The organism is Pseudomonas sp. (assembly GCF_030150285.1).
In the GTDB taxonomy this organism is placed as follows: domain Bacteria; phylum Pseudomonadota; class Gammaproteobacteria; order Pseudomonadales; family Pseudomonadaceae; genus Aquipseudomonas.
The window spans coordinates 1-45,267 of record NZ_JASLGE010000003.1 but is presented as its reverse complement, the minus strand read 5'-3'; the positions used below and the strand labels follow the sequence as shown (position 1 = coordinate 45,267).

Here is a 45,267-nt window from a genome sequence, read left to right as displayed (position 1 = left end):
GGAAGTGGTGACCGAAAAGAACGCGCAGTTCAACCTGTCGGGCGGTACGGTGGATGTGCAGGGGGGCTACATTCAGCAAACCTGGCTCAAGGGCCCGGAGGGCCGCCTGTATGAACTTTCCAGGGCTCCGGGCGACATCCTTTACACCGGCTTTTACAAGGGTTATGAAGACAGCAGTGATCGCTGGGGCCGTACCGATCATTACTACAACCCGTTGATCGCGCCGCAACGTCGCTATGAAGCCGGTTACACCGTGGGCCGCGATGCGGGCAAGTTGGTGGTCGGTACCACCCGCGCGGTACTTGAAGGCAAGTTGATCAGCGATGTGTTCCAGGGCGACCGCCAGACCAAAACCCCGACGATCAATATTGATGGCTACCAGCAGGGGCAAAAGGCGGCGGCCCAGCGGGCGCAACTGATCATTGGCAGCTACACGCCGGTGTTCAACAAAGCCACCGGCACGTTGCGCTTCGGCCTGAACCCGGTCGCTGATGAGGTGCTGTTTGAGTCCAATACGCAGAAGATCGCCGATGGCCTGAACCTGGACACGGCCTTGCCAGCCGATCGTCAAGGCACAATCATCCTCGACAGCGATCAGCTCAATGGCTTCGAACTGGGGGCGATAAAAGTCTCGGCCAAGCAGCAGGTGGTGGTCAACGGCGCGCTTAAAGTCGCTGATGGCGGTGATATCACCCTGTTTGCACCACGGGTCGCGGTCAATGCCAACCTCACCGCTCATGGGGGCAGCCTCAATGCGGGCAACCTCCTTAACCAGCCCGATGTGAACCGCAGTTTTGCCGTGGGCGATGCCTTGTTAAACCCCACCACGGGCACACAGGCCTGGGTGAAGGTGGGCGAAGGCATCAAGCTCGACGCCTCTGGGCGTTGGAGCAACCTGGCGCAGGGCGGAGGCAACAACGCCAGCGCGGCGTACTTGAATGGCGGCAAGGTGTCGTTGCGCAGCAGCGGTGATGTGAGCCTGGCCGAAGGCGGCGTAGTGGATGTGTCTTCTGGTGCAACCCTTGGCCTGGACGGCAAGGTCAGCGGTGGCAAGGGCGGCAATGCGACGCTGGCCGCGTACGGCACGCTGGAACTGGGCAGTGAGATTCGCGGCTACGGCGTTAACGGCGGCGGTACGTTGGCCGTGCAGGCGCGCAAGGTGCAGATTGGCGACAGCGCCAACGCCCCCGCTGCTGACACCCTGCATCTGGCAGGGGATTTCTTCAATAAGGGCTTCTCGGCCTACGACATTACCGGCAACGAAGGGCTGGTCGTCACCGACGGCACGCACGTCGACGTCACGATGCCTGTTTATCACCTGGGCGAGCAGGCAGCGACCACGCCAACGGGTAGCGACCCGACCACGGCGCTGGAGCGCTGGACGCCCGCGCTGTATCAGCAGGATGCGGTTAAAGGTGCATTGACGCAGCGCCGGGGCGCGAGCCTGAACCTGAACGCCGGTTCGATTATTTCCTCGGGTGCGTTGGCCGCGACCACGGCGCTGACCGTGGGCAAGGGCGCGGTGATTAACGTCGACCCGGGGCAGGGCATCAACCTGCGCAGCATTGGCCAATTGACCGTCAACGGCACGCTGAACGCCTGGGGCGGCTCAGTGACGCTTATGGGGCTGGCCAACGCCGACTCAGAAAGGCTCGAAGCCATCGGTCATGGCCGTTCGATCTGGATCGGCGAGCAGGCGGTGATTGATGTGGCCGCCCGTGCGGTCACCGCCACCGACAACCTCGGCCGTGTGTATGGCCAGGTGCGCAATGGCGGCAAGATCACGGTCGGCGGCGATATTGACCTGGCTACCGGCATAGCCAAGGCCAGCGATCTGTTTGTGGTGGTGCGCGAAGGCGCGCGGCTGGACGCGTCCGGCAGCCAGGCGCTGCTGAATGTGCCAGGGCAGGGCCGTATCAATGTGGCCAGCAACGGTGGCAGCATCGCCTTTGCCTCCAACAATGGCGTGTATCTGGACGGCAGCTTTGTGGCCCATGCCGGGGGTGCCGGTGCGGCGGGCGGCAGTTTGTCGCTGGCGTTGGAAAGCCCGTACTACCTCAAAATGTCGGTCACGGATCGTGTGCTCAACGCCCGCGAACTGGTGCTGGGCCAGGTGCATCAGCGCAGCACGCTCGCGGACACCGCCGAGGCCGCCGCCGACAGCCTGGAATACGGCCATGCCCGCCTCGGGGTGGACCAGATCAGCGCCGGTGGCTTCGATAATCTGGCCCTGCTGACCAATGGCCTGCTGAGCTTTGACGGTGACGTGACACTGAAGATGGGCCAGAGCCTGCGCCTGTACAGCGGGGCGATGGGCCTGAGTGAAAGCGCACCGGTTGATTCGCGGATCAACCTGAGCGCGCCTTACCTGTTGCTCGCCGGTATCCTCGACCCGCTGCAAGCCAAGGACCAGTACCGCCACCCGGTATTGACCACCGGTATGTCCTTGCGTGACAGCCAGGCCGTGTTCAAGGCCAATGCCAACCTGATCGATGTGCGCGGTAATGTGCAGTTCGGCAACAATAGCCGCTTGTTGCCACAAGGGATGTTGAGTGCCGTTGATCGTCGCGGCTTTGATGACGTGCACCTGATCAGCCAGGGCGACCTGCGCTTCCTTGAGGGCTCGGATGAACTCAGCCAGGGCATCAACACCCAGTTGATGACCCGTGGCGATATGACCCTGATGGCCACTCAGTTGTATCCCGCGACGGCCGTCGGCGCGCGGGTGCTGGCAGGTTATCTGAATGGTGTCACTGAGGGTGGGTTCAGCTATGACCCGACCCGCGTGCTGACCATTGGTCGCACCGGGAACAGCGATGCGCCTGTGCCGTACTCGGCTTTCGGTCGCCTGCAACTGGGCGGGCCGACCATCAAACAGGGCGGTATCGTGCGGGCCCCGCTGGGGTTGATCGAAATCGGCACCTTGCGTTCACAGCGCGTCGAATTACTGCCTGGCAGCCTGACCTCGGTCAGTGGTAAGGGCCTGGTGCTGCCTTACGGCGGTACGGTGGATGGCCAGGTTTATAAGTACAACGGCAAAACGGTGTCGTTTCTGGGCTTGGGCGGCATCGTCAACCAGAACGGCGACCTTCAGGTCGGTATGATTCTTGGCGGAGAGTCGGTGGCCGTAATGTCCGGGGCCACGGTGGATGTCTCCGGTGGCGGCGAGTTGCTCGGTGCCGGGTTTATTTCCGGGCGGGGCGGTTCGACCGATGCGCGCTACAACCCGTTGGTGCAGTTCGGTGCCGATGGCGGCTTCACGCTGCCAGGGCTGAGCACCAACCCGATCTACGCCATCGTGCCCGGCGTACAAGCGGGTCACGCCCCGGTCGCGCCTGAAGGGGGCGCGATCGACCCGCTGATCGGCCAGCAAATCACCCTCGGCGCCGGGGTTCCGGGGTTGGCCGCAGGCACCTATACCTTGATGCCGTCGACCTATGCCTTGATGCCGGGCGCTTACCGCGTAGAAATCAACGGCCTGGCCGGGGCTGGCGTCGACGGCACCACCCAGCTCATGCGCAATGGCTCATGGTCGACTGCCGGACGTCTGTCCATCGGCAATACCGGGATCAGCAACAGCACGGCCAGCCAGTTGATCCTGACGTCGGCAGATACCTTGCGTCGCTACTCTCAGTACAACGAAACCAGCTACGCGCAGTTCGCCAAGGCTGATGCCGCCAAGCTCGGCGTACCGAGGCCGCAGTTGGAGGTGGATGCCAGAACCTTGAAACTGGCCCTGCGCCCTGGTGCCGGAACCAACGCGTTCTCCTTTGAGGGCATCGGTCGCTTTGATGCCGCCACGGGCGGTTACGCCGGCGCGTTAGCGGCGATGAACATGGGCATCGGCGGTATTGAAATTGTCGCGGCCGGCAAGGCCGCCACGCCGGGCTTTAAGGGTGTCACCGTGTACGCAGAGAGCCTCAACGCGCTGGCTCCGGCACGGATGGTGATCGGCGGCTTGCCGCAGGTGACATATGGCCAGCTCGGCAATTACGTTAACTTTTCGGGCTCCAACACCGGCTCGATCACCCTGCGTGAAGGCGCAACGCTGGCCGCGCCCGAAGTGTTCCTGGTGACCCTGGACGGCGGCATTAACGTGGAGCAGGGCGCTGCAATCAATACCATCGGGCGTGGCAAGGCCAGTTATGACAGCCGTGATGGCTTTGTCTATAACGTGATCAATAACATGCTGGCGGTGTCCAATGGCTTGATCAACGCGATCAGCGCAGCATCGGTAGGCGACAGTCTGGATATCGAATTGGCGGTGTGCGCCAGTGCCCCGTGCAGCGGCACCACGGCGCTGTACTCCGAAGGCAGCATCGTCGCCCTGACCAGCAAAGCCCTGAAAATGGGCGATGACATCCGTTACGGCACGCGCCACCTCAACCTGGGTGTTTCCAGCATCAACGTCGGCAGCACGCAAGCTTTGGCGGCGGCCGCGGCGGCCAATCGCCTGCCGACCGGGATTACCCTCAACCAGCAGTTGATCGACCGCTTGCTGCGCGGTGATACACAGTTCGGCGCGCCCGCCCTGGAAACCCTGCAACTGTCGGCACGCGAGAGCTTCAACTTCTACGGCACCACCGCCCTGGACACCTACGACGCGGTCACCGGCAAGTCGTTGCTGGATAACCTGATGATTTCCACCCCGGCGATCTACGGCGCGGGCAACGCCGGCGATGTGGCCACCATTCACACCGCCAACCTGATCTGGCAAGGCGCTGACAACCAGCCCTCGGCCCCTATCGCCGGTGGCGCGGGCAGTGGCAGCGGGCGCCTGGACATCAGGGCCGAGAGCATCGAATTTGGCTACGGCAGTTTTGCCCAGCCCAGCAAACGCAACAGCCAGGACCGCCTGGCCCTGGGCTTTGCCGACGTCAACCTCAACGCCAGCCAACGCATCACCGCCAATTACACCGGCAGCCTCGCGGTGTATCAACGCCAGGGCGCGTTTGATCCGCTCAGTGGTTTTGCCTACACCGGCGGCAACTTGAATATTCTGACCCCGCTGATGACCGGCCAGGCGGGCTCGATCAACCACATCACGGCCGGCGGCGCGATTGATATCAGCGCCTCGCCGGGCACCTATAAAGACGTCAAAGGGATTGGCGCTGAGTTGTCCCTCAAAGGCGACAGCATTCGCGTGGCCAGCGCCGTGGTCCTGCCCAGTGGCAAGGTCACGCTGGACGCCCGAGGCGATGTGGTGCTGACCGATGACGCGTTGATTGACGTGTCCGGCCGCGCCATTGTGTTTGACGACCTGACCAAATACTCGGCGGGCGGCGATGTGCTGCTGCAAAGCCGTGCGGGCAATGTGCTGCAAGCCGCAGGCTCGACCCTTAACCTGTCCGCGACCCACAATCAGGCGGGCAAGTTGCGTGCGGTCGCGCTGGACAGCGGTGCCGGTACGGTTGATCTGGCGGGCAAGATCCTCGCCAGCAGCAGCGGTGTTTACGACGCCGGGGGCACGGTGGTGCCGTACCTGGCGGGCTTGCTCGAAATTCAGGCCCAGCGTCTGGGTAGCAGCGGCACCCTCACCGAACATTTTGCGGCCCTCAACCAGCGCCTGAACCAGGGCGAAGTGTTTGGCGCGCGCAGCTTCCAGATCAAGCAGGGCGACCTGGTGATCGGCAACGACGTCAAGGCCAACAACGTCAGCGTCTCGCTGGACAACGGCAGCCTGCGCGTGACCGGGCGGGTGGACGCCAGTGGCGAGCGGGTCGGCACCCTCAGCCTGGCCGCCAAGCACGGCCTGACCCTGGACGGCACGGCGGTGCTGGATGCCCACGGCAGCCAGGTGCGGGTCGACAGCTACGGCAAAATCATTGATGCACCGAACCGCGCCATTGTGGTGTTGAACTCGGGCCAGGGCGCGTTGACCTTGAGCGATGGCGTGCACATCGATCTGCGTCACGGCACGGCGGGCACGCCAGGTCATGACGGGCGCAATCGCGGCACGCTGGAGTTGAACGCCCCCCGCCTCAACAATACCGACATCGCCATTGATGCGCGGGGTCAGTTGACGATCCAGGGCGCGCGTTCGATCGCGGTCAATGGCATGGCCCGCTATGACGATGCCCCAACTCACACCGATGACACCGCCAATGGGCGTCCGTATCAGGTGATTGATCAGGCTTATCTGGATCAAAAACATGCGTTGAGCGTGCAATTCATCAACGCGGCCCTGAACAACAAAGACCTGATGAACAACAGGCTCTCGGGCCTGAACAACGCCACTTACGCCGACGCGTTTCATCTGCGTCCGGGCGTGGAAATCGTCAGCAAAACCCCGGACGGCGACCTGGTGGTGCAGGGCGATCTCGACCTGTCCGGCTACCGCTATGCCAGCGTTAACCCGCACACCCAGAAGAACAATGCCGTGTACGGCTCTGGCGAAGTGGGCAGCCTGACCCTGCGCGCCGGGGGCGACCTGAACATTTACGGCAGCATTAACGACGGTTTTGCACCCCCGCCAGCGACCGATGACGACAACGGCTGGGTGCTGCTGCCCGGCATCGATTACACCAATGGCACACGGGTGATTCCGGGCAACGGCGTGACCCTGGCGGACGGCACGCTGTTCCCCGCGGGTTCAACCCTCAACTTCGACCTGCCCATCAAGGCCGCCAGGCTGGTCCCGGGCAATCGCTTGCCGGTTGCCGCCACACTGACCCAGCCGCTGGACCTGACCGCCGGGACCGTCTTGGCGGCGGCGGTACGGGATGCTTCAGGCAACGTATTGATCGCCGCCGGTACCCGGTTGAGTCAAAACCTGACCTTGCCGGCGGGCACCCTGTTGGAGGCCGGGAACGTATTTTCGAGCTACTTGAGTGTCGGGGCGATGATCTGGCCCAAGGGCGTACCGTTGCCCGCCGCCTCGAACCCCAATGGCACCAGCGCAGTGGCACTCAATGGCGACAAGGTGATGCCGCGCGGCGCTCTGTTGCCGGCGGGCACCAACGTCAAATTGGCCGATGGCGCGACATCCGTGCAACTGCGTGTCGAAGAGGCGGGCCGTCAGGGCAAGAACTGGGGCATTGCGCCGATGTTGAGCGAAGGCTCGCAAGCCTGGTCGATCCGCCTGGTGGCCGGGGCCGATACCCAAGCGGCGGACAGCCGTCAGTTGCAACCTGCCCCCGCAACGGGGCACTTGCGCCTGGCTGACACCCATTACGGCTCGTTTGGCAAAGGCGCGCTGGTCTGGACGCTGGATGGCTCGTTGGACTGGTATGGCGATGACAGCATGGTCGGGCAGCCGATCGACTTTGTGAACGATGCCTACCCCGGCATGTGCGATGACGTACCGTACTACTGTGCCGCAGGGGGCGGCGCTTACGATCTGGAAATTGGCGGCAGCACCCGCTTCAGCGTGGTGCGTACCGGTGCGGCCGACCTGGAGTTGCTGGCCGGTGGCAACCTGAGCATGGAGTCGTTGTTCGGGGTGTACACGGCGGGCAGTTCCTCTTATGCCGCCACGGCCAACGATCCTTACAACCTTGCACGGGGCAAGGGCGGTGATGGCAAGGTCTTGGCAAACGCGGGCGGTAACGAGCAATGGGTGGATGGCGGGCCAGACAGCCTGTACCGCGCCTGGTACCCGGACGGTGGCGGCAACCTGTTGTTGAAAGTGGGCGGCAACCTGACCGGCGACATCATGGGCACGGCACCGATCGGTTTCGGCCGATTGACCCGAAGCGATTTAGGTCACGACACGGCGAACGTGGGCGACTGGTTGTGGCGCCAGGGCAATGACAAGACCGGCAGCCAGGCGCAATCCACCGCCTGGTGGATCAACTTTGGCTCCTACATCGCCAATATGTCCGATAACGGCGGTGCCGATCAGATGACCGGGTTCACCGGTTTTGGCACCTTGGGGGGCGGTAACCTGGATGTCGACGTGCGCGGTAATGCCGGCATCAGCAAGGCGTTGGGCTTTGGTGATCAGAGCCTGAACGGCCGCAGTCAGGGCTTGGTCCTGGCGGTGGGCAGCACGGGCCGCGTAGGGGCGGATGGCAGCCTGCAACTGACCGGCGGCGGCGATTTGAACCTGCGCGTGGGTGGGGTGGTGAACGGCGGCAGTGATGTCTACCGGGATCACCTCAATGGCGCGTTAGTCAACTTACGCGGGCATGTGCAGATGACGGGCGGTGCGCTGGGCAACCTGACCTTGCGCTATGGCATTAAAAGCGGCAATCAGAGCCCCAGTGAAGTCCGTGCCCTGGATGCCTTGCGCTCTACATCAGCCAGCGCAACGGGCGGCATGAGCCTGTTGCCGGGCGATGCGACCTTCAGCCTGGCCACCCGTGGCGATCTGATCTTGCAGGATGTGGCAGACCCTGGGCGTGCGCCACAAATGAATGCGCTGGCGTATGAGCAAGGCGGCGTCGCCGGTATCGGGCAGAGCTGGTTCAGCCTCTGGACCAGTGGCACGGCCGTGAATCTGTTCTCCAGCGGGGGCAACCTCACGCCGCTGACCGAGGCCAGGGAAACCGATATGGCGACCGTTTACCCCGCGACATTACGTGCCGTAGCGGCCAATGGCAGTGTGTATTACGGCCACTCATCGGCCTTTAACACCGATGACAAGGCGCTGCGGGCATTGGTACTGGCACCGTCGGCCAAGGGCCAACTGGAACTGCTGGCCGGAGACTCTATTTATGGCGGCGGCTTGAGCATTAGCCGTTCCAGCGCCGCACCGGATGCCCTGGCGAGTATCTGGAATCCGGCTTACGCGGGGTTCATAAGCAAAATCGTGGTCAACGGCAGCGGTAATTTGGGCAGCGATGGCAACCTTGCCCGTTTTGGCCTGCACCCACTGTTTGCCTTTGGCCCCAATACCGCGAGCATGGCCTGGGGCGCAGCCCTTGAGCCCGCGCGTTTCTATGCCTTGAACGGTGACCTGCTGGGCGTGAGCAGCGGGCGCATGCTCACCATCACGACGTCTACCGATTCACGTTATCGCCAGACCTATTACGAAGGCGCAGGGCCGGTGCGGATGTTAGCCGGGCGCGACATCGTTAGCAGCGGTACGCCGCTGGGGGGTGTTAACGGTGGGCTTAGCGGCACCGGTGAATACACCTTGTTCGGTAACCTGTTTATCCATAACCACCCCAATGACATCTCTATTGTCAGTGCGGGTCGCGACATCCTGTTCAGCAACTACAGCGTGGCCGGGCCGGGCACGCTGGAACTGACGGCGGGCCGTAACATCCTTATGCAAGACAAGGTCAGCGTCACCAGCCTTGGGGGTGTCGCCCCCGGTGACACGCGTCCTGGCGCGAACATCGTGATGCAAGCGGGCTTTGGCCCCAATGGCGCGGACTTCCAGCGCTTTGTCGAGATTTACCTCAACTCGGCCAACCGGGTCCAGCCGGGTGAAACGCTGTCGATCCTGGGCGGTAAAGTGGCCAAGACCTATGAAAGCGAGTTGGTGGCGTGGTTGGCCGAGCGGTTTGGTTTTACCGGCGACAACCCACAAGCACGGGCTTTTTACGCGGCGCTGCCGGCTGAGCAACAGCGCGTCTTCGCCCGTGAAGTGTACTTTGCTGAACTCAAGGCCTCGGGTCGTGAGTACAACCAGCCAGGCGGCGTGCGCCAGGGCAGCTATGTGCGCGGCCGCGCAGCGATTGCTGCGCTGTTTCCGGAAAGGGACGTGGCCGGTAACCCGATCACTTACCAAGGTGATATCACCCTGTTTGGTGGCGCGGGGGTGCATACCGATTTCGGTGGCTCGATCCAGTTGCTCACCCCCGGCGGTAGCCAGACCTTCGGCATCGAGGGCGCTGCGCCACCGGCCTCGGCGGGCATCATCACTCAGGGTGCCGGGGACATTCAGTTGTACTCCCTGAACAGCATTCTGCTGGGTCAAAGCCGGATCATGACCACCTTCGGTGGCTCGATCATGGGCTGGTCGGCGGCCGGTGACATCAACGCCGGCCGGGGCTCCAAGACCACCGTGGTGTATACGCCGCCCAAGCGTGTGTATGACGGCTGGGGCAACGTGGCCCTGTCGCCCTCGGTGCCGAGCACCGGTGCCGGTATCGCCACGCTGAACCCGATCCCGGAGGTGCCCGCCGGTGACATCGACCTGATTGCACCGCTGGGCACCATCGATGCGGGCGAGGCGGGGATTCGCGTGTCGGGCAATATCAACATCGCCGCCCTACGGGTGGTGAACGCGGCGAACATCCAGACCCAGGGCAAATCGTCCGGGGTGCCGGTGGCAGCGGTGGTGAACACCGGAGCCATGAGTTCGGCCAGCTCGGCGGGCGCGGCAGCGTCCCAGGCGGCAGAAGGGGCGGCCCGTAATCAACAGGCCGCGGCGCGCCAGGGGCGGGCGTCGATTGTCACGGTTGAAGTGTTGAGCTTTGGCAGCGAGCCGGTGCAATACGCGCCGGAGCAGACCCAAGCGACGCCGGGGTACAACCCCGACAGCCCGGTGCAAGTGCTGGGTGCGGGTGCCTTGAGCGAGCAGGCCATGGCCCGATTGACAGAAGAAGAGCGAGGTCAAATCAGCTTGTAATACGCGTTTTAATTCGTAGTTCTCCCTTGGGGGCGATCATAGATCGCCCCTTTTTTTGGGTGAATGAAAACCCGGCATACCTGTAGCAGTTGCCGAGTTTTACGAGGCTACGTCCGGCGGCGAAGCCGTCGTAAAACCAGACAGCGCGGTGTTCCAGATAGACCCGGGATTGAGGTTTTACGATTGCTGCGCAACCGGACGTAGCCTCGTTCCTTCGGCAACGGCTACGAGGTGATGTGTTCACGCGCCCCCGTGAATGAAGCTTTTGTGACAAAAGTTCGGTAGCCCATAACCCCGCCTGTCTTACCTGTGTAACGCGCTTGAGGGGGCCAAACACTGTGCAGACAGCGACGGCCCGCTCCGGGCAACTGAGTATTTTTGGCAGTTTAGGGGGCGGTGTGGAGCATCTGTTCAAGTCATTCAGGCCGGTCGGCGGCGCAGCGCTGTGTCTGTTCGCGCTGGCGCAGCCAGTGCTGGCCACCGAGCAAGGCGCTCAGGCGCAAAGCCCGGAACGGCGGGTGGACGTTAACGAGTATTTCGTGCGCGGCAATACCGTGCTCGATGCCCGTGCCATCGAAGAAGCCGTGTACCCGTTTCTCGGTCCGCAAAAGACCTTGAATGATATCGAGGGCGCGCGGGATGCCTTGCAGAAGGTGTATCAGGACCGCGGCTATCAGTCGGTGTTTATCGAGCTGCCCGAGCAGAAGGTCGACGACGGGATTGTTTACTTGCAGGTCAGTGAAACCAAAGTCGGCCGGGTCCGGGTTGTAGGGGCCAAGCACTACTCGCCTGTGGATATCCGTGAAGAAGTGCCCGGGCTCAAGGAAGGCACGGTGCCGGATTTTGCCACGGTGCAAACCCAATTGGCCGGGCTCAACCGCACGGCGGGGCGTCAGGTCACGCCGCTGGTTCACGAAGGTCAGCGCCCCGGCACGATGGATGTCGACCTGCAAGTTGAAGACCAGAGCCCCTGGCACGCCAGCCTGGGCCTGAACAACGATTACAGCGCCGACACCGAAAAGCTGCGCAGTGTGGCCACGCTGGGTTACGACAACCTGTGGCAGTTGGGCCACAGCATTTCCCTGACGTTCTTCACCGCCCCGCAAGACATGGATAACGCCAAGGTCTGGTCCGGCAGTTACACCGCGCCGCTGAGCGAGCGCTGGAGCCTGCAGTTCTCGGGTTACCAGTCGGACAGCAACATCGCCACCATCGGCGGCAGCAACGTCCTGGGTAAAGGCCACTCGTACGGGGTGTCTGCGGTGTACAGCCTGCCGTCCAGTGGCCTGTGGTCCAACTCGCTGTCGGCAGGCGTGGATTTCAAAGACTTCGAAGAGCAGTTGGTGTTTGGCAGCAGCCGCGACCAGGTGCCCCTGAAGTACGCGCCGCTGACCTTTGGTTACAACGGTTTTCGTTACACCGAACAATCGCAACTGGGCCTGAGCCTGAACCTGGTTGTGGGCACGCGCGCCTTTTTGGGCTATGGCAGTGATGCTCAGGAGTTCCGCTACAAGCGCTGGGACGCCAGCCCCAGTTTTGCCGTGCTCAAGGGCGATGCCAACCTGACGACCACGTTTGCCAACGATTGGCAATTGGCGACCAAGGGCTCCTTCCAGTTGGCCTCCGGCCCGCTGGTGTCCAACGAACAGTTTTCCGCCGGCGGCGCCACCTCGGTGCGCGGCTATCTGGCGGCCGAACGCACGGGTGACCAGGGCTACGTGGTGTCGCAGGAAATACGCACACCGTCGCTCGCCAACTACCTGGGCCGCTACGTACAGGACATGCGTTTTTACGCCTTTGTCGATGGCGCGCACCTGTACCTGCGTGACGCGCTGTACGAGCAGGAAGACGACTACTCGCTGTCCAGCGTCGGCCTGGGCAGTCGCGTCAGTTTGAGCAAATGGCTGTCCGGCAGCCTGGACTGGGGTTACCCGCTGGTTGATGGCCCGAATACCCAGAAACATGACCCACGACTGCACTTCAGTGTGCAGGCGACTTTCTGACGAATTTTACGGAGATCCCTTCACATGCAACGCCTATTTATACAGTTGTTGATTTGCCTGGGGCTCGCACTCCCGGCCACCGCCCATGCCTGGTGGCAAGATGATTGGCACTACCGCAAACAACTCTCGGTGGACACCACGCCGCAAGGCGCTGCCATCAACCAGGCGCTGGGCCGTACTCCCGTACTGATCCGCCTGCACACCGGCAACTTTACCTTTGACGGCGTGAAGGACGACGGTTCGGACCTGCGTTTTGTCAGTGCCGATGACAAGACCGTGTTCAATCATCAGATCGAAAGTTTCGACCCGCTGATGGGCATGGCGTTGATCTGGGTCGATGTGCCTAATGTAGAAGGCGGCCAGCGTCAGGACCTGTGGATGTACTACGGCAACCAGAAGGCGGCCGCCACGGCGAACGGCCAACTGACGTTCGACCCGAGCTACACCGCGCTTTACCATTTCGACGGTGCCAATGGCACGCCGCCCCGTGATACCACCGCCTACGGCAACACGGCACAAAACGCGACCGGCTCCACCATTGACGGTGTGATCGGCCGTGCCTTGCAGTTCAGCGGCCAGCCGCTGCTGCTGCCAGCCAGCCCATCCCTGCAACACAACGCGGGCGCTGCACTCACCGTCAGCACCTGGTTGCGTCAGGATCAGGCCGATGGCGAGCAACTGCTGCTGGCCCGCCGCGAAGCCGGTCACAGCTTGCTGGTAGGTGTGGACCAAGGCACGCCGTTTGTGGAAATCGATGGCCACCGCGCAGTCGCCAATCAGCCGCTCAACGCTGGCCAATGGCAGCACCTGGCGCTGACCGGCGAAGGCGAGAAAACCTCGCTGTATGTCAATGGTCGCGAAGCCGCAAGCCTGGCAGTGGCCATTCCCGCCTTCAACTCACCGATGGCGGTGGGGGCTGACCTGGCGGTCGCCGCTGACGCCGAGCCGAGCCCGTTCCTGCCGTTCGCCGGCGCTGTGGATGAGCTGCGCCTGTCCAAGGTGGCGCGCCCGGCGGCCCTGTTGTTGGCCGATGCCAGCGCTCAGGGGTCGGAATCCAAGCTGGTGGGCTTCGGTGTCGATGAAGAGCAGTCGGGCTTCGGTTTCGGCAGCCTGGGCTTTTTGTTCAACGCGGTGCCGATGGATGCCTGGATCATCATTCTGGTGCTGGTGGGCATGATGATTCAGTCGTGGATCATCATGATTCGCAAAAACAGCATGGTCACCCGCGTCAGCAAGGCCAACGAGATCTTCCGCGAGCAGTTCGCTCAGATTGGCACCCGCCTGGAAATGTTTGCCGACGACAAAGTGCTGGCCGAGCGCCTGAGCGATTCGCCGCTGTGGCGCCTGTACCTGGTAGCGGTCAAGGAAATCCGTACCCGCCGCGCTCAAGGGGCAGATACCACCTCCGTGTCGGCGGCCACCATTGAAGCCATCCGTTGCTCGATGGACGGCGTGCGGACCCGCGAAAACCAGCAACTGAGTTCCAAACTGTCAACCCTGTCCAACGCCATCGCCGGCGGTCCTTACATCGGCCTGCTGGGCACGGTAATGGGGATCATGGTGGTGTTCCTGGGCACGGCCATGGCGGGTGACGTGAACATTAACGCGATTGCGCCGGGTATGGCGGCGGCCTTGCTGGCGACAGCGATGGGCCTGTTTGTCGCGATCCCGGCTCTGTTTGGCTACAACCGCCTGATTACCCGCAACAAGGAAGTCAGCGCCGACATGCGCGTGTTTGTCGATGAGTTCATTACACGTCTGGCGGAAATGCACGGCGAGAGCCAATTCAGTGAGGTTGCGCACCAACGCGGCCATCACGTCACCGTGCCGGCCTGAGGAGAATCGCCATGGCTTCTGTGAACGCCTCACACGACGATGACGATGATGCCGCGGTGGACAGCATCAACATCACCCCGCTGGTGGACGTGCTGATGGTGGTACTGGTGATGTTTATTCTCACCGCCACCGCCCAGGTCTCGGGGATTCAGATCAACTTGCCCAAGGCCAGCGCTTCGGTGTCGTTGTCCGAGGCCAAGACCAAGGCCATTTCTGTGAATGACGGCGGCCAGGTGTTCCTCGATGCCTACCCGGTAACGCTGAGCGAGCTGGAAGAGCGCCTGCGGATCGAAAAGGCGCAAAACCCGGATTTCCCGGTGATTGTGCGCGGTGATGCCTTGGTGCAGTACCAGAAGGTGATCGAGGTCCTCGATCTGTTGCGCAGGCTGGAGCTGTCCCAGGTCGGGCTGGTCACCGGCAAACCGAGCCAGGGCTGAGTCATGAACGCACAGAGACCGACGCCACCCGTGAAGAACCCGCTGTTGCGCCCGCTGAAGTGGGGCGCAGGCCTGCTGCTGGGGGCCGCCGCCGCCTGGTTTATTTGGCAGTGGGCCAATGACATGAGTGGTGTGCGCCGCGAGGCCCCCAAGGTGCCAACGATTATTCCATTGCCACCACCGCCGCCACCGCCACCGGAAAAGCCCAAGGAGCCTGAGCCTCAAGTGGAAGAGAAAGTGGTTGAGCCAGAACCGACGCCGGAACCCGAAGACGTCAAGCCCGAGGAGGAGGCACCGCCTTCGCCGGTGGATGACCTGGCCAACCCGATGCAGATCGATGGCGACGCCCAGGCGGGCAACGACGGCTTCAACGTCGGGGCCGGTAAAGGTGGCGGCATGGCGGGCTCGGGCGGTGGCGGCCTTGGCACGGGCACTTACAAGCAGTACCTGGCGGGGGTTTTCCAACGCTTGCTGCGCGAAGACCCGGAACTGCGCAAGAAGGCCTGGGCGGTCCAGGCCGACGTGTGGTTGAGCGCGGATGGCCAGGTCACCCGCGTTGTGCTGGTGACCTCCAGCGGTGACGCCCAGACCGATGCCCAAGTGCTGGCGGCCATGCGTGCGCCTTATGCCGCGCAACGTACCCCGGCTTCGCTGACCTTGCCGGTGCGGATGTCCCTCAAGGGCCGACGCCCGGAATGATCGACACTTTTTTGCAGTTTTTAACAGGAGTTGTGCGCAAATGATTTCCCCCGTGAATCGACTGACCCTGGCGGTCGGCATGGTCATCGCGACCCTGGTTGGCCAGGCAACGGCAGCCCCTGCCGCGCCTTCGGAAAACGCCACGATTAACCTGATCCGCCTGCTGGTGCAGCAGGGCGTGCTCAAGCAAGAAGCCGCTGACGGGCTTATCGCCCAGGCTGAAAGTGAAGCTCGCCAGGCCCGCCAGACCAATGCTGCGGTGGTGGCCACCGGGCCTGCTACAGCCCCCGGCGATGTGCGGGTGCAATACGTGCCGACCGCCGTGCGTGACCAGATCCGTGATCAGGTCAAAGCTGAGGTCATGGCCACGGCCAAGCAGGAAAACTGGGCCCAGCCCAATACGTTCCCGGACTGGGTGTCGCGCATCACGTTCGACGGCGATATCCGCCTGCGTAACGAATCGCGCTACTTCTCGGGCAACAACAGCAACGAAATCATCGATTACGCCAAGCTCAACCAGAACGGCCCATACGACGTTAACAAAGACACCAACACCAAGCTGCCGCCGTTGCTCAACACCCGCGAAGACCGCGAGAACCTGATGCGCCTGCGTGCGCGCCTGGGCATGAAGGCAGTGATTTCCCCCGAGTGGACCGCCGGCATTCGCCTGGGCACCGGCAACGATGACAGCCCGGTGTCGAGTAACCAGACCCTGGGCGCCGGCTTTGGCAAGAAAGACCTCTGGCTGGACCAGGGTTACCTGAGCTGGAAGGCCACCCGGGACCTGACCCTGACGGGCGGCCGCTTCGCCAACCCGTTCTACTCCACCGACATGATGTATTCGCGTGACCTCAACTTTGACGGTATTGCCGGGAACTTCAACCACAAGGTCAATAACGATTGGGGGCTGTTCGCCAACCTGGGCGTGTTCCCGGTGGAGTACAGCTCTGACTCCGCCAGCAGCAATGGTTATGACAAGGAAGAAAGCAAAAACAAATGGCTGTTTGGCGGCCAGCTCGGCGCTGACTGGAAGATCAACAACAGCAATAACCTCAAAGGTGCGCTGGCCTACTACCGCTTCGAGGATATCGAAGGCAAGCGCTCCAGCCCGTGCAAACCCTGGCAGGGCCAGCCGGGCTGTGACACCGATGGCTCGCGCGCAAGCTTTATGCAGAAGGGCAACAGTGTCTTCCTGCTGCGCGACATCGTGCCTAACCCCGACACCCCCGGTAAAACCCCGGACCCGCAGTTTGTGGGCCTGGCGTCCAAGTTCAACGTGCTTGACCTGAACCTGGCGCTGGACAGCAACCTGCCAGAAAACCTGATGCTGCGCAGCCAGGCCAACTACATCCGCAACCTGGCGTACGACAAGGGCGAGATGCTCAAGCGCGCCGAAGGCGAGATCGTCAACAACATCAACAAAGACGGCAAGTTCGAAAGTGGCGGCAACGCGATGTTGGTTCAGTTCACCTTGGGCAACGCTTTGGACATGCGCAAAAGCGGCGACTGGAACGTGTTGGCGGGCTACAAGTACATCCAGCCTGATGCCTTGCCGGACGGCTTCAACGATTCCTCGTTCCACTTGGGTGGCACCAACGCCAAGGGCTATTTCATCGGCGGCAATTACGGCATCGACAAAAACATCTATGCCAGTGCTCGCTGGTTGAGCGCCTCCGAAGTGTATGGCGCACCGTTTGAAGTCGACGTTATGCAACTGGAACTCAACACGCGTTTCTAACGCACAGGGAGACACCCCATGAACATGCGAATTTGCTGCCTGGTAGTGGCTTTGGGCAGCCTGGCCACCACCGGTGCTTCGGCTGAAGGCATGGAAGAACGCCTGCGCACTCAATTGCGCAGCACCACCGCGCAATTGCAGGCCTTGCAAAGCGAGCAGGCCCAGGCCAGTGCAGCGCGCATTGCCGCTGAAAACCAGGTCAAGCAGGCCCAGGCACAGATCAAGCAATTGACCGCCGAGCTGGAAAAAACCCGTGGCGTGGCCGAGCAACTGGTCGGTCAGCAGCAAAGCCTGCACAGCCAGGCACAGGCCCAGGTCAACGCCAGCCAGGAACAGACCGGCAAGTTCAAGAAAGCCTATGAGGACTTGTTGGTGCTGGCGCGGGGTAAAGAAAGCGAACGCGCTCAATTGCAGACGCAATTAACTGAACGTGACACACAAGTGCAGCAATGTTCAGCCAAGAATCAACACATGTACGGCGTGGCTCAGCAACTGTTGGCGGCCTACGAAAAAATCGACGTGGCTGAAGTGATGAGTATTCGTCAGCCCTTCGCCAGCGGTGCCCGGGTCAAGTTCGAAGAAATGGCCCAGAGCTTTGGCGACGATTTGTACAAAACCCGTTTTGATGCACCCCACACTGCAATCAACCCTTAAACGACAAGGACATGACCATGAGCGAATTGATCAACACCGTGACCATCGAGAGCCTGACCGAGTTGCTGCAAGCGGCGGGTTATCGCGTAAACCAGAGCGAACAGAACGGTATCGTGCAATTGCTCAGCGCCAGCCAGGGCATCGGTTTTGCCGTGCGCTTCGGTAACCAGAGCTCCGAGCCGGGCAGCTACGTGGACTTCACCTACAGCTGCGCACTGCGGGTTCAGGGCCAACTGCCTGAAGGCCTGACCCAGGTGTGGAATGCCTCGCGCCGGTTTGCTCGCTTGTCGCTGCAAGGCGAATTCCTGCTGATGGAGATGGACGTCGTGGTCGCCGGTGTGGGTGAGGTGCACCTGCGCAGCCAACTGGAACTGTGGGACCGCCTGCTGCAAGAGTTCATCGTTTACCTGCGTGAATACAGCCAACACGCCGCCCAGTTGGCAGAACAGGCGCTAAACGTGGAAGAAACCGAACCTGCGCACAGCCGTGAAGAGGCACCTGCCCTGTGAAAAAACCAACCCTGGTGGTCGGCGCGGGAGCGCTGACCTTGCTGGTGGTGGCGCTGGGGCTGAGCCTGCGGCCGGGTAGCGACCCGGTGGCGGCTCAACAGCCGACGCCGGTTGTTGGCCTGGAGCCGGTGGGCACGGCCATCGCCCGGTTGGGCAACCAGCACATCGACCTGCAGGAAATCGAGGCGGTACTGGCGACCCTGCCGGCCGAGTCCCGCGAACAGTTGCGAGGCAACCGCGCGGGTCTGGAAACCTGGCTGCGTTCACGTCTGGCGCAAAAAGCGGTACTGGAACAGGCTGACGCGCAAGGTTGGCGTCAACGCCCGGACGTGGCACTGCAAACCCGCGAAGCCACCGAACAGATTGTGTTTCGCGACTACATGTTGTCTGTCAGCCAGGTACCGGCCGATTACCCGAGCCCGGCCGAACTGCAACAGGCCTATGACAACGGCAAAGCCCAGTGGGTGACACCGCCGATGTACCGGGTGAGCCAGATTTTCCTGGCGGTGAATGACCCACAGAACCTCGAAGCCGTGCGCCGTCAGGCACAGGAGTTGAGCCGCAAAGCGCAAGCCGCGCCCGGTGAGTTCGCGGCAATGGCCAGCCAATACTCCCAGGACCCCGAAAGTGCGCAGCGGGGAGGGGATGCGGGCATGCAGCCATTGCAGCAGTTGATGCCCGAAGTGCGTGGGGTGGTGGCACGGCTGAAAACCGGGGCGGTGTCTGAAGCGGTGCAAAGCCCGGCGGGCTTTCATGTGCTCAAGTTGACCGGTCAACAACCGGCGCGTACTGCCACCCTGGATGAGCTGCGCGAGCGCCTGACCCAGGCCCTGCGTGCCCAGCGCCAGGAGCATATTGCCAAGGCGTACCTGGAGGGCATGCTCAATACCGCGACCTTGAGTATTGACGGTGCCGAACTGAACAAAATCCTGGAGTAGTGCGCAAGCCTGGGTGCAATTAACCAACCAGACAGGGAGTCTCCCATGACATTGCTTGAACCGACCGTATCCCAGGCCCACCCTCCCAGTGACCCTCTGTGCTTGCTGCCCGCGCCACTGCCTGCGCTGGCACTGGCCACGGTCATCGATCCCGACGTGGCGCACTATTTTCTGGTGAGCGCTCGCTGCGGCTGCTTCAAACAGGCGGCTCGGCGCCTGAATATCAAACCCACCGTATTGCGCAAACGGCTGATGCAACTGGAAGAGCAGATCCACGGCCCGCTGTTCACGCACCAGGGCCGCGCTCTGGTGCTAAGCCCGGCGGGGCAGCACTTGCAGGCGCAGTTGCTGGCTCGACCGGTCGAGCCGCACGGGCCGGTTCAGGAGCAACCCTTGATTCGCCTGGCGGTGGCAGAACCGATCCTGCATGACATTCTGGGGCGGGATCTGATCGCCTTGTTGCGGCGCAATGCCAGCGTGCGGCTGGACATCATCGCCATTAATGGCGAGCAGCCCGTCTCAGCCGTCGACGCGGATGTGTTGCTATGGCTGTCGGGCATGGACACGCCCGACCCCGGCCCCGGTTTTGTCATGCAGCCGGGCGGCCCGCTGGCCTGCCTGCATTACCTGCCGCATATCGCCAAGCGCTACACCCGCACCATGACCCGCCCGGAGTGTCTCGAAGACCTGGCCGACTACATGTTGGTGCAATGGCAGCCGGACCACCACATCGAAGCCCTGCAGCCCTGGAACAGCCTGGTGGAGAATCGCTCATCGGCGGTGGTGCACGTGCACGACTACTCGCTGATGCTGGAAATGATCCGCTGCGGGGCCTGCATCGGTTTATTGCCGCGCTACATGAGCAGCTTCGATCGCGGGTTGATCGCCTTGCCCGGTTTGCTGCCCGACAGTTTGCAGCGGCGGGCCTGGATGGCCGTGAAAGCCGAGAGCCGTTATCGTCAGGAGATCGAAGGGCTGTTTGAGATGATCGTCAACACCTTTGAAGGGCGCAAAGCGTGGTTTGACAGCGCATCGTAGGGCTTACCGCCAAACCGCCTGGCGCCTTCTGTTGCGCGGCAGGTGCCACTTCACCAGCAGGCTGAACGCAGAGCGGGGCGCGGCCGGCAGGAGCTGAGGCTCAAGCTTGCGCCCTGTTTGAATCGCGCCTTTTGCCCGCTGTTTGTTCATTTACGGTGTTTTAACCGTGCATGTCCGCGAGCGCTGAACGGGCACTTTCAAAATTTCAAAGGGGTGCTATACCCAATGGGCTAATGGCACTCGCCGTTATGGACTCCCCCTTCTTGTGAGAGGAATTTGAAATGGATTCAAATGTTCGTGCGTTGCGTGGAGAAGCAGTCACTTTCAAGGCAGACCCTTTTCTGACCTCGTCTGAAGATGCACTGGTTTATGTGGAAGATGCATTAGTCTTGATCAAGGATGGCAAGATTATCGAGTTTGGTGACTTCACGACGCTTAAACAAAAAATACCCCAAGGCGTACCCGTCACACACTATGAGAACGCACTGATCAGTGCCGGCTTTATCGACGGGCATGTTCATTACCCGCAAATCCAGATGATCAACGCTTATGGTGACCATCTGATTGACTGGCTCAATAACTACACCTTTCCTGCCGAACAGGAGTTTGTGAACAAGGCGCATGCCACGGAAGTTGCAGATACGTTTCTCAATGAACTATTGAGAGCCGGAACCACCACGGCCTGTGTGTACTGCACCACTTACCCGCAGTCAGTCGATGCCTTCTTTGAGCAATCTACCCGCCGTAACACGCGCATGATTGCGGGCAAAATGATGATGGACAGAAACGCCCCCGCGGCGCTTCTGGATACCCCCAAAAGTGCTTATGACGACTCTCTGGCACTGTTCAACCGTTGGCACGGCAAAGGCCGCCAGCACTATGCGGTGACACCGCGTTTTGCCCCCACCTCCACAGAAGAGCAACTTGAAGTGGCGGGGCAGCTCTTTCAGGAAAAAGCCGCCGACGGTATTTACTTGCAGACTCACCTCGAAGAGCAAGTGCCAGAAGTTGAGTGGGTGATGCAACTGTTCCCCAAGCGCAAGAACTACCTGGACGTGTATGACCATGCCAACCTGGTCGGCAAGCGTTCCGTATTCGGCCATGTGATTCATACCAGCGAGTCGGAGTGGAGCATCCTGCACGAAAAAGGCGCCGGGGTTTGTCATTGCCCCACCTCGAACCTGTTTCTGGGCAGCGGGCTGTTCAAGGCGTTTTCGGCCAAAGACCCCAAGCGCCCCGTACGTGTCGGCCTGGGCACGGACCTTGGCGCAGGCACTTCATTTTCACAACTCCAGACCTTGGGCGAAGCCTATAAAGTTGCCCAGCTCAACAACACGGCGCTGGATGCCGCCCATGCACTGTACCTGGCAACCCGAGGGGGCGCGGAGTTGCTCTACCTTGAAGATAAAGTCGGTACGTTGGCCAAAGGGATGGAAGCCGACATTACGGTGCTTGACCTGCACTCCACCCCGTTCATGAAGTGGCGCATGGAGCGTTCGAAAACTTTTGAAGAGCGCCTGTTCATTCTTTTGTGTATGGGGGATACCGCGTCTGTACGCGCCACGTATGTATACGGTGAGTTGCTTTACGACAAGGCCCGTGCCGACACGCCCTTCAGTTTCCCCGGCTGATGTTTCAGTGAGCTGTTTACGCTTGATGAAGTTCAACACGCTCAGTCAATCAATAATCAGTCAGGGGGCATTATGACAAATCACCCAGTAATTCCCGGCTCAACCTATCGCCAGGGCGGCGGGCACGCCTGGTGGATATGGGCCATTGCGACCGTCTTTGTGTTGTATGTGTTTGGCGTGCAAACCATCTTTGCGATTGTGCAACCGTCGATAAGGGCGGACTTGCAACTGTCCTTGACTCAGATAGCCCTTGTGGGTTCTGTGTATACGTGGGCGTTCGCGTTTTTCCAGTTCTTCAGTGGCCCGATCCTCGATAGTTTCGGTGCACGAAAAGCGTTGATTCCGGCTGTGGCGTTATCGGTGCTGGGCGTTTGGCTTTATGCCACGTCACAAGACATCACCATGTTGTTGCTGGCGCAATTGGTCATGGCATTAGGCGCCGTGTTTGGTTTTGTCGGCGCGGGGTATATCGGCGGCATGTGGTTTGGCATGGCTTCATTTGGCGTCATGTTCGGTTATGTCGAGACGACATCGAGTATTGCGTCGGCCTTCGAACAGCAACTGACCACCTTGGCGCTCAAGTATGTGTCATGGCGCGAATTACTGTCGTGGGTGGGCGGGGCCGGTATTGTGCTATGGGTGTTCACCCTGATCTGGGTGCGTAACCCGGCACCCATCCCCAAAAGTACTACGCCGATCGTGACCAAGGTGACCAGCGGTTTGGTCACCTTTCTAAAAATGCCGCAAGGCTGGTTGGTGGGTATTTGGGGGGGTATCACCTTTGGTATCAACCTGGCGGTGGGGGTGATCTGGGCCCCCGTCATCATGACCGGCAAAGGCTTTGACAGCGATTTGAGCAACTGGGCCGCGTCGTTGGTATGGCTTGGGCTCGGCATCGGCAGTTTGTTCTGGCCACGCTGGAGCAACTGGGCCAGAAGCCGGAAAAAGCCGGCGCTGATTGGCATCGCCATTCAGGCCGCGACATTGGCCGCCATTATTTTGCTGCCCGGCAGCTTCCCGGTTTGGGTGTTCTTCCTGCTATGGCTGGCCAATGGCATCAGTTCGGCCAATGAAATGATTGCCTTCCAATCAGCGGCTGACATGGTTCAACCGTCCCAGGCGGGCTCTTCGGCATCGTTCATTAACGGGTTGATGTTCATCATTGGCGGCGTGCTGATGAACGTGCCTGCCCATTTGCTGGGTGCTGATGAGAAGTTCGACGTGGTCGCGTACCTGCCTTATGTGGGCGTGCTGGTTCTTGCTTTCTTGATCGCATCCATCCAGCGAGAAACGTTTCCAAAAGCCTCCCCAGAAAAAGTCTGAGGACACCCCAAAATATTCCAGTGGCAGTGCTCTTGCGGGGACTGCCACCGGGATCTTTCCGAAGAGTACGCTGATGCTTCGTGCCTCCAAGTTTTTGGGTGTTTCGGCATGGGTAATTGCTGTCGCCTTTCTGCTCTATCAATTCAGTATTCAAACAGCCTATTCGGTTATTAGCCCTACGCTTGCGTCCTCACTGGACCTGACATTGGCTGACGTCACCCTGCTGGCCGCTCTCTATACTTGGACCTATGCGATCTCTCAGATGTTCGGCGGTGTATTACTGGACCGCTTCGGTGGCAGCCGCCTGTTAATACCCCAAGTGTGCATTTTCATTACCGGCGTCTACCTGTTTAGCGTTGCCGACTCAATGCTTCTACTGGTGATTGCACAAGTGATGATGGCTGTCGGCGCATCCAGCAGTTTTATCATCGCCGGGTTTATTGGGGGGGAATGGTTTGGAAAGCGTCGATATGGCCTGCTATTTGGTTATGTGCAGGCGCTTGCAGGGTTCAGCTCAGCGCTGGGAACCCGAATGATTCACGGCATGGTCGTTGCCGATGGCTGGCGGGAAACACTCTGGGTTGCGACCCTGGCCGGGGTCGTCATTTTGGTGTTGGCGATGTGTGCGTTCCGCGACCCTGCGAAAAACTACAGCGACTTTACGCGCGGCCGCCAACCGGTGCCGCTGCTTGAGGGCCTGATGACACTGTGGAGGTCTCATCGCACGATCTTTGTCTATGCCATCTGGGCGGGCATAGCCTTTGGCTTGCAGATTGCGCTGGGTGTAGTGTGGGCACCGCGTATCTTGCAGTCGATGCTCAATGATCCCGAGAGTGCCCCCCTAGCCAGTTCCTTTGTATGGCTGGGCCTGGGGTTGGGTGCTTTGTTCTGGGAGCGTTGGTCTTACCGGCTCAATCGCCGCCAGTTACCCTTGAAGGTCGGTTATGCCCTGTTGGTGCTTTCAATTGTGGTGCTGTTACTGGTGCCCGGGTTGTCGCTTTACAGTGTGTTTGCGTTGATGACCGTGTTTGGCTTTGCCAACGGCGTGCATATGCTGGCCTATACCTGCACGGCGGATCGCCTGCCCTCGGGCCTTGTGGGCACCGCCTCGGCGATCATCAATGCCAGCTGTTTTATCTGCGGCGGCCTGCTGATCAAGATTCCACCTTTATTGTTTGGCCTCGGCGGTGCCTGGTATGTGCCTTATTTGCCTTACGTACTGCTTCTGCTTATTGGGCTGATGCTGGCCTGGCACCAGGAAGAGACGGCGGCCCGGTAACCCTCGGCGAGAAACCTGTGGGAACGAGCGTGCTCGTGATCGGTTGATGTTGACACGATCGCGAGCAGCTCGCTTGGCGGTTAGCGGTCAGGCGTTGGCGCGGATGCAGCGGCGCAGGGCTTCGACCAGAGCCTCCAGTTCTTCGGCCGTGGCATCGAACGGTGGGGCAAACACGGCCTGGTCGCCGGACCAACGCAGGTAATAGCCTGCGTCGTACAGCGCTTCGGTGATGCGGTGCCCGCGTATACCAGGTTGGCCGGGCAGGCTGGCGAATTCAACGCTACCGGCGAATCCGATGTTGCGGATGTCCACCACATTGGGCTCGCCTTTGAGTGAATGCAGCAGCTCCTGGAACAGGGTTTCTTTTTCCAGAACTTTCTGCGCCACGCCCTCGGTCTTGAACACGTCCACCGCAGCCAGGCCTGCCGCCACCGCCACGGGGTGAGCCGAGTAGGTATAGCCGTGGAACGCGCTGTTGGTGAACTCGGGCTGGTCCATAAACGTGTTGTAGATCTCGCTGGTCATGATGACCCCGCCCAATGGCTGCATGCCGTTGGTGACGGTTTTGGCGAAGGTGATCATGTCAGGCACTACGCCGAAGCGTTGCGCGCCGAAGTTAGCCCCCATGCGCCCGAACCCGCAAATCACTTCGTCAAAAATCAGCAAAATGCCGTGCTTGGTGCAGAGGTCGCGAAGGCGCTGCAGGTAGCCAATCGGGGGCACCAGTACACCGGCCGATCCGGCCATGGGCTCAACAATGACCGCCGCAATATTGGCGGCGTCATGCAGGGCGACGAGGCGGTCGAGTTCATCCGCCAAATGGGCACCCCAGGCAGGCTGCCCTTTGGAGAAGGCCATGTGCTCAAGGCTGTGGGTGTGCGGCAAATGGTCGACACCCGGCAGGGTCAGCGTGGAGAACATCTTGCGGTTGGCCACCATGCCGCCCACCGAGATACCGCCAAAGCCGACACCGTGGTAACCGCGCTCACGGCCGATCATACGGGTGCGGGTGGCATTGCCTTTGAGGCGGTGATAACCCAGCGCCAGTTTCAGGGCGCTGTCCACGGCGTCGGAACCGCCGGTGGTATAGAACACATGGTTAAGCGGGTCCGGTGCCAGCGCTGCAATCTTCTCGGTGAGCGCAAAAGCAGGCGGGTGGCTCATATAAAACGCAGAAACATAGTCCAGTTGGGCGACTTGTTTCTGGATCGCTTCCACGATTTTTGGATGGCTGTGCCCCATACCGGAGCACCAGAGCCCCGAAAAACCATCAAACACCTTCTTACCGTCACTGGTATGCAGGTAGCTGCCCTCGGCACCGGTAATCAGGCGCGGCTTGGACTTGAACAGCGGGTTCGGGGTGAAACCTATGAAGTAGGAATCCAGTTGCCTGGCATTCAGCGGGGTATCCATCGGGCATGTCTCCAGTATTTTTGTTCGTTGACACCGCCACGCTAACCAAGCCAGTAAAGTGGTCATAGAGCCACTTTTGCCGCCTGACTAAGGCCATCAGTTTTCGTTAAAGCCCCAAACCAGTGCGCTTTGGCTGGCTTTGCCCTGTTTGGGGATGCGCGAGTGGCTATAACCACTCTGAAAAAGTGGCTCTATTGAAAGGGGGGGCTGGCTCTTATTGTCGCCTTCAGAAAGTGAGCAACGAGGGGAGGGAAACGAGGCGTAACGGCAAACACACAACAGTCGTCGGCGCAGCCAGACGTCTATCACTGACAGCCACCCTGGGGTGGGATGTCCATCAGCGATCTTGAATGAGCTTGGAGAATAATAATGAGAATGAAGCCCGGTAAATCCAAAAGTCTGGTTCGTTTGACCCTGGCAGCGCTCGCAACCGTTTGTGCGTTCAGTGCGCAGGCCGATCTTGATCAGATCAAGTCTCGTGGTTACATGATCGTGGCCACCGAGGATGATTACGCGCCCTACAACTATATGGTCAAGAACAAGCCGGAAGGCTTCCATAACGAGTTGCTTGGCGATCTCAAAGCGTATGCCAAGGAAAAAGGCTTCGATGTGCGTCAGGAAATCCTGCCCTGGACCGGGCTACTGGCATCGGTGTCCTCGGGGCAGTACGACGTAGCGTTCACCGGCGCGGTCATCACGGATGACCGTTTGCGGGTGTTTGATTTCGCCCCGCCGTTCGCCACCGCGCAGCACTTTTTCGTCAAGCGCAAGGGCGACGACAGCATCACGCAGGACGTCAAGAGCCTGTGTGGCAAACCATTGGGCGTACAAGGCGGCAGTTCCTTTGAGGCGCGTTTGCCCGAGTTGCGAAAAATGCTCAAGGAGCAGGGCTGCGACCTCGGTGAGTTGGTCAAGTACCAGACCGACACAGACGCCTACACCGACCTGGCCAATGGTCGTGTCAAATACGTGATCAACTCGCTGATCGGCGTAAACGACCTGATCAAAGCGCGTGGCAATGTGTTCGAGAAAGGCTTTGCTGTTTCGGCCGGTGGCTTTAATGCGTGGCCTGTGCCGAAGAAAAACCCCAACGTCCTGGCGTTCTATACCGACTTCATGGACACGGTTCGCGAGAACGGCCGCTTGGCCGAACTGCAGACCAAGTGGTTTGGTGAAGCTTTCCCCGACTTGCCCAAACAACCGATCACCAGTGTTGAGCAGTTCCATGAGTTGGCTGGCATTGAGTAACGCACGCCCTGCACCACGTTTCAATTCTGTGTATTTGTGTGGAGGTGCTTCATGAACCACGAAGCCTGGTTGTTGTTACTCGAGGGGGCCTGGACCACATTGTGGATCTCGGCCTGCGCCATTGCCCTGGGGGTTGTATTCGGGCTTGTGATTGCCGCCGCGAGGATGGCGCGGATTCCGGTGTTGGGGCCGGTGTTGTCAGCCTATGTGACGTTTGCACGGGCGACACCGGTGGTCACGCTGACGCTGTTTCTGTTCCTGTCGGCCCCGACGTTCGGGATCGACATGAACCGTTACGCCGCCGCAATCATTGCGCTGACGGTCAATACGGCAGCCTTTAATGCGGAAATCTGGCGCTCGGCATTTCTGGGGTTCTCGAAAGAGCAACGCGAGGCTGCGCAATCGTGCGGAATGACACCCTGGGTGTCGTTCCGCCGGATCATGTTCCCGCAAGTGATGATCACCAGCCTTCCGGGGCTGGTGAACGAAATGTCGTTCCTGATCAAGGCAAGTCCGGCCATCGCTGTAATCGGTGTCGTTGACCTGACGCGGGTTACCAACCGTATTACCTCGGTGACCTACGAACCGTTACCTCCGATTCTGGCAGCAGCATTGTTGTACATGCTGATCATTGGCGGCTTGCTCAAGTTGCAGGCCTACGCCGAAACCAAAGCCAACCGGTTGGCCATGTGAGGCAATGAAATGAGCGAATGGGAAATCATTTGGCAGTCTCGGGACCTCTTCATCAAAGGCCTGGGCAACACCGCACTACTGTTTGTACTGTCGTTCAGCGGTGCGTTTGTGATCGGTTGCATGACCAATTACTTTCTGGAAAGGGGGCTGATCCTTCGGCAGGTATGCCGGCTGTATATGAGCGTGATGCGCATGGTGCCGTTTCTGGTGCTGGTGTACCTGATCTATTACGGCTTGCCCCAGTACGGTATACGCCTGGATGCCTGGACAGCAGGCGCAATCTCCCTGGCGGTGTACCACGGTGCCTACTTTGCAGAAATTTTGCGCGGCAGCCGGTTGACCTTGCCCACGGGCCAGATCGAATCGGCCAAAGCTCACGGGTTCAGACCGTGGCCCATGTACCGGCATGTCATTTTGCCGCAACTGCTGTACCGGTCGCGGCCCTTAATCGGCAACCAGATGATCTACGCACTGAAGGACACGTCCTTTCTGTCGATCATCACCGTGCAGGAATTGACCGCGGCGGCGAACACCGTGCAGTCGAGCTACTTCATTCCTACCAAGGCATTTGTCATCACTATTGCGTTCTATATCGTATTGAGCGTGATCATGGATTTGTGCTTGCGACGGGTGGGAGCCCGTGGTGAGCAGCGAGGTTTTGAACATGCATGAACAGGCGGCTGTACAGATTACGGGGTTGTCGAAGTCGTTCGGCGGTATCGAGGTGCTTCGGGGCGTCAACCTGACGGTGCGCAAAGGCGAAGTGGTCAGCGTGCTGGGCTCGTCCGGTTCAGGCAAGTCAACGATGTTGCGCTGCATCAACTGGCTGGAAGTGCCTGACCAGGGCCGGATCGAAATCGCCGGGCAGCGTATTGGGGTGAACGATGCCGGCAAGGCCATGGGCCATCGGGAACTGGCGGCGATTCGTGCGCGTACTGCGATGGTGTTTCAAGGGTTCAACCTGTGGCCTCACCTCACGGTGTTGCAAAACGTGATGGAAGCGCCCATTCGGGTCAAGGGCGTCAACCGCGCGGTAGCGCTGGAGGCGGCCAATGCCCTGTTGGCCAAGGTCGGCTTGGCAGACAAAGCGCATGTCTACCCGTTTACCCTGTCTGGTGGGCAAAAGCAGCGAGTGGCTATTGCCCGCGCGCTGGCCATGAACCCCGAGGTCATTCTGTTCGATGAGCCGACCTCGGCACTGGACCCGGAACGGGTGGGCGAGGTATTGCAGGTAATGAAAAACCTGTCGGCCGAGGGCTACACCATGATCGTGGTAACCCACGAAATGGAATTCGCCCGGGCGGTGTCGGACCAGGTGGTGTTTCTGGAAAAAGGTGAAATCATCGAGCAATCGGCCCCGGAGAAGTTCTTCAACAACCCAGAGACCGAGCGCGTCAGAAAGTTTCTTGAACTGAGCCACTGAAGACCCGCTTTCCTGCCCGGCGATGGTCGCCGGGCAGGCCTGTTTTATTGTCGAGCGCCAGCGCTTTAAGCGAGGTTTGAATGTCAGCGTCGTTGATTGGCGAGCGGATCCAGGATCAGTTGGACAGACGCTCGGCCATCTCCTTGCAGCAACAGTTGTATCGGCATTTGCGGGAGTTGATCGAGGAGGGCACCTTGCGGCCTTCGTCGCGGCTGCCATCGAGCCGCAGCCTCGCGACCCAGTTGAGTGTTTCGCGTATCACCATCATGGCCGCCTTCGACATGCTGACCGCCGACGGTTACCTGGTGGGCAGTGTCGGCAGCGGCACGTTTGTGGTGGAACGGCCGCCCATGCGGTCCACGGTCACGACCGGCCAAGGGGTTGCCCCGGATGAGATCTCGCTGCGTGGCCGTCTGATTCTGAGCGGTGCCGTCGGGCTACAGGAGCGTGAAGGCGCATTTTTGCCGGGGGTGCCGGACGTGTCCGCGTTTCCCTATACGGTGTGGCAACGCCTGCAAACCCGGTACCTGGGCAAGAACCTGTCGCAACTCAGCGGCTATGCCAATGGCGGCGGCTACCTGCCGTTGCGCCGGGCCTTGGCCGACTATTTACGGGTGGCGCGCGGCGTGCGCTGTGGCCCCGACCAAGTGCTGGTGACCATGGGCACGCAGCAGTCGCTGGACCTGATACTGCGGCTGTTGACCGACCTGAACGATCAGGTGTGCATCGAAAACCCGTCACATTGGGCCGGGGCGATGATGTCCAAATCCTTGGGGGTTCGGTCCATTACCGTGCCGGTGGACCAGGAAGGCATTGTCATGGAGGACGAGCATTTTGCGATGAACCCCAAGCTGGTGTTCGTGACCCCGTCGCATCAATTTCCGATGGGCAGCATATTGTCCAGCGCCCGCCGTGCGCGCCTGCTGCAAGAGGCAGAACGGCGAAATTTCTGGATTGTCGAAGACGATTACGACAGCGAGCTGCGCTACGACATGGCACCGTCTCCATCCTTGCAAGGTGACGACCGGGCGGGGCGGGTGATTTACCTGGGCACGTTCAGCAAGGTCATGTACCCGGGGTTGCGCATGAGCTACATGGTGGTGCCCGCGTCAATCAGCGAGTCCATGGTGCGCGGCTTGCTCAGCCTGTACCGCCCGGGCCATTTGCCGTTGCAGGCGGCGCTGGCGGACTTTATCAACGACGGCCATCTGACCCGTCACCTGATCAATGTGCGCCCCCTGTATGCCGCCCGCCAGGCCGAACTGCGCAAATGCCTGATGGAAGCGTTTGGCGACACCATTTACCTGAGCGGCGGCTTTGCCGGGCTGCATTTGACCTTGCGCTTTCGCGAGCGCATCGACCTGGATCACCTGCAAGCCGAGGCTGCCCGGCACGATGTGCTGTTGCGACGCCTCGGGGCGTTCAACCATGCCGTCGGGCCCTTTGAAGACGGTTTTGTCCTGGGTTATGGTGCGTTGAACCAGGCGGATATCGGTGCGGCGGTGAAGCGGCTGCACCAGGCTTACCTGAGCATCCGCCCGCGCAGCAAAGAGCGCTAGGGGGCAAACCCAGCAGGCACGCTGTGGCCTTTCGGTGTATAGTGAATGCAGTGTCCGTTACGCGTAACGGCGGTTAAACATCATTGATCGTAAGCCGGTCGGCCTGGAGGTGATATGAAACGTACATTCAAGAAATCTTCGGCGGGGCGCAAAGCCTTTGGCCGGGCGATGGACGTGACCATGATTGCAACTACCATTGGTTGTGCCGCTGCTGCCAACATGATTCACCCTGGTACAGGCAGCGTCATCGTTGGCGCTTTGCTTGGCATTGCCGTAGGCCTAATGGCAACTCGACGAGCCTAGGTTGCTCTAAGGAACTGTCGTCGCACCATGGATGAATTAACAAAGGTTAGCAGCCTTGGCTGGTCAATCATTTCGTCAGGGTTTTTTCTGGCACTCTATTTTGGCCTCTGCTTCAAGAACAAGAACACACCGGACTTGGTTCAAGGCATGACCATCACAGCCTCCTGCTTTGGGGTCGTGGCGGCGGTTTCCCTGATATGGGTAACTTACCGATCGCAGCCTGCCGAACTGGGCGTGTTGTACGATCAAGCCGGCCCCATCTGCATCGGAGCCCTTGCAATGGCGTGGGTCTCTGTATCAGCGGCTTACAAGGCCACCCTGCGAAAAGATTCATAATCGCCCATGCACCCAACCGGAACACCGTGAAGTGTTCCGGTCATCGTCGGCTAAAGGGCTAAAGGGCTAAAGGGCTAAAGGGCTAAACGGTGTGGCGGGCAGCAATGTCGCAGTATTGCCCCTTGAAGTAGAGCAACGGCTGGGTGGCAGCCGCGTCTTGCAGGTTTAACGCTTTCACTTCCCCTATGACAATCAGATGGTCGCCCGCAGCGTATTCAGCGTGGATCTCACAATCGAGCCAATGCAAGCTGTCAGCGATGATCGGGTTACCCAGCGCAGAGTGCTGCCATTCAACGCCATGCCACTTGTTCGTGCCACGTCGGGCGAACTGATTGGAGATTCGGGCTTGCTCAGCCGACAGTATGTTGACTGCGAATCGACCTGCCTGACGTATCCTGGGGTAGCTGGCCGAGGTGGCCATTACACTGAATGACACCAGCGGCGGGCTCATCGAAACGCTATAGAACGACTGGCAAGTGAAGCCAATCGGCTCGCCGTCAATGTGCGTGGTAATCACCGTGATGCCGGATGCGTAGTGCCCGAGCGCTTCGCGAAAGCTCAATGGCTCGATAGCAGGACTGGAAAGTGACATGGTAGATCCTGCATTACGGGTTCAAGAGTTCGCGCCGGACGATATCTGCTCCAGCACTTAACGCATTCAGTTTGCCTCGGGCTACAGAGCGCGGTAGTGGGGCCATGCCACAGTTGGTGCAAGGGTAGAGTTTGTCGGCGTCGACAAACTGAAGCGCCTTGCGCAGGGTATTGGCAACTTCCTCAGGTGTTTCAATGGTGTGGTTTGCCACATCAATGGCACCTACCATGACTTTTTTACCGCGAATCAGCTCAATCAGTTCCATGGGAACATGCGAGTTGTGGCATTCCAGTGAAACGATGTCGATGCTGGATTTCTGCAGCTTGGGGAAGGCTTCCTCATATTGCCGCCACTCGGACCCCAAGGTTTTTTTCCAGTCGGTATTGGCTTTGATGCCATAGCCATAGCAAATATGCACGGCCGTCTCACATTTAAGGCCTTCAATGGCCCTTTCCAGGGTGGCCACTCCCCAATCATTGACCTCATCAAAGAACACGTTAAAGGCGGGTTCGTCGAATTGAATGATATCGACACCTGCAGCTTCTAACTCTCTGGCTTCCTGGTTAAGGATCTTGGCGAACTCCCACGCCAGCTTTTCGCGACTCTTGTAATGGTTGTCATACAGCGTGTCGATCATGGTCATTGGGCCTGGCAACGCCCACTTTATGGGTTGGTTGGTGAGCTGACGCAGAAATTTGGCGTCCTCGACAAACACCGGCTTTTGCCGGGCCACAGCACCGACAACAGTCGGTACGCTGGCGTCATAACGGTCACGAATTCTCACCGTCTCACGTTTCGAAAAATCAACGCCGCTGAGGTGTTCAATAAAGGTTGTGACGAAATGCTGGCGTGTTTGTTCACCGTCACTGACGATATCGATGCCGGCCTGTTGCTGTTCTTGCAGCGCCAAACGCAAGGCATCCTGTTTGCCTTCGGTCAGCTCATCATCGTGCAACTTCCAGGGTGACCATAGTGTTTCCGGTTCAGCAAGCCAGGAAGGCTTGGGCAAGCTGCCAGCCGTGGACGTGGGTAATAACTTTTTCATAATAAAAACCTTGTTTTAACTACATCAGAGCGCGCAGTGGGCAGACCATTGCTCAAGAATATGCTGGTAGGGTTTGATGAAGTGGTCCTCGACAAACTTGCCCTGTTCAATTGCTAACCGGCCGCGTTCTTCACGGTCATAAACAATACGCGTTAACGAGTAATCCTGGTGGTTCAGGCTGGGTTGATACGCTATGCCAGCGGCAGAGTTCGCGTTGTAAATCTCGGGCCGGTAAATCTTCTGGAACGTATCCATCGTGCTGATCGTGCTGATCAGTTCAAGGTCCGTGTAGTCAGCCAGCAAGTCGCCAGAAAAATAAAACGCCAACGGTGCAACACTGTTCGAAGGCATGAAATAGCGAGCTTTTAAGCCCATTTTCCGGAAATACTCATCCGTCAAAGAGTACTCATCCTGCTGATACTCAAACCCCAGCACGGGGTGCTGATTTTCCGTTCGGTGGTACGTCCTGCTGCTCGATACACTCAAGCATATGACCGGTGCCTTGTTAAAATGCTGTTTATAGGTACTGGAGTTCACAAAGCACTTGAACAGGTTTCCATGCAGGTCCCCAAAGTTATCGGGAATACTGAATTCAGACTGATCTTTGTTGTGCCCCAGCAACACTACGCTGAAATCATAATCCCTCACGTAAGAGGAAAAATTATTACCGACAATACCCTCGATGCGCGTGTTGGTGGTGCGATCCAGAATGTTGGCTTTCAGGATTTCAATCAAGGGCAGGGCGTTGTCATTGGTTTCGGCTTCAATATTCATTGACACGGAAATGATTTCAAGCTCAACCGTGTAACGGTCGCCCTTGGGATTATCCCAGTGTGCCAAAGTATTAAAGCGGTTATCAATCATCATCAAGGTATTGCGCAAATTCTGCTGGCGACTGTTCCCTCTGGCCAGGTTGGCAAAATTCGTGGTGATTCGCGTAGTGTCTGATGGCTGGTAATGCTCATCAAAACAAATGCTTTTAATGGTGAATGTAAATTCTTTGCTCATGATGATTTGACACCTTTTCTTGAATAAAGGCCGACAGCATTCCCTTGCTCTTTCAGCGCTTTTAATTATTGCCTTCCGGTTATTGCTCAGTGTTGTTTAGAGTATCTTTTGATGGTGGGCATTGTAGGGTGAGGCCTTGGCAAAGGGATAATGAATTGATTTCAGCAAATCGTTAGCGCTGCTCATGATGCGGCGTGGGCCGGCAAATATGGGCGTTCGTGGGCCCTTGGCGCGAGGGTTATGTCGGGTGAAAGAGAGGAAAACGGCGCAGGCTGTTCGTCATAGCGCGCGTAATGTTTTAAAGTAGCCGGTTGCCGAAAGAACCGTCATGGCCATAGCCATGAAGGGCTTTCATTCTTTACAAATAAGTGTGGTGAAGATGAACAAGCCTTTCATTTCGCTGTGCCCCGAAATCACTCGGGCACACGCGCTGACGTTGATGGACTGGTTGGAGGATGAGCGCGTCACCTGCTATCTGAGCGATTCACGTCATGTTTCCCGCTCCATCGAGCACGTCATTGATCGGACTCAATTGCCGATCCTGACCCCTCTATTTAACCAGGGCGGTCGATTTTTCATGGCCTATGACCGGCATGACACCCCGGTGGGTTTTGTCCGTCTGATCAAGACCGGCTGCCATTGCGAGATCGTTCTGGTCATCGGAGACAGCGACAAATGGGGCCGCAACCTGGGTGCCCGCACGATCCGTGAAGGCATGAAACTGGCCTTCCTCGATATGCGGGCCAAGAAGCTTATCGCCAAGATCCACCCGGATAACGCTCGCTCGCTGAAAGTTTTTCTGCGCTGCGGTTTTCAGCTTGAGAGCGAAACGCCGACATTGAAATCATTTGCCATGACGGGGGGGCGCTACCTCCAGCTTTTGCGCGAAGGTACCGTGGGCGACGCCACGGGCATCTATATCACAGAAATCGACAAGGCCCGGCTCGAACACCTGATCATGCTTGAGCAAGGCCCCGCCGTGGTTGAACTCGAGCATGAGCTTGAGCGCGCCATTGTCGTCAAGCCGCAGCAGGTGGCGTGTAATGTCGTGACGATGAACTCCAGGGCCTTGCTGCAACTGGACGACGAAGAAATCGAAGTGGCCTTGGTCTACCCTGAAGACGCGGACAGCAGCGCCGGTAAGCACTCCGTATGTTCCGACATCGGTGCCGCCATTCTGGGCTATCAGGAAGGGGACGCCATCGACTGGCGGATCTCTGATCGGACCCGCCGGATTGAAATCAGGAAAGTGCTTTACCAGCCTGAAGCTGCGGGCCATTTCCATCTGTAATGACCGCAGCCTACGGCAGTGGCACCATATCAGTAGCCGCCCAAGGGGGGCGGCTACTTTCACCGCTCCCGGCAGCCTCTACACGCTTAAGGCGTTCCCCCCCGCGTCATGACGTGCGTGAGCAAATCTGCGTTTTCACGGTTTGACTTTGAATCAATATGAAACAGCTTGATATTTTCTTTAGGTCAATATGTGCTGGAATTCAAGGAAATAGTCACAGGTCATTGAGTGGCTCAAACTCAAAATGCAGCACCTTGTTGGCTGTCAAAAGCCATGAGATGCGACTCAATCAATCCTGTAAACCCGCTGCTGGGCTGCCGATTAGAGAGGCGCTATGAGTTTGTACGAGAAGCAAGCGCGTTATCGTCGTTTGCATGTTGAGCAGTCCGCCTGGCGCTTACTGCGTGCCGATTCGGCACCGATTATCCTGGCGTTCATCGACAGCCTGTTTGTTGACGAGCAAGAGGTGTTGTTCGCAAGAGCAAAAGCTGCGCTTGAGGCGGAGTTGCCAACTTGGCAGCAAGTGTATGGCATGCAAGACAACGCCAACTCGCACCTGCGCAACTGGATTCATGCCGGCTGGATGCGTGAGCATGATGACCAACTGACCCGTACTGACGCCTTTTATCAGGCGCTGCGATTTGTCGAGGGTCTTGAGAGCAGGGATGCCACGACATCGGCCACCCACTTGCGTCAAGTCCAAGACGCTGTACGAGACCTGGCCGTCGCTCTTAACCCGAGTGCTGAAGAGCGTTTACTCGTACTGCGTGAACGGTTGGCAGAGCTGAATGAAGAAGTCATGCGGCTGGAGGCAGGTATCGTGCCCGAACTCTCCAGTGGCGAACAGCGCGAGCGAATACGCGGTGTCTACCAGATGGCCTGCGGGCTAACCGGTGATTTTCGCCGGGTTGAGGATGACATCCGTCAACTTGACCAGAGCATACGTGTTCAGATGATCGAATCGGAAGGCGGTCGTGGCCTGGTCATCCAGAATCTTCTGGATAATGAAGATGCACTTTTGCAGACAGACGCTGGTCAGGCGTTTGACGGTTTCTTCAGACTCCTCTGTGACGAGAACCGTAGCGTAGAATTTCGCGAGCAAATCCGGTCAATTCTGGATCGTCCAACGGCCAGATCACACCTGAACTTACAAGAAATCCGTTTTCTCACTCATCTGGTGCGTGAGTTGAGTCGCGAAAGCCAGCGGGTAATTTCGGTACGTCGTCGCACCCAGGAAAGTCTAAGGGCTTTTGTCGAGGCGGGTGCCCAGATCGAGCGCCGGGCAGTCGAACGAGTGTTGCGCCAACTGGAAAAACTGGCAGTCACCTTTAAGGATCGAGACATTGGCCCACGCACCTCCCTGAAGGTACATGTGGCCAGCGGGCCACTCTCGGTTAGCTCGCCATCGAGCATTCGATTGATGCATCCGCAGGCAAGTCTGGATACCAGTAAGGTGGTTGCGCAAAGTAACCAGACCCGAGTGAGTGACACCATTCTTGAGTGTCTGGAGGCGGTGAAGATTCAGGAGGTAGCCGAAGCAATACGTGAACTTCTGAAAAGCCAAGGGCCGTTGAGCTTGGCTCAGATCGCCGAATTGCGCCCAATACAAGGCGGGCTTGAGGAGTTGGTAGCCCTGGTTCGCATCGCCAAAGCCATTGACGCTGTTTCCCTTGAGGGCGTCGAGCATCTGGTGGTTGCTGACCGACAAGGTCAAACCATACGTGCCAAAGTTCCGGTGCTACTCCTGAGCGCCGACCAGTTCCCGGAGAATTTTGAGAGCCTCCCCCTATGAGCCGTGAAGCCCCAAACAACGATGCTTTGGCACCGTCGCTCTTCGACACTTACCGCCAGATGGCAGCCCCGGCCCTGGACGATGCAGAGCACCCGGAAGATGGACTGGCGGAGCAGGAGGAGAGTGGCGAACTTGACGAAGTGGCGGTCCAACCTGAATCAGAAGTTGTTCACGGCATCATGCCAGCGGAGGCACGCCGGGCCCTGAGGCTGCTGTTGAGCACGGGTGTTGTGCGGGCGGAAAAGAAACGCCTGGCTTTTGAAGCGCTGTGCCAGCACCAAGCACTCATCGCTGCTCATCTGGCCAACATGTTGCTGTGTATGACGCTAGACCAGAAAGCAGGCATTGCTATCCTGCTTGAGCAGGACTTGAGCGAATCCGAGTACGAAGATCTGACAGACGAGGATGGCTCAAGCCTGGTTGGAAAACGCACCATGCCACTTTACGACACCTTGGTGCTGCTGGTGTTGCGTAAGTACTACCAAGAGAGGGAAGTCATTGGTGAGAACAAGGTGATGATCGATGTCGACACCATCGCTGAACTCATGACCCCTTTCTTGAAGCTGACCAACAGCAGCGCTCTTGAGCGCAAGACCCTCAATGGCTCTATCACCAAGCTGCGCGAAAAGCGCCTGCTGGCGAATGTGCGCGGCGATGGTGACCGACTCGAAGTCACCCCGGTCATTCGGTACGTGGTTAATGCCGACTTCCTGAATACCCTCCTAATCCAGTATCAGCAACTGGCCGACCAGGGGAGTGAGATGGATCAACAAGAGATAGAAGACGATGTCTGACATGACCCATATCAACTTCGGCGATCTATTCTCTACAGGGCAGATCCGTCTGGCGGAGATTTCGGTTTACAACTGGGGTTCCTTCCACGGGTTGCACACAGCAGTGATCGACCCTGAAGGCACCCTGATCACTGGTGATAACGGTGCGGGTAAGTCGACGCTTATCGATGCGCACATGGCGCTGCTCAACCGACCTGGGCAAACGTCATTCAACATCGCAGCCTCACAAGGTGATCGTTCAGATCGCAACCTGATGTCGTATATTCGCGGCAATTACGGAACAGCCCACGACGGTTCCCAAACGCTCAACCTGATGAAGCGTGACGGTGCCACCATGACCGCCTTGCGAGCCCTGTACCGGGCCGACGACGGCTCCGAGATCACACTGGTCTCCATGTTCTGGATTCGCCAGGCCGGCGCTTCCATGTCCGACCTCAAGCGCTTCTACCTGGTGGGTAAGCGGGATATCAGTCTGGAGGTGCTGCTCCAGCAGTTTGGTTCCAACAACGTGCGTCAACTCAAGCAGTACGTCGATGACGACCCAATGCTTAAACACTTTGACAACAGTTTTTCTGCCTACCAAGAGTATTTCACCCGGCTGCTACGCATGGAAAACGCCAATGCGCCGGCGCTGCTGCAGCGTGCGTTAGGTCTGAAAAAGATTGATGACCTGACAGCTCTGATCCGTGAACTGGTGCTTGAGCCCAGCAAAGTTCGCGATCTGGCCACTGGGGTTGTCAAGGAATTCGACGATCTGATCGCCGTCCACAATGAGCTGGATACTGCCAAGCAGCAAAAGGAGGTGCTGAGCATCCTGCCAGATCACAACCGGAACTATGAGAGTTCCTTGGAGGAGCAAGGGCAGGTCAATTCAGAGGCCGCAGGTTTGACTGCATTCTTCGGCGAGCAGGGCCACCAGCTTTGGGGGCTGCGGTGTGAAGAGCTGGATCGCGCGCTGGATAACCTGACGTCCTATGGTAAGCGTTTGGCTGAAACGGTGTCGCAGACTGAGGAGCGTGTAACCTCGCTTTTACACGCCTACCAGCAGCAGGGCGGTGATCGCCTTGATAGCCTGCGGCGTGAGGTTGATGAAGCCGAGAAGGGCTACCAGACCACGACCGATAAGGCCCATGACTATCAAAAGGACACTCGTGATCTGGGGCTTGCCGAAACGCTCACGGCGAGTGCCGTGCGGGACAACATCGCTTCGGCCAAAGCTATCCTGGTTGATCTACCCGCTCAGATTGACGACGCGAAGAATGCTTTCGGCGAGTCGCGTGGCGTTCTCTCGGGCATTATCCAGCAGATAAAGAACCTGCAGGCTCAGATCAGTGAAATCGAGAAACGTCCCAACTCAAACATTGACGCCGCGTTCCAGCGCCTGCGAGACGAAATGGTTGAGAGCCTGCAACTCAACAAGGATGGCGTGGTATTCATCGGTGAGCTGCTCGATGTGCGCCGTACCGAAGCGCCGTGGCGCGGGGCTATTGAGCGGGCACTTGGGGGCCACCGGACAACGTTGCTGGTGCCCGATGACAAGTTCCGCATGATTACGGGCTGGGTAAACAGTCGGCACACCGGCCTGCATGTTCGTGTGCAGGTTGTCAGCAAAACCGAGCGCAATCCGGAGTTCCTCGGCGACGGATTCCTGCGCAAACTGGAATGGAAAGAACACCCGTATCGTGACTGGCTCAAGCGCCATCTGGCGCGGTTCGACCTGCATTGTGTGGATTGCGCAGAAGTGCTCAATGATACCCCTTACTCCATAACCCGCGAGGGCCTGGTACAGCTGGAGAAGGGGCGTTTTGAGAAGAAGGACGCGACACGCGTCGACGATAAAAAGAACTGGTACCTCGGATTCAACAACCTCAGCCGGCTGGCAGCACTGCAGGAGGAGGGTGAGAGCCTGCGGGATGGCCTCGATTCTGCCCGATCTGATGAAACCGTGAAACGTCAGGAAATGGACAACTTGGTGGCCTCTGAGGCCACCTGGAAGCGTGTGGCTCAAACCCTGTGGGATCAAATCGACGTTACTTTGGCCAAGCAACACCTGGACACCCTCAAGAACGACCTAGCGGTCCTCAATGATCCAGACAGCGATCTGAGTAAGGCTAAAGCGCTGCTTGAACAGGCAAGAAAAGAGCTCCAGGAATTCCGCACTGAGCAAAACCAAAATGCCAGAGAGGTAGGTGGGCTCGATTTGCAGATCCAGCAGGCCAATAAAAGTCGTCAGGACTCAGCCCTTGCTGCCAGTGCAGGTTTGGCAGACGCTGTGCGACAGTCATTGTCCCTGCGTGTTGGCATTCTTACTCTGGAACATCTGGATAAACTCCATCAACTGGAGAAAACCCAGCGAGAGTTCCTGGATGATTCATTGAGCACGATTGGCAAACGAGCGAATCTCTATAACGGTCGTATCATCGCGATCATCAACACCTTCAAGACAAAGTGGCCGCTGGTTGCCAATGACTGGTTGACAGCTATCGAGGGTCGCCTGGATTACATCGACTACCTTGACAAGCTTAATAACGAGGGCCTGCCGGATCTGGTTGAGCGCTTCCAGCAGCGGCTAAACAACAATACCACCCAGTCCTTGGGCCGCATGCAACGGGCCATTGATGACGAGCGTGAGGACATTCAGGATCGTATCGCCACCATCAACGAAGTGCTGGAGCGTACTGAGTTCAACCACGGCACGTTTCTGCTGCTGAAACATGAGGATGAGCACTACGCGCATGTCAAAGACTTCACAGCCTTGCTGGGTTCGGTGCTCAAACATGCCTCAAGCGTTGATCACGAGGCTCGGTTCCTCGAGCTTTGCAGTCTGATCAGCAAGCTAGAAAAGGCTACCCATTCAGCCACCGCCATTAACCTGGAGAGTCAACGCCTCCTGGATTCGCGCTACCGCATGACGTTCTATGCCAATGAAATCGTGAAGGAAACCGGCGCCGTGCGTGATGTGCTTCGCTCGTCTTCAGGCAAGTCCGGAGGGGAGAAGGAATCGTTTGCCGGCATCATCGTGGCCGCAAGCTTGGCCTATGTGTTGACCCCGGAGGGTGCTCCGCACCCGATGTACTGCACCGTTTTCCTGGATGAAGCCTTTTCCAACACTGCCGATAAGGTGAGTCGCCGCGTGCTACGGGTGTTTCGCGAGCTTAAAATTCACGTCAACTTGATTACACCTTACAAGAACCTGAACCTGGCTCGTGACTCAGCCCGCTCTCTGATCATCGCCGAGCGCAAGATCGATGGCCATGAAAGTCGCTTGAGCCAGATCACTTGGGATCAACTCGATAAGCAAAGCGCTGAACGCCGGGAAGCCAAGCAAACTCAACTGGCCGGGCTCGCTGAAGGTCTGGGCATTCAGATGGAGCAACGCTAATGCGCAGTTGGGGGCGTTTGCCAACCGAGGTCATGCGTGAGGTCGAGCGCCTTGAGTGGAATAATGCAACCAATCTACGGGGGCGCCTTCAGGGCACGCGGCGCTTTCCGATCAGCTTGCCACTTAAGCCACCTGCGGCGGGCGATGCACTGATGGACATTGACCACTTCCACAACTGGGTCAATGCCTGGCGGCAATGGAGCACGCCCAGTCAGGTCAAGTGGGTAACCCGCAGGTATCGAGTGGTGGGTGATGTCGAGGTACCGGAGCGGCTTGATCTTTCGAATGTTAAAGAGTTGATTGAAGCCATCGGGCCGGTAGCCGTCCAACGGTCTCAGATCTGGGCGCAACTCATGGAACCCCTGCTGGCAGTGGAGCGAAATCTGTATGACACCCTCATTCGACAGATCCTTGTAGTCGAGCAAATGAGCCATCGTGCTGCCCAACAGATGGCGAAGGTGTTGCCACAGTTGCGTCAGGGTATGGGGGAGGGGTGTTACCTGCGGGGGGTGCCTGTACAAGGCATTGATACCAAATTTCTGGAAACGCACACACCTCTGCTGACCACCTTGCTTGATGTCATCCACAATGGGGCACTGTGTGAATCCGGTGGGCTGGAGGCCTGGCTCGGCTGCTTGCCAACCCCGAACAACTGGCTCTATATTCGACCCTTGTGTCCAGAACTTAGGCAGCAAATGGGAGGCTTCTCAGTATTACAGATCCCCCTCCAAGAGTTTTTGGCGCGACCATTACCTTGTCGCAGGGTGTTGGTCGTGGAGAACACCAAACCCGGCTACGCTTTGCCCGAACTTCCAGACACGGTCGCCATCTTTGGCGGTGGCCGGAATACCCAATGGCGTATGGCTCCATGGCTCGCCGAGCGGGATGTAGCGTATTGGGGAGACATCGACAGCTGGGGGCTGACTATCCTTGCTCACGCCCGGCAGACACTGCCAAGGCTTACGGCCTTGATGATGGATCACGAGACCTTACTGGCACACATGGACTTTGCCGTGGAGGAGCCGCGCTCAACGAACCTTCCTGCAGTGGGTTTACTGTCGGAGGAGCGCCTGCTATTTGAGTCGCTTATCAAATCTGCGCAAAGCGTTATCCGTTTGGAACAAGAGTACCTTGCCCAAGATTATGTTCTATCCAAGCTTTACCGCTGGGCGACTGCCAGCACTACGAAATCCTGATAGCCGTCTTGATAATCCCCGTTTTTGGCATTCACCAGAAATAGAGGTCAGTCCACCAGGGCCAAAGGTGTTTGAGCAAATAGTAGTGAGCTAGAATGCCGAATGCATAGACCTCAAGGAGGCGCGATGATATTGCAACACAGGCCAGTGAAGGCTGATGACATCAAAACTATCTGTAGCTTTCCCCTTAACGCTCAGGAACTGTTTTATATGTTCCCGAAAGCGCAATACCCTCTGACTGAAGCTCAGCTGTCTAACGCTATTACTCAACGATTCGACTCGACGATTGTCGAAGCCGGGAATAGCGTCGTTGGCTTTGCTAACTTTTATCGGGCTGAGATGGGTGGGGTTTGCTGTATCGGCAATGTCATCGTTGCCCAAGAGGCGCGAGGTAAAGGGGTGGCGACCTTCATCGTGGAGACGATGACTGCTCTGGCGTTCGACCGCTATGACGCCACAGAGGTGCAGATCTCGTGCTTCAATGAAAATACAGCAGGCTTGCTGCTTTATCCAAAACTAGGCTTTTTGCCCTTTGCTGTCGAAGAGAGAACTTCTCTGGATAGTCGTAGATCAGCACTCATCCATATGACTCGCAGCAGAGCAGCCCGACCATAACCTCACCTTGAAAGCCCGGTTAATGCAGCCTTAGGCATTTAGTCATCTGCTTTGTTTCTGGTGTGTCAGTGCTGAGTGAGCAGGGCTGTGCAGCCTAAAAATCCGGGAAAGGCTCGTCGATCAATCGGTAGGCAGTCAGCGTGCTGCATACAAACATTTAATTTAACATAATATACATTATGCGAATCTTCGTATTTGAGGGTCAGGGTCAGTGGAGGCTGCTTTTCAGCAGGCGCTCAGCCGTCCAAGCCCAGATCCGTCCTTACGTCCGCCGCTGAATGCACGGCTTCTTGACCTTCGCAGACACGCTGCAAAATCTCCAGTGCTTCAATGTGAATTTTGGCACGTGCAACTACGGCCATTGCTTCGGCAATATAAGCCGCGTCGCCAGTGTCGTTAGCATCAGCTAAAAAGATGTTTATGGTGTCAGTATCAACCAGCGAGTCTGCCGGATCGTAATCAAGAATTGGCTCTGTCATTTGAGTACCTGAGGAAAAATATGAATTCAACGCGTGGCCTTAAAAGTAAACGTTGGACGATGACCTGCCAAGACGCTGCCGATGGCACTGGCGACATGTTCGTGCTGTTGCCCGATGATCTGCTCAGCCAAATGGGTCTTGTCGCAGGTGACCTATTGATCATCGAAAACCAGCCTGACGGCTCGTTAACGATGACCATAACGTATCAATCCACTCAAGGTTAATCAGCCATGAAAATAGAGAACAGCTCCGGCAATGTTTACGCAGATATCGGCGTGGCCAACCCTGAACAGATGCTCAGGAAGGCCAGAATTGTTGCGCAAATCAGCCAGGTGATTAACTGCTCAGCAGGCCGGATTTCAAGCGCTGCGGGTATCTTGGGGCTAAGCAAAACGAAGCTAAAAGAGCTATTACGCGGGCACTTTCAGGATTATAAAGAGGTCGATTTGATGGAATACCTTGAGAAACTCCACCAAGACAAGAGTTTCGCGAGCGCGAAACTGGGTGAGTAAGAGTCCAACCCTGCTATTGTCGGTCTTTTTAAGGTGGTTAAGTTATAACTCTACTAAATGTCTGTTTAGTTTAGTTATATTGTTTTGGTAAGAATGGGCTCAGGTAAAACGCATATTCTGCACGGGTTGATGCTGTCGAGTTACTGGCAAATGACCATTTAAATCCGGGATTTACCAAGTAACGGCACACGCCTGGCAATAATTGTATCAAGGTCTGAATAAATGCTGTCCAGAGTCATTAATCCCATTGGAGTAACAAGGTTCGCTCTTTAAAAAGTGACATCTGGCGGATAAATAATCTTTAAAAATCTGGACTGATAACCACCCTCTCCCTGCCCTCCTACCCTATCGCCGTATAGCCTGGCATCGAGCATCAAAGAGGCTTGTTACATAATACACTGACAAGTTTTCGTAAGCTCTTTCTCTAATTTCTGTAGTACGTCTTTTTAAGACTCTTTCCCCCGCCAATTCCCCCGGGCAACTAGGCACAATGGCCCCCACCCAAATGCCTTTGCACGTTCAATAGTTTCCTTGCCGACTTTTTGGCGGGTTATGCCCGACTGCCTGAACGGCGAGCTTTCAAATGGCAGAGCAATAACCTGATTGAATAGGGATATCACCGCGATGAGTTCGACCCTCTCCAGCCAAACCCGGCTGTATTTACTGGATGCCCCTGCCCCCCTGGCTCAGAGCCTGCAGGTGGAGCGTTGGGTCGGTCATGAAGCGTTATCCGACCTTTATCGCTGGGATATCTTCGCACTCAGCGCCGATCACTCAATCGCGCTCTCAGCCTTGATGGGCCAAAAAATTACATTGCTGACCACGCTCGCCGATGGCAGCCGATGCCCGCGCAGTGGCTTGGTCAGCACTGCCGCCCGGCTTGGCAGCGATGGTTCTTTAACCCGCTACCACCTGACACTCGTGCCCTGGTTGTGGATGTTGACCCAGAGTTTTCGCTCTCGCGTGTACCAGGACAAAA

The 45,267-nt window shown here is 58.4% G+C and carries 34 protein-coding genes; 29 read left to right on the top strand and 5 right to left on the bottom strand.

Annotated features, from left to right (window positions below):
• The 13 genes from Q1W15_RS00405 to Q1W15_RS00345 all read left to right on the top strand — a co-directional run.
• Positions 1-10,522: filamentous haemagglutinin family protein (locus Q1W15_RS00405; RefSeq protein ID WP_300719453.1), on the top strand; the 10,522-nt coding region annotated here is incomplete at its 5' end.
• Between the two features lie 398 nt (positions 10,523-10,920).
• Entirely contained in the window at positions 10,921-12,525 is a 1,605-nt protein-coding gene (locus Q1W15_RS00400) for a ShlB/FhaC/HecB family hemolysin secretion/activation protein (protein WP_300719457.1), read from the top strand.
• Between the two features lie 24 nt (positions 12,526-12,549).
• Positions 12,550-14,361 carry a DUF2341 domain-containing protein gene (locus tag Q1W15_RS00395; RefSeq protein ID WP_300719451.1) on the top strand — a complete coding sequence of 604 codons (1,812 nt, stop codon included), beginning with the start codon at positions 12,550-12,552 and terminating at the stop codon, positions 14,359-14,361.
• An 11-nt stretch (positions 14,362-14,372) separates the two neighbouring features.
• Positions 14,373-14,798: a biopolymer transporter ExbD gene (locus Q1W15_RS00390; RefSeq protein WP_300719449.1), complete on the top strand. Its 426-nt coding sequence runs from the start codon at positions 14,373-14,375 to the stop codon at positions 14,796-14,798.
• Between the two features lie 3 nt (positions 14,799-14,801).
• A complete protein-coding gene (locus Q1W15_RS00385; protein ID WP_300719446.1) occupies positions 14,802-15,497 on the top strand; it encodes an energy transducer TonB in 696 nt (231 codons plus the stop codon).
• Positions 15,498-15,537: 40 nt separating this feature from the next.
• Positions 15,538-17,235, top strand: a complete 1,698-nt coding sequence (locus Q1W15_RS00380; RefSeq protein ID WP_300719445.1) for a putative porin — start codon at positions 15,538-15,540, stop codon at positions 17,233-17,235.
• 18 nt (positions 17,236-17,253) lie between these two features.
• Positions 17,254-17,889 carry a DNA repair protein gene (locus Q1W15_RS00375; protein ID WP_300719443.1) on the top strand — a complete coding sequence of 212 codons (636 nt, stop codon included), beginning with the start codon at positions 17,254-17,256 and terminating at the stop codon, positions 17,887-17,889.
• 11 nt (positions 17,890-17,900) lie between these two features.
• The gene (locus Q1W15_RS00370; protein ID WP_300719441.1) at positions 17,901-18,398 is read left to right on the top strand and encodes a YbjN domain-containing protein; all 498 of its coding nucleotides are present in this window, start codon (positions 17,901-17,903) and stop codon (positions 18,396-18,398) included.
• Complete coding sequence (locus Q1W15_RS00365) at positions 18,395-19,336, top strand: peptidylprolyl isomerase (RefSeq protein ID WP_300719439.1); 942 nt, start codon at positions 18,395-18,397, stop codon at positions 19,334-19,336. The genes Q1W15_RS00370 and Q1W15_RS00365 overlap by 4 nt, the downstream gene beginning before the upstream one ends.
• A 45-nt stretch (positions 19,337-19,381) precedes the next feature.
• Positions 19,382-20,374 (top strand): LysR family transcriptional regulator, encoded by a 993-nt coding sequence (locus Q1W15_RS00360; protein WP_300719437.1) that lies wholly within the window; start codon positions 19,382-19,384, stop codon positions 20,372-20,374.
• 281 nt (positions 20,375-20,655) lie between these two features.
• Complete coding sequence (guaD, locus tag Q1W15_RS00355) at positions 20,656-22,005, top strand: guanine deaminase (protein WP_300719435.1); 1,350 nt, start codon at positions 20,656-20,658, stop codon at positions 22,003-22,005.
• A 72-nt stretch (positions 22,006-22,077) separates the two neighbouring features.
• Positions 22,078-23,328, top strand: coding sequence for an MFS transporter (locus Q1W15_RS00350; RefSeq protein WP_300719433.1), 1,251 nt, complete (start codon positions 22,078-22,080; stop codon positions 23,326-23,328).
• Positions 23,329-23,401: 73 nt separating this feature from the next.
• Positions 23,402-24,607, top strand: a complete 1,206-nt coding sequence (locus tag Q1W15_RS00345; protein ID WP_300719431.1) for an MFS transporter — start codon at positions 23,402-23,404, stop codon at positions 24,605-24,607.
• 87 nt (positions 24,608-24,694) lie between these two features.
• Here the strand turns inward: Q1W15_RS00345 and Q1W15_RS00340 are convergent, their stop codons facing one another.
• Positions 24,695-26,020 (bottom strand): aminotransferase class III-fold pyridoxal phosphate-dependent enzyme, encoded by a 1,326-nt coding sequence (locus Q1W15_RS00340; protein ID WP_300719429.1) that lies wholly within the window; start codon positions 26,018-26,020, stop codon positions 24,695-24,697.
• A 369-nt stretch (positions 26,021-26,389) separates the two neighbouring features.
• Here Q1W15_RS00340 and Q1W15_RS00335 point away from each other — a divergent pair, with 369 nt between their 5' ends.
• From Q1W15_RS00335 to Q1W15_RS00305, 7 genes are all read left to right on the top strand, one after another.
• Positions 26,390-27,268 (top strand): transporter substrate-binding domain-containing protein, encoded by an 879-nt coding sequence (locus tag Q1W15_RS00335; protein ID WP_300719427.1) that lies wholly within the window; start codon positions 26,390-26,392, stop codon positions 27,266-27,268.
• A gap of 51 nt (positions 27,269-27,319) precedes the next feature.
• Complete coding sequence (locus Q1W15_RS00330) at positions 27,320-27,961, top strand: amino acid ABC transporter permease (protein WP_300719425.1); 642 nt, start codon at positions 27,320-27,322, stop codon at positions 27,959-27,961.
• Between the two features lie 9 nt (positions 27,962-27,970).
• Positions 27,971-28,633 (top strand): amino acid ABC transporter permease, encoded by a 663-nt coding sequence (locus Q1W15_RS00325; RefSeq protein WP_300719423.1) that lies wholly within the window; start codon positions 27,971-27,973, stop codon positions 28,631-28,633.
• Positions 28,626-29,384: an amino acid ABC transporter ATP-binding protein gene (locus tag Q1W15_RS00320; RefSeq protein WP_300719455.1), complete on the top strand. Its 759-nt coding sequence runs from the start codon at positions 28,626-28,628 to the stop codon at positions 29,382-29,384. The genes Q1W15_RS00325 and Q1W15_RS00320 overlap by 8 nt, the downstream gene beginning before the upstream one ends.
• 80 nt (positions 29,385-29,464) lie before the next feature.
• Positions 29,465-30,943, top strand: coding sequence for a PLP-dependent aminotransferase family protein (locus Q1W15_RS00315; RefSeq protein WP_300719421.1), 1,479 nt, complete (start codon positions 29,465-29,467; stop codon positions 30,941-30,943).
• Between the two features lie 114 nt (positions 30,944-31,057).
• Complete coding sequence (locus Q1W15_RS00310; RefSeq protein WP_300719419.1) at positions 31,058-31,246, top strand: hypothetical protein; 189 nt, start codon at positions 31,058-31,060, stop codon at positions 31,244-31,246.
• 27 nt (positions 31,247-31,273) lie between these two features.
• Positions 31,274-31,582: a hypothetical protein gene (locus tag Q1W15_RS00305; protein ID WP_300719417.1), complete on the top strand. Its 309-nt coding sequence runs from the start codon at positions 31,274-31,276 to the stop codon at positions 31,580-31,582.
• A gap of 82 nt (positions 31,583-31,664) precedes the next feature.
• Here Q1W15_RS00305 and Q1W15_RS00300 read toward each other — a convergent pair whose 3' ends face one another.
• The 3 genes from Q1W15_RS00300 to Q1W15_RS00290 are packed head-to-tail and all read right to left on the bottom strand — an operon-like array spanning position 31,665 to position 34,227.
• On the bottom strand, positions 31,665-32,174 hold the full coding sequence (locus Q1W15_RS00300; RefSeq protein ID WP_300719415.1) for a flavin reductase family protein: 510 nt from the start codon (positions 32,172-32,174) through the stop codon (positions 31,665-31,667).
• A gap of 13 nt (positions 32,175-32,187) precedes the next feature.
• The gene (locus Q1W15_RS00295) at positions 32,188-33,219 is read right to left on the bottom strand and encodes a methionine synthase (protein ID WP_300719413.1); all 1,032 of its coding nucleotides are present in this window, start codon (positions 33,217-33,219) and stop codon (positions 32,188-32,190) included.
• A gap of 24 nt (positions 33,220-33,243) precedes the next feature.
• Positions 33,244-34,227 (bottom strand): DUF1852 domain-containing protein, encoded by a 984-nt coding sequence (locus Q1W15_RS00290; RefSeq protein WP_300719410.1) that lies wholly within the window; start codon positions 34,225-34,227, stop codon positions 33,244-33,246.
• A gap of 328 nt (positions 34,228-34,555) precedes the next feature.
• Between Q1W15_RS00290 and Q1W15_RS00285 the strand changes: the two genes are divergently transcribed.
• From Q1W15_RS00285 to Q1W15_RS00260, 6 genes are all read left to right on the top strand, one after another.
• Positions 34,556-35,518, top strand: a complete 963-nt coding sequence (locus tag Q1W15_RS00285; RefSeq protein WP_300719409.1) for a bifunctional GNAT family N-acetyltransferase/nucleoside diphosphate kinase regulator — start codon at positions 34,556-34,558, stop codon at positions 35,516-35,518.
• A gap of 334 nt (positions 35,519-35,852) precedes the next feature.
• Complete coding sequence (locus Q1W15_RS00280; protein ID WP_300719407.1) at positions 35,853-37,310, top strand: DUF3375 domain-containing protein; 1,458 nt, start codon at positions 35,853-35,855, stop codon at positions 37,308-37,310.
• Positions 37,307-38,104, top strand: a complete 798-nt coding sequence (locus tag Q1W15_RS00275; RefSeq protein WP_300719405.1) for a DUF4194 domain-containing protein — start codon at positions 37,307-37,309, stop codon at positions 38,102-38,104. Before Q1W15_RS00280 ends, Q1W15_RS00275 begins: the two co-directional genes overlap by 4 nt.
• Positions 38,097-41,486: an ATP-binding protein gene (locus Q1W15_RS00270; RefSeq protein ID WP_300719403.1), complete on the top strand. Its 3,390-nt coding sequence runs from the start codon at positions 38,097-38,099 to the stop codon at positions 41,484-41,486. The genes Q1W15_RS00275 and Q1W15_RS00270 overlap by 8 nt, the downstream gene beginning before the upstream one ends.
• The gene (locus tag Q1W15_RS00265) at positions 41,486-42,682 is read left to right on the top strand and encodes a DUF3322 and DUF2220 domain-containing protein (RefSeq protein WP_300719401.1); all 1,197 of its coding nucleotides are present in this window, start codon (positions 41,486-41,488) and stop codon (positions 42,680-42,682) included. Before Q1W15_RS00270 ends, Q1W15_RS00265 begins: the two co-directional genes overlap by 1 nt.
• 126 nt (positions 42,683-42,808) lie before the next feature.
• A complete protein-coding gene (locus Q1W15_RS00260; RefSeq protein ID WP_300719399.1) occupies positions 42,809-43,297 on the top strand; it encodes a GNAT family protein in 489 nt (162 codons plus the stop codon).
• 236 nt (positions 43,298-43,533) lie between these two features.
• Here Q1W15_RS00260 and Q1W15_RS00255 read toward each other — a convergent pair whose 3' ends face one another.
• Complete coding sequence (locus Q1W15_RS00255; RefSeq protein WP_300719397.1) at positions 43,534-43,776, bottom strand: hypothetical protein; 243 nt, start codon at positions 43,774-43,776, stop codon at positions 43,534-43,536.
• Positions 43,777-43,796: 20 nt separating this feature from the next.
• On the opposite strand from Q1W15_RS00255, the gene Q1W15_RS00250 reads away from it, so the two are divergent.
• The 3 genes from Q1W15_RS00250 to Q1W15_RS00240 all read left to right on the top strand — a co-directional run.
• Entirely contained in the window at positions 43,797-44,000 is a 204-nt protein-coding gene (locus Q1W15_RS00250; protein ID WP_300719395.1) for an AbrB/MazE/SpoVT family DNA-binding domain-containing protein, read from the top strand.
• Between the two features lie 6 nt (positions 44,001-44,006).
• Positions 44,007-44,288: an XRE family transcriptional regulator gene (locus tag Q1W15_RS00245; RefSeq protein WP_300719393.1), complete on the top strand. Its 282-nt coding sequence runs from the start codon at positions 44,007-44,009 to the stop codon at positions 44,286-44,288.
• Between the two features lie 624 nt (positions 44,289-44,912).
• Positions 44,913-45,267 (top strand): contractile injection system protein, VgrG/Pvc8 family (locus tag Q1W15_RS00240; protein WP_300719391.1); only part of this gene is annotated, 355 nt, incomplete at its 3' end.

Coding starts and splice junctions, on each gene's coding strand:
- Q1W15_RS00395 (WP_300719451.1), top strand. CDS start 12,550: ATGCAACGCCTATTTATACAGTTGTTGATTTGCCTGGGGCTCGCACTC.
- Q1W15_RS00390 (WP_300719449.1), top strand. CDS start 14,373: ATGGCTTCTGTGAACGCCTCACACGACGATGACGATGATGCCGCGGTG.
- Q1W15_RS00385 (WP_300719446.1), top strand. CDS start 14,802: ATGAACGCACAGAGACCGACGCCACCCGTGAAGAACCCGCTGTTGCGC.
- Q1W15_RS00380 (WP_300719445.1), top strand. CDS start 15,538: ATGATTTCCCCCGTGAATCGACTGACCCTGGCGGTCGGCATGGTCATC.
- Q1W15_RS00375 (WP_300719443.1), top strand. CDS start 17,254: ATGAACATGCGAATTTGCTGCCTGGTAGTGGCTTTGGGCAGCCTGGCC.
- Q1W15_RS00370 (WP_300719441.1), top strand. CDS start 17,901: ATGACCATGAGCGAATTGATCAACACCGTGACCATCGAGAGCCTGACC.
- Q1W15_RS00360 (WP_300719437.1), top strand. CDS start 19,382: ATGACATTGCTTGAACCGACCGTATCCCAGGCCCACCCTCCCAGTGAC.
- guaD (WP_300719435.1), top strand. CDS start 20,656: ATGGATTCAAATGTTCGTGCGTTGCGTGGAGAAGCAGTCACTTTCAAG.
- Q1W15_RS00350 (WP_300719433.1), top strand. CDS start 22,078: ATGACAAATCACCCAGTAATTCCCGGCTCAACCTATCGCCAGGGCGGC.
- Q1W15_RS00345 (WP_300719431.1), top strand. CDS start 23,402: ATGCTTCGTGCCTCCAAGTTTTTGGGTGTTTCGGCATGGGTAATTGCT.
- Q1W15_RS00340 (WP_300719429.1), bottom strand. CDS start 26,020: ATGGATACCCCGCTGAATGCCAGGCAACTGGATTCCTACTTCATAGGT.
- Q1W15_RS00335 (WP_300719427.1), top strand. CDS start 26,390: ATGAGAATGAAGCCCGGTAAATCCAAAAGTCTGGTTCGTTTGACCCTG.
- Q1W15_RS00330 (WP_300719425.1), top strand. CDS start 27,320: ATGAACCACGAAGCCTGGTTGTTGTTACTCGAGGGGGCCTGGACCACA.
- Q1W15_RS00325 (WP_300719423.1), top strand. CDS start 27,971: ATGAGCGAATGGGAAATCATTTGGCAGTCTCGGGACCTCTTCATCAAA.
- Q1W15_RS00320 (WP_300719455.1), top strand. CDS start 28,626: ATGCATGAACAGGCGGCTGTACAGATTACGGGGTTGTCGAAGTCGTTC.
- Q1W15_RS00315 (WP_300719421.1), top strand. CDS start 29,465: ATGTCAGCGTCGTTGATTGGCGAGCGGATCCAGGATCAGTTGGACAGA.
- Q1W15_RS00310 (WP_300719419.1), top strand. CDS start 31,058: ATGAAACGTACATTCAAGAAATCTTCGGCGGGGCGCAAAGCCTTTGGC.
- Q1W15_RS00305 (WP_300719417.1), top strand. CDS start 31,274: ATGGATGAATTAACAAAGGTTAGCAGCCTTGGCTGGTCAATCATTTCG.
- Q1W15_RS00300 (WP_300719415.1), bottom strand. CDS start 32,174: ATGTCACTTTCCAGTCCTGCTATCGAGCCATTGAGCTTTCGCGAAGCG.
- Q1W15_RS00295 (WP_300719413.1), bottom strand. CDS start 33,219: ATGAAAAAGTTATTACCCACGTCCACGGCTGGCAGCTTGCCCAAGCCT.
- Q1W15_RS00290 (WP_300719410.1), bottom strand. CDS start 34,227: ATGAGCAAAGAATTTACATTCACCATTAAAAGCATTTGTTTTGATGAG.
- Q1W15_RS00285 (WP_300719409.1), top strand. CDS start 34,556: ATGGCCATAGCCATGAAGGGCTTTCATTCTTTACAAATAAGTGTGGTG.
- Q1W15_RS00280 (WP_300719407.1), top strand. CDS start 35,853: ATGAGTTTGTACGAGAAGCAAGCGCGTTATCGTCGTTTGCATGTTGAG.
- Q1W15_RS00275 (WP_300719405.1), top strand. CDS start 37,307: ATGAGCCGTGAAGCCCCAAACAACGATGCTTTGGCACCGTCGCTCTTC.
- Q1W15_RS00270 (WP_300719403.1), top strand. CDS start 38,097: ATGTCTGACATGACCCATATCAACTTCGGCGATCTATTCTCTACAGGG.
- Q1W15_RS00265 (WP_300719401.1), top strand. CDS start 41,486: ATGCGCAGTTGGGGGCGTTTGCCAACCGAGGTCATGCGTGAGGTCGAG.
- Q1W15_RS00260 (WP_300719399.1), top strand. CDS start 42,809: ATGATATTGCAACACAGGCCAGTGAAGGCTGATGACATCAAAACTATC.
- Q1W15_RS00255 (WP_300719397.1), bottom strand. CDS start 43,776: ATGACAGAGCCAATTCTTGATTACGATCCGGCAGACTCGCTGGTTGAT.
- Q1W15_RS00250 (WP_300719395.1), top strand. CDS start 43,797: ATGAATTCAACGCGTGGCCTTAAAAGTAAACGTTGGACGATGACCTGC.
- Q1W15_RS00245 (WP_300719393.1), top strand. CDS start 44,007: ATGAAAATAGAGAACAGCTCCGGCAATGTTTACGCAGATATCGGCGTG.